Origin of the sequence: Zobellella iuensis (assembly GCF_016746085.1) — a bacterium.
GTDB lineage: Bacteria > Pseudomonadota > Gammaproteobacteria > Enterobacterales > Aeromonadaceae > Oceanimonas > Oceanimonas iuensis.
Map to the genome: position 1 here is coordinate 57,672 of NZ_JAERTZ010000023.1, position 41,799 is coordinate 99,470.

General features: G+C 65.5%; 39 protein-coding genes (1 of these 39 cut by a window edge). 22 read left to right on the forward strand and 17 right to left on the reverse strand.

The window, feature by feature from the left end; genetic code table 11:
• A protein-coding gene (locus tag JKV55_RS10655) for a circularly permuted type 2 ATP-grasp protein (protein ID WP_237332814.1) crosses the window boundary here: on the reverse strand, positions 1–416 show its beginning. The gene continues 1,039 nt to the left of window position 1, outside the view; only the first 416 of its 1,455 coding nucleotides appear in the window; the start codon lies at positions 414–416; its stop codon lies off the left edge, out of view.
• Between the two features lie 639 nt (positions 417–1,055).
• Here JKV55_RS10655 and JKV55_RS10660 point away from each other — a divergent pair.
• From JKV55_RS10660 to JKV55_RS10690, 7 genes are all read left to right on the forward strand, one after another.
• Entirely contained in the window at positions 1,056–4,388 is a 3,333-nt protein-coding gene (locus JKV55_RS10660; protein ID WP_202085058.1) for a transglutaminase family protein, read from the forward strand.
• Between the two features lie 69 nt (positions 4,389–4,457).
• Entirely contained in the window at positions 4,458–7,067 is a 2,610-nt protein-coding gene (locus JKV55_RS10665; RefSeq protein WP_202085060.1) for a circularly permuted type 2 ATP-grasp protein, read from the forward strand.
• 12 nt (positions 7,068–7,079) lie between these two features.
• Entirely contained in the window at positions 7,080–7,964 is an 885-nt protein-coding gene (locus tag JKV55_RS10670) for a transglutaminase family protein (protein ID WP_202085062.1), read from the forward strand.
• Positions 7,965–8,435: 471 nt separating this feature from the next.
• Positions 8,436–9,905, forward strand: coding sequence for an alanine/glycine:cation symporter family protein (locus JKV55_RS10675; protein WP_202085064.1), 1,470 nt, complete (start codon positions 8,436–8,438; stop codon positions 9,903–9,905).
• Positions 9,906–10,117: 212 nt separating this feature from the next.
• On the forward strand, positions 10,118–11,194 hold the full coding sequence (locus JKV55_RS10680; RefSeq protein WP_202085066.1) for a PQQ-dependent sugar dehydrogenase: 1,077 nt from the start codon (positions 10,118–10,120) through the stop codon (positions 11,192–11,194).
• Between the two features lie 83 nt (positions 11,195–11,277).
• A complete protein-coding gene (locus tag JKV55_RS10685; RefSeq protein ID WP_202085068.1) occupies positions 11,278–11,727 on the forward strand; it encodes a YtoQ family protein in 450 nt (149 codons plus the stop codon).
• Positions 11,728–11,864: 137 nt separating this feature from the next.
• A complete protein-coding gene (locus tag JKV55_RS10690) occupies positions 11,865–12,215 on the forward strand; it encodes a rhodanese-like domain-containing protein (protein WP_202085070.1) in 351 nt (116 codons plus the stop codon).
• A gap of 66 nt (positions 12,216–12,281) precedes the next feature.
• Here the strand turns inward: JKV55_RS10690 and JKV55_RS10695 are convergent, their stop codons facing one another.
• Positions 12,282–14,009 carry a potassium/proton antiporter gene (locus tag JKV55_RS10695; RefSeq protein WP_202085071.1) on the reverse strand — a complete coding sequence of 576 codons (1,728 nt, stop codon included), beginning with the start codon at positions 14,007–14,009 and terminating at the stop codon, positions 12,282–12,284.
• 136 nt (positions 14,010–14,145) lie between these two features.
• Positions 14,146–14,706 (reverse strand): macro domain-containing protein, encoded by a 561-nt coding sequence (locus tag JKV55_RS10700; protein WP_237332815.1) that lies wholly within the window; start codon positions 14,704–14,706, stop codon positions 14,146–14,148.
• 140 nt (positions 14,707–14,846) lie between these two features.
• Here JKV55_RS10700 and JKV55_RS10705 point away from each other — a divergent pair, with 140 nt between their 5' ends.
• From JKV55_RS10705 to JKV55_RS10725, 5 genes are all read left to right on the forward strand, one after another.
• Positions 14,847–15,815, forward strand: coding sequence for an Acg family FMN-binding oxidoreductase (locus JKV55_RS10705; RefSeq protein ID WP_202085073.1), 969 nt, complete (start codon positions 14,847–14,849; stop codon positions 15,813–15,815).
• A gap of 99 nt (positions 15,816–15,914) precedes the next feature.
• The gene (locus JKV55_RS10710) at positions 15,915–16,526 is read left to right on the forward strand and encodes a class I SAM-dependent methyltransferase (RefSeq protein WP_202085075.1); all 612 of its coding nucleotides are present in this window, start codon (positions 15,915–15,917) and stop codon (positions 16,524–16,526) included.
• Between the two features lie 431 nt (positions 16,527–16,957).
• Positions 16,958–17,422: an OsmC family protein gene (locus JKV55_RS10715; RefSeq protein WP_202085077.1), complete on the forward strand. Its 465-nt coding sequence runs from the start codon at positions 16,958–16,960 to the stop codon at positions 17,420–17,422.
• A 55-nt stretch (positions 17,423–17,477) separates the two neighbouring features.
• A complete protein-coding gene (locus JKV55_RS10720; protein ID WP_202085079.1) occupies positions 17,478–17,969 on the forward strand; it encodes a GNAT family N-acetyltransferase in 492 nt (163 codons plus the stop codon).
• A gap of 2 nt (positions 17,970–17,971) precedes the next feature.
• Positions 17,972–18,394 carry a GNAT family N-acetyltransferase gene (locus tag JKV55_RS10725; RefSeq protein ID WP_202085081.1) on the forward strand — a complete coding sequence of 141 codons (423 nt, stop codon included), beginning with the start codon at positions 17,972–17,974 and terminating at the stop codon, positions 18,392–18,394.
• Between the two features lie 13 nt (positions 18,395–18,407).
• Here JKV55_RS10725 and cobO read toward each other — a convergent pair whose 3' ends face one another.
• From cobO to JKV55_RS10760, 7 genes are all read right to left on the reverse strand, one after another.
• Positions 18,408–19,025, reverse strand: a complete 618-nt coding sequence (gene cobO / locus JKV55_RS10730; RefSeq protein ID WP_202085083.1) for a cob(I)yrinic acid a,c-diamide adenosyltransferase — start codon at positions 19,023–19,025, stop codon at positions 18,408–18,410.
• Between the two features lie 4 nt (positions 19,026–19,029).
• The gene (locus tag JKV55_RS10735) at positions 19,030–20,577 is read right to left on the reverse strand and encodes a cobyric acid synthase (protein WP_237332816.1); all 1,548 of its coding nucleotides are present in this window, start codon (positions 20,575–20,577) and stop codon (positions 19,030–19,032) included.
• A 26-nt stretch (positions 20,578–20,603) separates the two neighbouring features.
• On the reverse strand, positions 20,604–21,383 hold the full coding sequence (locus JKV55_RS10740; protein ID WP_202085085.1) for a CLCA_X family protein: 780 nt from the start codon (positions 21,381–21,383) through the stop codon (positions 20,604–20,606).
• 75 nt (positions 21,384–21,458) lie between these two features.
• Complete coding sequence (locus tag JKV55_RS10745; RefSeq protein WP_202085087.1) at positions 21,459–21,812, reverse strand: DUF1428 domain-containing protein; 354 nt, start codon at positions 21,810–21,812, stop codon at positions 21,459–21,461.
• Entirely contained in the window at positions 21,809–22,186 is a 378-nt protein-coding gene (locus JKV55_RS10750; protein WP_202085089.1) for a YciI family protein, read from the reverse strand. The genes JKV55_RS10745 and JKV55_RS10750 overlap by 4 nt, the downstream gene beginning before the upstream one ends.
• Positions 22,183–23,022: a YciI family protein gene (locus tag JKV55_RS10755; protein ID WP_202085091.1), complete on the reverse strand. Its 840-nt coding sequence runs from the start codon at positions 23,020–23,022 to the stop codon at positions 22,183–22,185. The genes JKV55_RS10750 and JKV55_RS10755 overlap by 4 nt, the downstream gene beginning before the upstream one ends.
• An 85-nt stretch (positions 23,023–23,107) precedes the next feature.
• Positions 23,108–24,334, reverse strand: coding sequence for an RNA polymerase sigma factor (locus JKV55_RS10760; protein ID WP_202085093.1), 1,227 nt, complete (start codon positions 24,332–24,334; stop codon positions 23,108–23,110).
• A 163-nt stretch (positions 24,335–24,497) separates the two neighbouring features.
• Between JKV55_RS10760 and JKV55_RS10765 the strand changes: the two genes are divergently transcribed.
• On the forward strand, positions 24,498–25,658 hold the full coding sequence (locus JKV55_RS10765; RefSeq protein WP_202085142.1) for a Na/Pi symporter: 1,161 nt from the start codon (positions 24,498–24,500) through the stop codon (positions 25,656–25,658).
• Here the strand turns inward: JKV55_RS10765 and JKV55_RS10770 are convergent.
• Positions 25,642–26,616, reverse strand: coding sequence for a bile acid:sodium symporter family protein (locus JKV55_RS10770; protein ID WP_202085144.1), 975 nt, complete (start codon positions 26,614–26,616; stop codon positions 25,642–25,644). The two genes, JKV55_RS10765 and JKV55_RS10770, sit on opposite strands and share 17 nt — an antisense overlap.
• A 92-nt stretch (positions 26,617–26,708) precedes the next feature.
• Here JKV55_RS10770 and JKV55_RS10775 point away from each other — a divergent pair, with 92 nt between their 5' ends.
• A complete protein-coding gene (locus tag JKV55_RS10775) occupies positions 26,709–27,503 on the forward strand; it encodes an AraC family transcriptional regulator (protein ID WP_202085095.1) in 795 nt (264 codons plus the stop codon).
• Between the two features lie 98 nt (positions 27,504–27,601).
• The gene (locus JKV55_RS10780; RefSeq protein WP_202085098.1) at positions 27,602–27,931 is read left to right on the forward strand and encodes an antibiotic biosynthesis monooxygenase; all 330 of its coding nucleotides are present in this window, start codon (positions 27,602–27,604) and stop codon (positions 27,929–27,931) included.
• A 245-nt stretch (positions 27,932–28,176) separates the two neighbouring features.
• Here JKV55_RS10780 and JKV55_RS10785 read toward each other — a convergent pair whose 3' ends face one another.
• Positions 28,177–28,635, reverse strand: coding sequence for an Lrp/AsnC family transcriptional regulator (locus JKV55_RS10785; RefSeq protein ID WP_202085100.1), 459 nt, complete (start codon positions 28,633–28,635; stop codon positions 28,177–28,179).
• A gap of 195 nt (positions 28,636–28,830) precedes the next feature.
• Here JKV55_RS10785 and JKV55_RS10790 point away from each other — a divergent pair, with 195 nt between their 5' ends.
• Positions 28,831–29,871, forward strand: a complete 1,041-nt coding sequence (locus JKV55_RS10790; protein WP_202085102.1) for a PLP-dependent cysteine synthase family protein — start codon at positions 28,831–28,833, stop codon at positions 29,869–29,871.
• Positions 29,872–29,898: 27 nt separating this feature from the next.
• Here JKV55_RS10790 and JKV55_RS10795 read toward each other — a convergent pair whose 3' ends face one another.
• The gene (locus tag JKV55_RS10795; protein WP_202085104.1) at positions 29,899–31,905 is read right to left on the reverse strand and encodes an NADPH-dependent 2,4-dienoyl-CoA reductase; all 2,007 of its coding nucleotides are present in this window, start codon (positions 31,903–31,905) and stop codon (positions 29,899–29,901) included.
• 166 nt (positions 31,906–32,071) lie between these two features.
• Here JKV55_RS10795 and sppA point away from each other — a divergent pair, with 166 nt between their 5' ends.
• Positions 32,072–33,910 carry a signal peptide peptidase SppA gene (gene sppA, locus JKV55_RS10800; RefSeq protein ID WP_202085105.1) on the forward strand — a complete coding sequence of 613 codons (1,839 nt, stop codon included), beginning with the start codon at positions 32,072–32,074 and terminating at the stop codon, positions 33,908–33,910.
• A complete protein-coding gene (ansA, locus tag JKV55_RS10805; RefSeq protein WP_202085108.1) occupies positions 33,910–34,926 on the forward strand; it encodes an asparaginase in 1,017 nt (338 codons plus the stop codon). The genes sppA and ansA overlap by 1 nt, the downstream gene beginning before the upstream one ends.
• 52 nt (positions 34,927–34,978) lie before the next feature.
• On the opposite strand, the gene JKV55_RS10810 is transcribed toward ansA, so the two are convergent.
• Positions 34,979–35,464 carry a prolyl-tRNA synthetase associated domain-containing protein gene (locus JKV55_RS10810; protein WP_202085110.1) on the reverse strand — a complete coding sequence of 162 codons (486 nt, stop codon included), beginning with the start codon at positions 35,462–35,464 and terminating at the stop codon, positions 34,979–34,981.
• A 112-nt stretch (positions 35,465–35,576) separates the two neighbouring features.
• Between JKV55_RS10810 and JKV55_RS10815 the strand changes: the two genes are divergently transcribed.
• Complete coding sequence (locus JKV55_RS10815) at positions 35,577–36,581, forward strand: LLM class flavin-dependent oxidoreductase (protein ID WP_202085112.1); 1,005 nt, start codon at positions 35,577–35,579, stop codon at positions 36,579–36,581.
• 158 nt (positions 36,582–36,739) lie between these two features.
• Here the strand turns inward: JKV55_RS10815 and JKV55_RS10820 are convergent, their stop codons facing one another.
• On the reverse strand, positions 36,740–37,042 hold the full coding sequence (locus JKV55_RS10820) for a putative quinol monooxygenase (RefSeq protein WP_202085114.1): 303 nt from the start codon (positions 37,040–37,042) through the stop codon (positions 36,740–36,742).
• Positions 37,043–37,117: 75 nt separating this feature from the next.
• On the opposite strand from JKV55_RS10820, the gene JKV55_RS10825 reads away from it, so the two are divergent.
• Positions 37,118–37,528: a VOC family protein gene (locus tag JKV55_RS10825; RefSeq protein WP_202085116.1), complete on the forward strand. Its 411-nt coding sequence runs from the start codon at positions 37,118–37,120 to the stop codon at positions 37,526–37,528.
• A 105-nt stretch (positions 37,529–37,633) separates the two neighbouring features.
• Entirely contained in the window at positions 37,634–38,674 is a 1,041-nt protein-coding gene (locus tag JKV55_RS10830; RefSeq protein WP_202085118.1) for a 3-deoxy-7-phosphoheptulonate synthase, read from the forward strand.
• A 232-nt stretch (positions 38,675–38,906) separates the two neighbouring features.
• Here JKV55_RS10830 and JKV55_RS10835 read toward each other — a convergent pair whose 3' ends face one another.
• Together JKV55_RS10835 and btuC are read right to left on the reverse strand one after the other, a co-directional pair.
• Positions 38,907–39,671, reverse strand: coding sequence for a vitamin B12 ABC transporter ATP-binding protein BtuD (locus JKV55_RS10835; RefSeq protein ID WP_202085126.1), 765 nt, complete (start codon positions 39,669–39,671; stop codon positions 38,907–38,909).
• A complete protein-coding gene (btuC, locus tag JKV55_RS10840; protein ID WP_202085128.1) occupies positions 39,658–40,665 on the reverse strand; it encodes a vitamin B12 ABC transporter permease BtuC in 1,008 nt (335 codons plus the stop codon). The genes JKV55_RS10835 and btuC overlap by 14 nt, the downstream gene beginning before the upstream one ends.
• A gap of 157 nt (positions 40,666–40,822) precedes the next feature.
• Here btuC and JKV55_RS10845 point away from each other — a divergent pair, with 157 nt between their 5' ends.
• Entirely contained in the window at positions 40,823–41,674 is an 852-nt protein-coding gene (locus tag JKV55_RS10845; protein WP_202085130.1) for a LysR family transcriptional regulator, read from the forward strand.
• Positions 41,675–41,799 lie beyond the last annotated feature (125 nt).

The following is a 41,799-nucleotide window of genomic DNA, read 5'->3' on the forward strand; positions in this document are numbered from 1 at the left end:
CCCACGCACTGGGGCCGGAAGTTCACCGACTGGGCCAGCACCTCGGCGGGCAGTATCCCCTCCTTGACGATACGCTGCTCGTGATAGAGATCATCGATAAAGAGGTTGAGCGCCTTGACCCTTTGCTTCAGGCCGGCGGCGGTTTTTTGCCATTCATTCAAAGGGATGATGCGCGGCACTATGTCGAAGGGCCAGGCCCGGTCGATCATATTGCCCTCGGTATAGACGGTAAAGGTGATACCCATGGCCTGGATGGCCACTTCCGCGGCCGCCTTGTGTTCGGCAAGCTCATGGGGAGCGAGTTGCGCCAGGTATTCACACAACATCTTCGCTTCCGCCCGGGCAACGCCCGGCTGGGCAATCAGCTCATCGTAAAATCCGTTGCACGCATAGTTATGCCAGTTCGCTTTGCTCATAAGCGTGATTCCCGATATTTTTTTGTTTGGATGAGAAATGCTCGCTAACCCATCCCCTACATCACTACTGCATCTAAACAGATGCTTAATCGATAAAGCAACCGGCATGCCAACCTTTGGCACTTTCAATGGAACCCTACTTTAATAACCGTATTTTAATTATCCTCCCGTGATTCATTGCACCAATACAGCTCACCTTCCTGGAGGTCATCACCAAAAAGGGTCAATGTAATTATATTGCTATAGGAGAGCCTATCTTTTGTTAAGGTAGCGGCACCCTCATCAGACCACCACACGGACTCAAATGCACCAAAATGATCCCCCTAGAACATATTAATGCACCCTAAAAGCGCACCTTCCTATACAGGATACGGATATTGAATATAGGCCTGTCGATATTGATAACACCATTTACCCCATCCGCGAAATCAAAAAAACCACAAAAGTGTCATCAAGATCACACCCCAGCGGGAGTCATGATGAAGTTTTTATTCTTTTTAGCCATAGCGCTTGCCTTTTAAAACGCCTGCGGCAAAAGTGGAACATCTGCCGTAAAAAAGCAGGCACATTAATTGCTTAAAAACAGAGCCTGCTTCTGCACTGTTATTTTAATCTTCACCCACAGATCGGACCGAGCCTATGACTATTCGCGTTGCACTCAAGCATGTCACCCGCTATGACTTCGATAAACCGGTTTCGCTGTCTCCCCACTTGGTTCGCCTGCGGCCCGCGCCCCATTGCCGCACCCCGATTGACGCCTATTCATTGAAAGTGTCGGGCGGCGAGTATTTTATCAACTGGCAGCAGGACCCCTTCGGCAACCACCTGGCCCGACTGGTGTTTCCGGAAAAGCTTTCCCACCTGCAGGTAGAGGTGGAGGTGATAGCGCCGCAGACGGTGATCAACCCCTTCGACTTCTTCGTGGAAGACTACGCCAAGGCCTTCCCCTTCGACTATCCCGAGGCCCTGAGCAAGGAGCTGGCACCCTACCTGGAAGCCGATGACGCCGGCCCGCTCGTGCGGGACTGGCTGGCGAGCGTCGACCGCCGACCGCGGCCGGTGGTCGACTTCCTGGTGGCGCTCAACCAGCGGCTGCAGCAAGATATCGACTACAACATCCGCATGGAGCCCGGGGTGCAGAGCCCGGAAGAAACCCTGTCGCTGCGCCGGGGCTCCTGCCGGGATTCGGCCTGGCTGCTGGTACAGATATTTCGCCATCTGGGGCTGGCGGCCCGCTTCGTGTCCGGTTATCTCATCCAGCTCACCGCCGACGTCAAGGCCCTCGACGGCCCTTCCGGCGCCGAGGCCGACTTTACCGATCTGCACGCCTGGACCGAGGTCTACATTCCCGGCGCCGGCTGGGTTGGGCTGGACCCCACCTCGGGCCTGTTCGCCGGCGAGGGCCACCTGCCCCTGGCCGCCACCCCCGAGCCCTCCAGCGCCGCCCCCATCTCCGGCTTTACCGACGAGTGCGAGGTGACATTCGGTTTCGATATGCAACTGACCCGCATCCACGAGGATCCGCGGGTCACCAAGCCCTACAGCGACGAACAGTGGCAGGCCATCCTCGCCCTGGGCGAGCAGGTGGACGAACGGTTGCAGCAGCAGGATTTGCGCCTGACCATGGGCGGCGAGCCCACCTTCGTGTCCATCGACGACATGGACGCCCCCGAGTGGAACACCGACGCCCAGGGGCCCACCAAACGGCGGCTGGCGGAAGGCCTGCTGCGCCGGCTGCGGCCCCACTTCGCCCCCGGCAGCCTGGTGCACTACCAGCAGGGCAAGTGGTACCCCGGCGAACCCCTGCCCCGCTGGGCCCTGGCCTGCTACTGGCGCAAGGACGGCCAGCCGGTATGGCGGGACGATCGCTGGCTGGCGGACATCGACAAGCACTACGCCGTCACCCCCGAGCACGCCCGGCTGTTCGGCCAGGCCCTGGTCAAGCGCCTCGGCATCGCCGACAAGTGGCTGATCCCCTGCTTCGAGGACGCCTACTACTACCTCTGGCTGGAGCAGCGCCAACCGGTGGACGTGGAGCTGCGCGGCGAAAACCTCAAGGACGAAGAAAACCGCCGGCGCCTGGCCCGGCTGCTGGAGCGGGGGCTGGACGAGATCACCGGCTTCGCCCTGCCGCTGCTGCGGGATCAGGGCGGCCAGCGCTGGCGCACCGGGCCCTGGCCGGTGCGGCGCGAATCCCTCTATCTGATCCCCGGCGACTCGCCCATGGGCCTGCGCCTGCCGCTGTCGTCCCTGCCCCTGGCCGGCCGCGAAGACCAGCCCCAGCCCACCAGCCTGTTCGAGCCCAGGCCGCCGCTGCCGGATTTGCACGGCGAGGTGGCCAGCCGCTACAGCGCCTGGCAGCGCCAGTTCGAGGTGGGCGGCCACCACCAGCCGGCGCCGGGCCAGCAGTGGCAGGAGCAGCAGGCGGAGCAAAACAACGGCACCATCCACACCGCCCTCTGCCTGGAGCCGCGCGAGGGCAAGCTGTTCCTGTTTATGCCGCCCCTGCCCCGGCTGGAGGATTACCTGGCGCTCTTGGCCGCGGTGGAGCAGACCGCCGCCGCCCTGGAGCTGCCGGTGTGCATCGAGGGCTATGCCCCGCCGGCGGACCCGCGCCTGGAGAAGTTTATGATCACCCCGGACCCGGGCGTGATCGAGGTGAACATCATGCCCGCCAAAAGCTGGCCCGAGCTGGTGCGCAACACCGAAATCCTCTACGAAGAGGCCCGCCTGTCCCGCCTGGGCACCGAGAAATTCATGCTCGACGGCCGCCACACCGGCACCGGCGGCGGCAACCACGTCACCCTGGGGGGCGAAACCCCGGCGGATTCGCCCTTCCTGCGCCGGCCCGATCTGCTGGCCAGCCTGCTCGGCTACTGGCAGCACCACCCCAGCCTGTCCTATTTGTTCAGCGGCCTGTTCATGGGGCCCACCAGCCAGGCGCCGCGCATCGACGAGGCCCGCCACGAGGCCCTGTACGAACTGGAGATCGCCCTGCAGCAGATGCCGGTGGGCGAAGTGCCCCAGCCCTGGATGGTGGACCGGCTGCTGCGCAACCTGCTCACCGACATCACCGGCAACACCCACCGCGCCGAGTTCTGCATCGACAAACTCTATTCCCCGGACAGCCCCACCGGCCGGCTCGGGCTGGTGGAGCTGCGCGGCTTCGAGATGCCGCCCCACGCCCGCATGAGCCTGATGCAGCAGCTGCTGATCCGCGCCCTGGTGGCCCGCTTCGCCGCCGAGCCCTATCGCCGTCCGCTGGTGCGCTGGGGCACGGCGCTGCACGACCGCTGGCTGCTGCCCCACTATATTTGGGCCGACCTGCTCGACGTGCTCACCGATCTGCGCCGCCAGGGCCTCGACTTCAACCCCGAGTGGTTCGCCCCCTTCCTGGAATTCCGCTTCCCCCACTACGGCCAGGTCTGCTACGACCAGGTGCAGCTGGAGCTGCGCCAGGCCATCGAACCCTGGCATGTACTGGGCGAGGAGGTGAGCGGCGGCGGCACCGCCCGCTACGTGGACTCCTCGGTGGAGCGGGTGCAGGTGAAGCTGTCCGGCTACAACCCGGCCCGCCACGTGCTCACCTGCAACGGCCGGCGGGTACCCCTTACCCCCACCGGGGTCAACGGCGAGGCGGTGGCCGGGGTGCGCTACCGGGCCTGGCAGCCGGCCTCGGCGCTGCATCCGCTGATCCCGGTGCAGGCACCGCTGGTGTTCGACCTTGTCGACAGCTGGAACCAGCGCTCCCTCGGCGGCTGCACCTACCACGTGTCGCACCCGGCCGGGCGCAACTACGAGAGCTTTCCGATCAATGCCAACGAGGCCGAAGCCCGTCGCCTGGCCCGCTTCTGGGCCATGGGCCACAGCCAGGGGACGGTGGTGATACCGCCGGAAAGCCCCGCCGGTGAATACCCCCATACCCTGGATCTGCGACGCCACTACAGATCCGCGGGCGATGCCAGTCTATAATCCCGTGCAGATGCACAATACCGCCGGCCGCATCCCCCGGATGCGGCCGGCCTTTACCCGGTAACCGCCATGCTCGATCCCAACACCTTCAGCGCCGAACTGCAGACCCTGCTGGCCAACTACGCCGGCAAGCTGCTGCAGTCCGACGGTCCCGGCCACGACGAACTGCTGAGCGATCAGCAGCGCATCCGCGCCCACTGGCAGCCGGTGCTGGACGAACTGAGCCAGCTCGGCGCCCAGGCCCTGGTCGGCCGCTGCGAAGAAGCCCAGAACCTGCTGCACGAAAACGGGGTGACCTTCAACACCTACGAAGACGATCCGGGCCGGCTTCGTTCCTGGCAGCTCGACTGCCTGCCCTATGTCATCGGCCCCCAGGAATGGGAGCGGCTGGAGCAGGGCCTGATCCAGCGCACCCGGCTGCTGGAAGCCCTGGTGGCGGATCTTTACGGCGAGCGGCGCATGCTGACCGAAGGCCTGCTGCCGCCCGAACTGATCTACACCCACCCGAGCTACCTGTTTCCCGCCGCCGACGACACCCCGCCGCCGGAGCGGCCGCTGGTGATCTTCCACGGCACCGATCTGGTACGCAGCCGCGACGGCGACTGGCTGGTGCTGGGCGACTGGACCCAGTCCCCCTCCGGCACCGGCTACGCCCTGGAAAACCGCATCACCCTGGCCCGCGCCCTGCCCAACCTGTACCGGGAAGCCCCGCTCAAGCGCCTGGCCGGCTTTCTGCAGGCCCAGCTGCGCAGCCTGGCGGCGCTGTGTCCCAACCAGCGCGAGCAACCCAACATAGTGCTGCTCTCGCCCGGCCCCGGCAGCCCCGGCTACTTCGAGCACGCCTGGCTGGCCAACTACATGAACTGTTCGCTGGTGGAGGGGGCCGATCTGGTGGCGCGCGACGGCCAGGTGTCCATGCGTACCCTGGGCGGGCTCAAGCAGGTGGACGTCATACTGCGCCAGATCAACGACCCCTGGTGCGATCCCCTGGAGCTGCGCGGCGATTCCCTGCTGGGCGTGCCCGGCCTGATGCAGGCGGCGCGCAACGGCGAGGTGGCCATCGCCAACGCCCTGGGCGCCGGCATCCTGGAGCACCCGGCCCTGGCCGGCTACCTGCCGCAGCTGTGCCGCCGCCTGCTGGGCGAGGAGCTGCTGCTCAAGGGCCGCGAGAGCCGCTGGTGCGGCGACGCCGAAAGCCTGGAGCAGGTACTGGCCGAGCCCGGCCGCTGGTGGCTGCGCGACGTCAAGGCCCCGGCCCAGCCGATCCGGCCGGAGACCCTGTCCCCCCACGAACGGGATCTCCTGTACCGGCGCATCCGCCGCCAGCCCCATTTGTTCGTGGCCCAGGCCCGCATCGAGGCCGCCACCGCCCCGGTGTTCAACGTCAAGCGCCGCCAGCTCGAGCCGCAGCCGGTCAACCTGCGGCTGTTCAGTCTGGTGGAGCCCGACGACATCCGCAAGCCGCTCGGCGAACGCCACTACCGCATCATGCCCGGCGGCCTGGCCTGGGTGGGGGAGCCCGGCACCCCGCTGATGGAGAGCCGCATGGTGAAGGACATCTGGGTGCTGGCGCCGGTGCCCCAGCCCCATATCAGCCTGCTGCGCCAGGCCCATGGTCCCATAGTGGTCACCCGCGACGGCCAGGATCTGCCCTGCCGGGTGGCCGACAGCCTGTTCTGGATGGGCCGCTACGGTGAGCGGCTGGACATCCGCTCCCGGCTGCTGCGCGAAGCCTTCGCCCGGTTGCTGCAGGAAGATCAGGACGAGTCGGGCGACAGCCTGATCCCGGACCTGTTCACCGCCCTGGAGCTGCCCTACCCCAGCCCCGAGGAGCTGGCCGAGCTGCACCTCAAGCAACCCGCCCGGCAGCGCTTCAAGCAGGACTACATCTTCCTGCGCCACCGGCTGCTGGAGCTGTTCAGCGAGGAGCACCCGGACGGCATGCCCTGGCTGTTCAGCCACTTCCTGCGCAACTGCCGGGCGGTGCGCGACCACCTGGGCGACGATGCCTGGCGCACGGTCAACAGCCTGCGCCAGAAGTTCAACGACATGCCCCGCGACCAGGGGGCCATGGGCGGCCAGCGCCACCTGGAGGGAGTGGTGACCGACCTGGCCGCCTTCTTCGGCCTGTGCAACGAGACCATGCCCCATCACTACGGCTGGCGCTTCCTCGATCTGGGCCGCTTCATCGAACGCATCGTCTGCAGCCTGGAGCTGCTCAAGCTCGCATTGCTCACCGCCCGCCGACCGGGCATCCCGCTGTGGGAAGTGGTGCTGGCCACCACCGACAACCTGACCGTGTACCGCCGCCGCTACCGCTCCCAGCTGCACCCCTCGGCCATCCTCGATCTGCTGCTGTTCGACGAGACCAATCCCCGCTCGGTGGGCTATATGCTGCGCCGGTTGGAGCGCCAGATAGAGCGGCTGCCCCAGCCCGAGCCCAGCCCCTACCGCAACCTGGAAACCCGGCTGGTGATCCAGGCCTCGAGCGCCCTGCACCTGGTGGACATCAACCGGCTGAGCGATCTGGAACACTCGAGCGAGGCCAGGGAAGTGCTGACCGAACTGCTGGACAGCCTGCTGGCGCCCCTTTCAGAGCTGTCCAATGCCATCTCCCACAGCCATTTCAGCCATGCCGAGGCGCCCCGCCAGCTGGTGACCATGCAAAAATCCGTTTAGGTTGAGCCATTTATGCACTATCAATTGCGCCATACCACCCGTTACGATTATTCCGCCGAAGTGGCCCTGAGCCACAACGAGGCCCGCCTGCTGCCCCGGGAGCTGCCCTGGCAGCAGGTCGGGCAGACCGACATCGCCATTCACCCCACCCCGGTCCGGCTGCGGGAGCGGCGGGATTTTTTCGGCAACCGGGTCGGTTATTTCTCCATTCAGGAGCTGCACGGCGGCCTGGAGGTGACCGCCACCAGCCTGGTGACCACCAGCCCCCGACCCGAGCCGCAGGGGCATTTCATTAGCTGGGAGCAGGCCGGCGCCTGCCTGCGAGAGGGCACCGACTGCCTGGAGGCCCGGCTGTTTATACTGGACTCCGACTTCGTCGCCGCCGATGCCGCCCTGGCGGACTACGCCCGTGACAGCTTCACCCCCGGTCGCTCCCTGGTGGAGGCGGTTTATGCCCTCAACCAGCAGATCTTCACCGAGTTCACCTACGATCCGGAACACACCACCATCGCCACCCCCCTCCTCGACGTGCTCGCCAGCCGGCGCGGGGTATGCCAGGATTTCGCCCACCTGGCCATCGGCTGCCTGCGCTCGCTGGGACTGGCGGCGCGCTACGTGAGCGGCTACATGGAAACCCTGCCGCCCCCCGGCCAGCCCAAGCTGCAGGGGGCCGACGCCACCCATGCCTGGCTGGCGGTGTTCATCCCCGGCTGGGGCTGGCTGGAGATAGACCCCACCAACGGCTGCCTGCCCGACGAGCGCTATATCATCCTCGGCTGGGGGCGGGATTTTTCCGACGTGACCCCGCTCAAGGGGGTGATGAGCGGCGGCGGCAACGACCGGCTGACGGTGGCGGTGGACGTGATACCGGTCGTTGAGGCAGGCCCCCGTAGCTAAGGGGAGCCCCTATTGCCAACGATAGGATCTCGCAGGCACCTGACCGCCCCCATCGGCACCATGGGGGCGATTTTTTAGAGGCGCTCACTCCGGCATGTTATCAAAGCGAAAAAACGCATTAAAAAATCATCCATCAAACCGTCTCACTTTGCCGTAACAAAAGGAATGACTCGACAGCAATAAAAAGCCGTTCTTCCACTCACAAAAAATAACACCCGCACCAAAAACAGATCTCCTGCACTCCAAAGTGACAAAATAAAACTTTTCCCGTGTCGACATTGTCTCGTTAAAAAATAAAAAACCAATATTATCAACCAATTAATATAAAACATCACCCCGACGCGGATCATCACTTTAACGGCATGCATCTTGCCTTAAGAAAGTAAAAACACTATTACGCCGCCACCTGTACCTACACAAAAAAAGCCCCGCCAGGGGATACAAAATATAAGTGGACCAAAGGGATAATAGATGAACAGCATTATCAATTTTCTTAACAGCATACTCTGGGAATACGTCCTTATATACGGCCTGCTGGCAGTAGGCCTGTTTTTTACTGTCCGGCTTGGTTTCTTGCAGTTTATCCACTTCCCGGAATTCATCCGCTCGGTACTCCGATCTCCGCAGGAAGATCGTGGTGGCATTTCGCCCTTCCAGGCCCTGTGTACCAGCCTCGCCTCCCGCGTGGGTACCGGCAACCTGGCGGGAGTGGCGGTGGCGCTGGCCCTGGGGGGACCCGGGGCCATCTTCTGGATGTGGATGGTCGCCCTGGTCGGGATGGCGACGGCCTGTGCCGAAAGTACCCTGGCGCAGCTCTACAAGGTCAGGGATAAAGACGGCCAGCTGCGGGGCGGGCCCGCTTTCTATATCGCCAAAGGGCTCAACGCTCCCTGGGCCGGTGCCCTGTTCGCCATCTGCCTGCTGGCGGCGTTTGGCCTGGTGTTCAACGCCGTGCAGGCCAATTCGATCGCCGAAGCCGTCCACGGGGCCTTCGGTGTGCCCAAGATGGTGGTCGGTGGGCTCACCGCCCTGCTCGCCGGCATCATTATCTTCGGGGGCGTCCGGAAAATCGCACGCTTTGCCGAGCTGGCCGTCCCCTTTATGGCGGCGGCCTATCTGCTGATGGCCTTGGTCGTGATCATTATCAATATGGCCGAAGTACCCGCGGTGCTTGCGCTGATCGTGAAGAGCGCCTTCGGTTTTGAATCGGCAGTAGGCGGTATCGCCGGCGCCATGCTGAACGGGATCAAGCGTGGCCTGTTCTCCAACGAGGCCGGCATGGGCTCCGCCCCCAACATCGCCGCCGTGGCGGTGCCCAATCCCCATCATCCGGTATCGCAAGGGCTGGTGCAGGCGCTCGGCGTATTTATCGACACCCTGCTCATCTGTACCGCCACCGCCATCATGATCCTGCTCTCGGGGGTGATGGGACCGGAGCCGGAACTGACCGGTATCTCACTGACGCAAGCGGCCCTCAATGCGCATATCGGCGAAGCCGGAAACTACTTCATTGCCGTGGCCATTTTCTTTTTCGCCTTTACCTCCATCATCGGCAACTACAGCTATGCCGAAAACGCCGCGGCCTACCTGAAGCTGGGCAGCCGACGCGGCCTGTTGATACTGCGTTGCTCGGTGTTGTGCATGGTGCTTTGGGGAGCCTATGAAAGCGTGGCCACGGTGTTCAATGCGGCCGACGCCGCCATGGGACTCATGGCCTTTATCAACCTGGTGGCCATACTGCTGTTGTCGGGGCTGGTGGCCAAATTGACCAGAGACTATTTTATCCAGAGCAAACAGGGCATGCCGGTGTTCAATCCCGCCGACTACCCGGAAGTCATGGATAAAATTGATCTGGATATCTGGAAAGAAGGCGAAGATAGCAGAAAACCCATCACTCCCTCCGGCAGTGTAGAGGTCCAGCCAGAAGGGCGTACCTCCTGACCCCTGTCTGGCCGTACGGCGTTATTTGCCACCGACCGCATGGCTTCCCCCGGGAAGCCATGCGGTCATTCCGGCTGCAATATGCCAAGCCGCACAACCCGGATATCCGTACGCCCGGCAAGAATGTCACCGGCACAGGCATCTCCTGCGAAACCGGCCATAAGGCACTATATTGAACAGAATCAATATGTTGATTCTGCACGGAGAGACTTATGCGTTTGTTTGCCGGCCTGCTGCTGTTGCTCAGCACCTCCCTCTTTGCCCAGGACTACCGGGTGGAAACCCTGGCCGAGGGGCTGCACCACCCCTGGGGCCTGGCGGAGCTGCCCGGTGGCGACCTGCTGGTGAGCGAACGCCGGGGCCGGCTGCTGCGGCTCACCCCCGAGGGCGGCCGCCACCAGATAAGCGGCCTGCCGGACATCGCCGCCGTCGGCCAGGGCGGCCTGCTGGATCTGGCCCTGCACCCGGACTTTGCCGACAACCGCTGGCTCTATTTCAGCTACAGCCAGCCCGGCCGGGGCGGTGCCGGCACGGCGGTGGCCCGGGCCCGGCTCGAGGGAAACCGGCTGCTGGATCTGGAGGTACTGTTCGAGCAGCAACCCAAGACCTCGGGCGGCGGCCATTTCGGCTCCCGCCTGGTGTTCGACCGCGACGGCTACCTGTTCATCACCACCGGCGATCGCTTCCACTCCCGGGATCAGGCCCAGCAACTCGACAGCCATCTGGGCAAGATCCTCCGCCTGCACGACGACGGCCGGGTGCCCGCCGACAACCCCTTCGTCGGCCGGACCGCTGCCCTGCCCGAAATCTGGAGCTACGGCCACCGCAATGTGCAGGGCGCCGCCCTCCACCCCGGGACCGGCGACCTCTGGACCCACGAACACGGCCCCCGGGGCGGCGACGAGCTCAACCTTATCAAGAAAGGCGCCAATTACGGCTGGCCCCTGGCCACCTTCGGCGAGGAATACGGCGGCGGCCGCATCGGCCCCCCTTCCCTGCCCGGCATGGAAGACCCGGCTTGGGTCTGGGTGCCCTCCATCGCCCCCTCCGGCATGATGTTCTATACCGGCGACTTGTTCCCCCGGTGGCGGAACCAGCTGTTCCTGGGCGCCCTGGTCGGGCAGCGGCTGGTGCGGCTGGAGCTGGACGGCGACAATGTGGTGCAGGAGCACCACCTGCTGCGTGGCCGGGCCCGGCTGCGCACCGTCACCCAGGCCGCCGACGGCGGCATCTACCTGCTCACCGACGAGCCCAACGGCAAGCTGCTGAAGCTGGAGCCGGCACAATAGGCTGATTTTTCGATTGAATTGCGTTACCCTTTAAAAGTTGTACTTTATTTTTAATGTTTTTGTGAACAATAAAGGAATGCAATATGAGTCAGAAAATATGGAACATCTACCTGTCCGGCGAAATCCACACCGACTGGCGCGAGCGCATTATCGAGGGTGCCCGGGCCAAAGGCCTGGCCGTGCAGTTCAGCTCGGCGGTGACCGATCACGACGCCAGCGACCTGGTGGGGGTGAACATTCTGGGTAGCGAGGAAGACCCCTTCTGGCGCGACCGCAAGGCCTCCGGCATCAACAGCATCCGCACCGCCACCCATATCAAGAATGCCGACCTGGTGGTGGTGCGTTTCGGGCCCAAGTACAAGCAGTGGAACGCCGCCTTCGACGCCGGCTTCGCCGTGGCCCTGGGGGTACCCATTATCAGCCTGCACGATGCCGAGCACGATCACGCCCTGAAGGAAGTGGACGAAGCCGCCAAGGCCACCTGCCGCCACCCGGAGCAGGTGGTCGACATCCTGGCCTATCTGCTGTCCTGAGCAGAGTAGTGAGCGCAGCCCTGGTCTGCGCTTTTTGTTTTATGTGCCGGTTTCTGTCGGTTTTTGCCAATCGGAACCGGGTTATTCAGCGTCTTCTGTTTTACACTCTGGGCCTGTACCTATGCAGGATGTAACGCATGAAGAACTGGATGACGGCGCTGCTGTTGTGCCTGAGCCCGCTGGCCTGGGCCACGGAGCCGGTGTGGATAGACGTGAGAAGTGCCGAGGAATACCAGCAGGAGCACCTGCCGGGTGCCGTGCATATCCCCCATACCCGTATCGCCCGGGGCGTGACCGAGCTCTATCCCGACAAGAACACCCCCATCAACCTCTACTGCCGCAGCGGCCGGCGCTCCCAGCTGGCGCTGGAGGCCCTGCAGACCCTGGGCTATCGCCGGGTGGTGGATCACGGCGCCCTGGAAAACCTCCAGGCCGGCGGCCTGAGCACCCAGGACCTCAGCCTCGACACCCTTTCCTTCGAGCCCTGAAACACCGCGGCCTCGAATCACGAGGCCGCTGTCACAGAGTAAAAGCCGGGTTCCGGGCCGGGTTCGTCAATGCCTGTCGTGGTCGTGCTCGCGCAGGCCCACCTTGAGTACCCGGTCGCCGTCCACGTCCGCCACCGTCCATACCATGTCGTAGCGAATGAAGTGGTCGCCCACCACCGGATGGCCGCTGTTGTGCTTGAACATAAAGTCCCCCAGGGTCAGGTCGGCTTCGCTGTCGTCCACATCCACCCCGTACATCAGGGCCACGTCCTGCATGCGGGCTTCGGCGTCCAGGATAAAGTCGCCGAAGAAGGCCCGCGCCTTCTCCCGGGCCGCATCCAGATCGCCGCCAAACATATTGTTCAGGGTCTTGAGGTGGTTGCTGCGGCCGATCACGCACAGGGTATCGTCTATCGCCAGCCGGGTACTGCCCGAGGCCGGCAGCAGGTTTTCGCCCCGGAACACCGCCGCTACCCGGCAATGGGGCGGGAAGGTCAACTGGCGCACCACCAGGCCGTCGATGGACTCGCTTTCCACCCGGTAGAGAAACATCTCGAAGTCATCTTCCGGAAAGATGCCCAGCATGGAGCGGCGCTGTGGTGCCGGCTCGGGCGGCACTTCCACATCCAGCAAGCGGGCCACCTGCGGCAAGGTCGACCCCTGTACCAGCAATGAGATCAGCACCACGAAAAAGGCCACGTTGAACAGCATGGAGCCTTCGGGAATGCCCGCCATCAGCGGAAAGATGGCCAGTACGATGGGCACGGCCCCCCGCAGCCCCACCCAGGAGATAAAGCCCAGCTCGCGGAGGTTAAAGCGGAAAAAGGGCACCAGTGCCGCCAGCACCGCCAGCGGCCGGGCGATGAAGATCAGCGCCAGCGCAATCAGGCTGGCGGGAATGGCCATAGCCCACATATCGCCGGGCGAGATCAACAGGCCCAGCACCAGGAAAAGGCCGATCTGGCTGAGCCAGGCCAGGCCGTCGAATACCGGCAGAATCGCTTCCATATGGCGCAGGCGGGCATTGCCCAGCACCAGCCCGGCCAGGTACACCGCCAGAAAACCGCTGCCCGAGAGCACGGCGGTAACGGCAAACAACACCAGGCCAAAGCCCGCCACCAAAATCGGATACAGGCCCGCCGCCAGCTCCACCCGCTTGATCAACTGCACCAGCAGGAGGCCGCCCAGCAAGCCGGCCACGGCACCCACGCCAAACTGGGTGAACAGGAACAGCAGGGCATCGCCGGCGCCGTCCATCTCGCCGGTGATCAGCGCAATCAGGGTCAGGGTGAGGAAGATGGCCATGGGGTCGTTGGTGCCTGATTCGATTTCAAGCGAAGCCCCTACCCGCTGGTTCAGGTGCATGCCCTTGCCGCTCAGCAGCGAAAATACCGCCGCCGCGTCGGTGGAGCCGACGATGGCCCCCAGCAACAGGCCGTGCAGCCAGCTCAGGTTGAGGATATAGACGGCGATAAGACCGGTGATGCCGCTGGTGATCACCACGCCCAGGGTGGCCAGGCTGAGCGCCGGGCGCAACCCCACCCGAAAGGTTTCCATACGGGTACGCATACCGCCATCCAGCAGTATGATGGCCAGGGCCAGGTTGCCGATGCCGTAGGCCAGGGAATAGCTCTCGAACTCGATGCCGCCGGGCCCGCTTTCGCCGGCCAGCATGCCGATACACAAAAAGATAAGCAGTATGGGGATCCCGGAGCGGGCAGACAACAAGGTGGCCAGCACGCTTAAACACAGCAAAACCCCGGACAGCAAAAACAGGTGTTCTATATTATTCAATCAGGTTATTCCGGCAGGGTTTAGATGGTGTAGTTATATCACATTCACCACCATCAAATAAAAATGAATTTTTAATTAAAAATAGAAAATATATATTCAAATCCAAGTATAAAACGACACTCCCGCTGTTATCGCATTATTCGACCTCATACCCTTCTCCTGTTTGTTCGGCCGCCTGACGCAGGGCCTGCTGGTGCAGCTGCAAGTCCGCTTCGCCGAACAGCACGAAACGCAGATGGCGCACCGCCTTCAGTGCCGCTCGCTCCGCCAGCAGGACGTTGCAGGCAACGGCCGCCGCCTCCGCCATCGGGTAACCGAAGATGCCGGTGGAAATGGACGGAAAGGCCACCGAGCCCAGGCCCTGACGCTCGGCCAGCCGCAGGGCGTTGCGGTAGCAGGCCGCCAGCAGTTCGTCGGAGGGGATATCGACCCCGTACACCGGTCCCAGGCAGTGGATGACATGGCGGTTGGGCAACCGATGGGCCCCGGTGATCACCGCCTGTCCGGGCCGTATCGGCGCCAGCCGCCGGCATTCCTGCTCCAGCCCCGGCCCCGCCGCCCGGTGAATGGCCCCGGCCACCCCGCCCCCGGGCAACAGGGCGGCATTGGCCGCGTTGACGATGGCGTCCATGTCCGGCTGGGCGGCAATATCGCCGCGCACGCATTCCATGGTCAGCTCCCCTATCCGGATTTTCATGGCCTGGCTCCTTGCAGTGACACTCTACACAGCGTAACGCCTGCGGCGCCGCTTGGCGATTCCCTCCCTTAAAACGACCATCTACACTTGAGTGAGCCCGCCGCCGCGCCGGCTGCACGACCCAGACCCACGGAGCCCCCATGCCCAGCTTCCACCTCTCGAATGCGCTCGCCCGGGACCTGATCGGCCAGGCGGTACTCGCCCCTTCCAGCCACAATACCCAGCCCTGGCGATTCCGCCTGTCGGCCTCGGCCATCGATGTACTGGCAGACCGCCGCCGAGCCCTGCCGGTGAACGATCCCGACGACCGGGAACTGACCATCAGTTGCGGCTGCGCCTTGATGAACCTGCGTATCGCCGCCGCCCGACGGGAGCTGGGCACCGAAACCACCCTGTTGCCCGACGCCGCTGATCCCGACTGGTTGGCCCGTATGAGCTTCGTGGCCAGCGCCGGCGCACCCGCGGATCAAGCCGCCCTGGCCGAAGCCATCCCCTTGCGACACAGTTGTCGCCATCCCTTCGAGCCCATCGCCATTCCCGCAGCCGCGCCCCCCAGGCTGGTGGCCGCGGCTGCCGCCGAGGGAGCCTGGTTGCGCCCGCTGGCGGAGGCCGGCGCCAGGACACAGCTGGCCAGTCTGGTCACCGAAGGCGATACGGCCCAGTGGGCCGATACCCGCTGGCGACGGGAGCTGGCCGCCTGGATGCACCCCAGGCAGCAGGGAGACGGCCTGAGTGTACCGGCCCTGGCCGCGTCCCTGACCCAGTTGCTGGTGCGCACCTTCAACCTGGGCGAAGGCATGGCCGCCAGGGACAGAACCCTGGCCGAAAGCGCGCCGCTGCTGGCGGTGCTGGGCACCGATGAAGACAGCCCCCGCCACTGGCTGCAGGCCGGCCAGGCCCTGCAGCGAGTGCTGCTGGTGGCCTGCCGGCTGGGATTGCAGGCCGCCTACCTGAACCAGCCTGTTCAGGTAGCCAGGCTCAGGCCCGTCCTGCATCAACTCACCGGCGGTGACTGCGCCCAGCTTGTCCTCTGCCTGGGTTACCCGCGCGCCCCGCCGGCCGCCAGCCCCAGGCGCCCGCTGATCGAGGTGATCGAAATGTCCTGCTGATGCCCAGGCCGCAGCGCCGCTTATCGGAAGAAGCCGTCGTTGCCATTTCCGACCGCGACAGCAAGAATGGTGCAAAATAACAAGAACGGGAATCGGCTTGTGGATAAAAACACGGCGCTGTGGCGCCAGTACTACGAACGCGTCTCGCGCCAGCCCCATCATCCCCTCACCGAGTTTGCTGCCGCACGGCATGCCGCAACATGCCGGGTCGCCATCGACTGCGGGTGCGGCACCGGCAGCGACACCGCCTATCTCAGCCATCTTGGCTACCGGGTCCATCCCTTCGACATCAATCCCTTCGACATCAATCCCGACGCCATCGACCTGTGCCGGCACCGCTTCGGGCACCATCCTGGAGTCGAGGTTTCCCTCGGCAGTTTCGAGTCCTTCGACTATCCGCGGGCGGGCTTGATCATCGCCAACGCCAGCCTGTATTTTGCCGAGCCCACCTCCTTTGCGGATACCTGGTTGCGCATCGCCGACGCGCTGGAAAGCGGGGGGATCTTTGCCGGTCATTTCATGGGGCCCGAAGACGACTGGGCATCGGCTTCGCGACACACCATCAACGCCCTCGCCAGGCACCAGGTTGAAGCCCTCTTCACCCGTTTCGACATACTCCGGTTCAGCGAACGCAACGAACCCGGCCAAACGGCCCTGGGCAAGTCGAAACATTGGCACACCTATAGCGTGGTCGCCGTGAGGCGTGGATAACCAACCACTCCCCTGCTAGAGCACCATATAGTTTAAAACTTAGGCGGCTCTGACATGCCTTTGGTCGCAGACATTGTTGATTCTGTCGAGGCAGAGGCCGTCGGCCAAAGGGTACTACTCCTCCGGCACGCCGTGAACCCATCCATGGGGGCTCCGCCACGCCCTCCCTGGCGCGGAGGGCCGGCGGAGCAGTCCCCCTTGTCCTCCCTACCGCACCGCAACTGCCTGCGGGCACCACCCTCAGACGGCGCCGGAGCTTGAAAGAGGCAACAGACAACAAATAGCTAATTGATCGACTTTCAAACTGCTCGGTGCCCTAGCGGCCGCGGGACCCCTTGCCTTTCTCTTGTCCGGTCACCAGAATGGATCCGAACGCTGCCCCGTTTCAGCCGGAGCAGCCGCCTTCAATCATGCACAGGGGAGCGAGCAAGATGTCCGAATACGGCGCCACGGTAAGCTGGGAGCGGGGCGATCAGCCCTTCGTCGACAATCAATACAGCCGGGGCCACTGGTGGCAGTTCGACGGCGGCGCCCGGGTGCCCGCCTCTTCCTCGCCCCAGGTGGTACCCCTGCCCTGTTCGGTGGCGGCCAATGTGGATCCGGAAGAGGCCTTTGTCGCCGCCCTCTCAAGCTGCCATATGCTGTTCTTCCTCGCCCTCGCCGCCAAGCGGGGGCTGGTGGTCGACGCCTACACCGACGAGGCGGTGGGGCTGATGGAAAAGGGCCCCGACGGCAAGGTCGCCATGACCCGGGTAACCCTGAGGCCCAAAGTGCTCTTTGCCGGTGAGCACCGGCCCGACCGGCAAACACTGGAGCGGCTGCATCACCAATCCCACGAACTGTGCTTTATCGCCAACTCGGTCAAGAGCGAGGTGGTGACCGAAATCCGGGAATAAGTGCGCCCGGCGGTTTGCCGATTGCGCCCATCGTCCGTTCTTATCAAGGGGAATCATGTCGTTACTGTCCATCGAACCCATTACCGAGGCCGCCTGGCCGCAGATACTGGCGCTCCAGGCCGAGTGCTACCAGGAGGTGGCGCCCGAAAGCGAAGCGGTGCTGCGCAGCAAATGGCGCGCCTCCCCCGCCACCTGCCTGCAATGCCGGGACCGGGGCGGTGCCCTGCTCGGCTACCTGCTGAGCCACCCCTGGCCCCACCCCGAGCTGCCGGCCCTGCACCGGGAGTACGAGATAACGGGCCCCTGCGACCGGCTGTACCTGCACGACCTGGCGGTCAGCCCCCGGGCCCATGGCCTGGGGGTGGGCAAGGGGCTGGTGGATGCGCTGCTCGGCCGTGCCCGGGCACAAGGGTTCGCGCACGTCAGCCTGGTCTCGGTGCAGGGCTCCGAAGGCTTCTGGGCCCGCTTCGGCTTCCGGTCCCTGCACCGGGCCGAACTCTGCGCCAGCTACGGGGACGCCCCCAGGGCCATGGAGCTGGAACTCTAGCCATGTGGCCGACGCTGAAAACCGCAACCAGTCCCGCCTTCGCCCGCAGGCTGATCCGGCAGGGCATGGCACCCTATTACCGGCGCCACCGGCTGCGCTGGAACGAAGCCGGCTTCGCCGACAGCTGGACCCGCTGCCGCAACCTCGAACTGCTGCTCGACGACGCCCCCATCGGCATCCTGCGCCTCGAGTTCACCGCCGAGGCCGCCTACCTGCGGGATCTGCACCTGCTGCCCGAGTGGCGCAACCGGGGACTGGGCCGAACGGCGCTGCGGCTGGCCCGGACCCTGGCCACCGAGGCCGGTTGCCCCCTGCTGCGGCTCAAGGTGTTTGCCGACAACCCCGCGGTACGGCTCTACCAGAACGCGGGCTTTGCCCTGGTCCGGGCCGAGCCGCCGCTGTTATGCCTGGAAGCCGCCCTGTAACCCGCCACCCTTATCAATAATCAAATCCCGGCTGGGCCTTGATGCCGGCCTCGAAGGCGTGCTTGACCGGCTGCACTTCGCTCACCGTGTCCGCCAGCTCGATAAGGGCGCGGTGGCAGGCGCGGCCGGTGATCACCACGTGCTGGTGGGCGGGGCGCTGTTTCAGCGCGCTCAGCACCCGCTCCAGCTCCAGGTAGTGGTAGCTCAGCATGTAGGTCAGTTCGTCCAGCAGCACCAGATCGATGGCCGGGTCGGCCAGCAGCCGCTCGGCATCGGCCCAGGTCTGCTCGGCGGCGGCCATGTCCTGCTCCTTGTTCTGGGTTTCCCAGGTGAAGCCGGTGCGCATCACGAAGAAGGGCACCCCCGCCGGCTCCAGCAGGTTGCGCTCGCCGCACTCCCAGGCCCCCTTGATAAACTGCACCACCGCCGCCCGCTTGCCGTGGCCCACCGCCCGCGCCACGGTGCCGAAACCGGCGGTGCTCTTGCCCTTGCCGTTGCCGGTCAGCACCAGCAGCACGCCCCGCTCCTCGGTGGCGGCGGCAATTTTGGCGTCCACCTTTTCCTTCAGCCGCTGCTGGCGCTCCCGGTGGCGCCGGGCCTTGGTCTGCTCGCGGTCGTCTTGTTCGCTCATGTCATTATCCTTGTTGTATCGAAGCCAGTAGCAGCTCCAGGTTGAGGTGTTGTTCCAGGGTATCCGCCAGCCGCTCCAGGCTCCGCTCGCGCAGGGCGTCCCAGTCCGGGGCCTGCCGGCCGCTCTGGATACCGGCCCAGGCCAGCAGCCGGTCGCAGGCCTCCGGGTGGTCGAACAGGCCGTGCAGATAGGTGCCGAGCACCTGGCCATCGTCCGACAGCAGGCCGTCCGCCGCCGTCTCGCCCCCGGCGCGGACCAGCTCGAAGGGCCGCTCGCCCGGCGCCAGCAGCCGGCTTTCGCCGCAGTGGATCTCATAGCCCCGCACCGGCGCCCGGCCGCCCGCCAGTCGCAGGGTGCCGCTGACGTTGCGCAGCTGTTTGTGGTCTTTTAACTCGGTCTCCAGCGGCAGATAACCCAGGCCCCGGCTTTCGCCGGCCTCGCCTTCGAGGCCCAGCGGATCCCTTACCCGCTGGCCCAGCATCTGGTAGCCGCCGCAGATGCCGAGCACCTTGCCGCCGTAGCGCAGGTGGCGCGCCAGGGCCTGGTCCCAGCCCTGGCGGCGCAGCCAGGCCAGATCGGCGCGCACCGCCTTGCTGCCGGGCAATATGATGAGATCCGCCGGCGGCAGCCGGCCGGGCTCCTCGCTGCTGTGCACCAGGGTCAGTTCCACCCCCGGATGCGCCCGCAGGGGCTCGAGGTCGGTGTGGTTGCTGATGCGCGGTGGCACCAAGGCCAGCACCCGCAGCGGCTCGGCCTCGGCGCTTCGGCTGGCGGTGCGCATGATGGCGTCTTCGGCGTCCAACCTAAGATCGGTGAGATAGGGCAGCACCCCCAGCACCGGCTTGCCGGTGAGCCGCTCCAGCATGCTCAGGCCGTCCTGCAGCAGGCGGAGATCGCCGCGAAAGCGATTGATCACAAAGCCCTTGATACGCGCGCGCTCGGATTCGCTCAGCAGCGCCAGGGTACCCACCAGTTGGGCGAAGACCCCGCCCTTGTCGATGTCCGCCACCAGTATCACCGGGCAGTCCACCTCCTCGGCGAAGCCCATGTTGGCGATATCGCCCTGGCGCAGGTTGATCTCCGCCGGGCTGCCCGCCCCTTCCACCAGCACCAACTGGTGTTGGCCGCACAGCCGCCGGTAGGAGTCGAGGATGGCGGCAAAGAGCCGCGCCTTGTTCTTGTTGAGGCTGTCGGGGCCGAACAGCTCGCTCGCTTCCACCGAGGACAGCGCCCGCCCTTGCAGTATCACCTGGGCGCGGGTGTCGCTCTCGGGCTTGAGCAGCAACGGATTGAAGTCGATTTGCGGCGGCAGTAAACAGGCCGCCGCCTGCAGCGCCTGGGAGCGGCCGATTTCGCCGCCGTCGACGGTAACGGCGCTGTTCAGCGCCATGTTCTGGGGCTTGAACGGCGCCACCCTGATGCCGCGACGGGCGAACAGCCGGCCCAGCCCCGCCACCAATGTGGTCTTGCCCGCGTCCGAGGCGGTGCCCTGCACCATCAGGGTCAGGGCCCGGCCGTCCGGCCCGGGAGGTAAAGAGAGAGGGTCCGGCATGGGAGTTTTCCTTGAATGATAAAGCGTCATTGGCGCGCCAGGGCCCCGCCCAGGGCGCAAAAGTAGCGGCCGAAGGCGGCGTTGCAGCGCGCGCGTTGAGTACCCCGGGGGTAGAGGCCCTGTTCGGCCTCAGCGGAGGCGCGGGTGCCCTTGACCAGAAAGGCGTTCTTGATGGGCGCATCCTGCACAAAGGCCTCGAAGGCGCGGGCGCACAGCTCTTCCGGCTGGCTGTAATACAGGATGCCATGGCGCCGGTCCGCCTCGGCCGAGGCGAGGAACAGCTCGCTGGGCTGCGCGCCGGTCTCGTCCAGCAGCACCGCCTGGAAGCAGTCGAACAGCGCCTGGTTGAGCGGGTGCACCACCCGGGCCGCTTCGTCCAGCCAGGCGCGGGAGGCGAAAACCTGGGGACCGGTGCCGGTGAAGGCCTTGTCGGCCATATGGTGATCGAAGGCGTGGAACCATTCGTGGGCGATGCTGCCCGGACCGGCGTTCTTGGCCAGGGCGAAGCTGCGGCTGGCCGGGTTGTAGTGGGCCGAGACCCCGGGGCGGCCGCCGATGCCGTATTGCAGGGACAGGGTACCGCGCAACGACACCAGTTGCTCCGGCCCCTGCAGGATCAGCATCAGATCGCACAGGGCGTTGTAGAACAGGCCCGCCGCCCGCTCCCGCTCGGCCCGGGTGACCCAGCGGCCGAGCTCGATGGCGCGAAAGTCGAAACGCCGGCGCAGGGCCGCGAAATCCACTTCCTCGCCGCCGTGTATCGGCCCCCGGCGATAAAAACGATCGGTGTTGTGCTCGCCCGCCATGGCGCCGGCTCCCTGCTGCTGTTCAGTCGAGCCCGGGATTGTACCGGCGCAAGCGGCGGACAGGCAAACCCCGGGCTATTCGTCCACCACCATGGCGAAGCCGCCGTAGATCAGCCGCTTGCCGTCGAAGGGCATGGGATTGACCTCGGGGGTGAGTCGCGGGTCTTCCATCACCCGGGCCATGCCCTGGTCGCGCACCTCGCGGGAGGGCCAGAGGATCCAGGAGAACACCACGGTTTCGTCCTCCTGGCATTTCACCGCCATGGGGAAGGAGGTCAGCTCGCCCTGGGGCACGTCGTCACCCCAGCATTCCACCACCCGCAGGGCGCCGTGCTCCTTGAACACCTCGGCGGCGGCACGGGCATGGTGGATATAGATCTCCTTGTTGCGGGTGGGCACGGCGGCCACAAATCCGTCTACGTAATTCATCGTTCGTCTCCTTGTAGGTCCTTGGGCGGCAGCTCGCGCACCGGCCGCAGCTCTATGCTGCCCAGCCGGGCCGGAGGGATGCGGCCGGCCAGTTGCAGCGCCTGGTTCAGATCCCGGGCCTCCAGCAGGTAGAAGCCCGCCAGTTGCTCCTTGGTTTCGGCGAAGGGGCCGTCCGAGATCAGCACCTCGCCATCGCGCACCCGCACCGTGGTGGCGTTGGCCACCGGTTGCAGGGCCTGTCCTGCCACGAAGTGGCCCTGCTCGCTCAGCCGCTCCACGCAGCGAATGCATTCCTGGTTGAGAGAGTGCCATTCCCGCTCGGACATGGCGTCGATCAGGCTTTCCTGGTAGTACACCAGGGCCAGGTATTTCATGGTCGCCTCCCCTGGCCGCCGGCCTGCTCGCAGCTCACCATCCAGTCGATGCCGAAGCGGTCGGTCGCCATGCCGAAGCGGTGCGCCCAGAAGGTTTCGGCCAAGGGCATCTGCTCCCGGCCGCCCTCGGCCAGGGCCCGAAACACCTGCTCGGCCCGGGCCGGATCCGGAAACTCCAGGTGTATCGACACCCCCTGGGGCTTCTGGTAGCCCTCGCCGCCGGCGTCGCTCGCCATCAGCAGGCGACCGCCCAGGTTCAGCCGGGCATGGGCGATGTGCTGCTGGCAGTCGGCCGGCACCTCGGCTGCCGCCGGGGTATCGGCATAGGGCAGCATCATCTCCAGTTGCCCGCCCAGCAGCTCCGCATAAAAGGTCATGGCCTCCCGGCAGCGGCCGTCGAACATCAGGTAGGTGGCCACGGCGGCCGGCAGTTTGGCCATCCGCTCGCCCATGGCCCTGTGCTTATCGATGGCCGCCCCCGGGGCGAAGTCTTCCAACTGGTAGTAGGGCCGCAGCTCCAGGGTGGCGTCGCCGTCGAGCCGGGGCCACTGCCGCGCCCAGGCGATCGCCTCTTCTTTGGAGGACACCTCCAGCACCGAAAAGCCGGCCAGCAGTTCCTTGGTCTCGGCGAAGGGGCCGTCCGTTACCGTCGGCTCGCCGTCGCGAAAGGAAATACGGCAGCCTTCGCGGCTGGGCTTGAGCCCTTCGCCGGACACCAGTACCCCGGCCTGCAGCAGGCGTTCGTTGTAGCCCGCCATGGCCTGCAGCAGCTCTTCCGAGGGCATCACGCCCTGCTCGGTGGCGGCGTCGGCCTTGCGCATCAAGATGAATTTCATGGAGGTTCTCCCGTGGTGGTTCGCTTGTGGTTATCAGTAAGTCGCGCGGGCCGAAGACAAATCGACAAGGACAGCCATTTTTTTTTCAGTTTTTTTCGGATAACGGGTCCAGCTCCCGCAGCCGCCGGGCCAGGAAGCGGCGCTCCGGCTGCTGGCGGCACAAATCCAGGGCGCGCCGGTAGGCGGCCCGGGCGGCGGCGTTATCCCCCGCCCGGCGGTAGAGATCGGCCCGGGCCGCATGGTAGAGGTGGTAGCCCTGGATGGCCTTGTGGCCGCCCAGTTCGTCCAGCAACGCCAGTCCCCGCGCCGGGGTATCGGCCATGGCCAGGGCCACCGCCCGGTTCAGGGCCACCACCGGCGAGGGCTGCAACCGGTACAGCGCCTGGTACAGCTCGGCGATGCGGGGCCAGTCGGTATCCTGCGGGTGGGGGCTCCGGGCATGCTCGGCGGCGATGGCCGCCTGCAGGGCGTAAGGCCCCGCCGGCTGCCGCCAGGCCAGCGCCAGCAGGCCGAGCCCTTCGTTTATCTGGGCTCTGTCCCACAGGGTGCGGTCCTGCTCTTCCAGGGTGATCAGGTCGCCGGCGGCGTCCTGCCGGGCCTGCCTGCGGGCATCGTGCAGCAGCATCAGCGCCAGCAGGCCGAACACCTCGCCGGCGGGCAGCAGTTGCGCCAACAGCCGGGCCAGGCGGATGGCCTCGGCCGAGAGACCGGGATCCAGCACCCGCTCGCCCTGGCTGCTGGAGTAACCCTCGTTGAACACCAGGTACACCACCTTCAGTACCACCGCCAGCCGTTCGGGCAGGGCGGCGGATTCCGGCACCTCGTAGGGAATGGCCGCCTCGCGGATCTTCTGCTTGGCCCGCACGATGCGCTGGGCCAGGGTGGCCGGTCGCTGCAACAGGGCGCTGGCCACCTGCTCGGTGGTCAGGCCGCAGACTTCGCGCAGGGTCAGGGCCAGTTGGGCCTCGGTGGCCAGGGCCGGGTGGCAGCAGGTGAAGATAAGCCGCAGCAGATCGTCGTCGATGCCGGCCTCCTCATCCGCTGGCGGCACCACGGGCTCCTCGGCGGGTGGCCGTTGCTGCCATTGCCGGCGCCGTAACTGGTCTATGCCCTTGTGGCGGCCGGTGGCGATCAGCCAGGCCAGGGGCTGTTCGGGTCGGCCCTGTTGCGGCCACTGCTGCAGGGCTGCGGCAAAGGCCTCCTGCATGGCCTCTTCCGCCAGGTCGAAGTCGCCCAGCAGGCGGATCAGGGTGGCCAACACCCGGCGGGAATGCTGGCGGTAAAGGTCGTCTAGGGTCTGACTGGCGGGCATGGACATCTCGCTGGTGAAACACCGCTTCAGTGTAGGCCAGGGCGAGGCGGTCGGCCCGGGAGGGCGGTACTGCAACACAACAGTCATAAAACTGTCGCATTGTAATAAAACCGTCACATTCTCTCGGCATAGTGGCGCCAACTTAAGCCCGAGAGAAAGCATGATGAACCTGGAATCCACCGCCGCTCCCGGAACCGCAGACAACAGCGCCCAGTCGAGCTGGCTGTCCTGGCTGCTGGTCGCCTTTCTGATTTACATGCTGCTGGCCGCCGTGGGCGCCATCGGCGACGGCTTCAAGGCCGCCACCGGCAGCAACGCCCAGGAGCTGTTCGCCTTTGCCTCCAACCCGGTTATCGCGCTGATCATCGGCGTACTGGCCACGGCGCTGATCCAGAGCTCCAGCACCGTCACCTCCATCATCGTCGGCATGGTCGCCGGCGGCCTGCCCATCGCCATCGCCATTCCCATGGTAATGGGCGCCAATATCGGCACCTCGCTGACCAGCACCCTGGTGAGCCTGGGCCATATCCGCAACGGCGAGGAATTCCGTCGCGCCTTTTCCGCCGCCACCGTGCACGACAGCTTCAATATCCTGGCGGTGGCCATACTGCTGCCCCTGGAGCTGCTGTTCCGCCCCCTGGCCACCGCCTCCGAATACCTGGCCGGCCTGCTGGTAAGCGACGCCAGCGTCAGCATGAGCGGCATGAATTTTATGAAGACGCTGCTGGCGCCGGCGGGCAATGTGCTGAGCGGCGCCACCGGCTGGCTGCCGGGGCTGTGGTCGGGCGTGGCGCTGATCCTGGTGGGCATCGCCCTGATCCTGCTGGTGGTGACCCAGATCGGCCGCATACTGCGTACCCTGATGGTGGGCCGGGCCATGAACATACTGCGTAGCGCCGTGGGTCGCGGTCCGGCGTCCGGCATGGCCTCCGGCACCCTGGTCACCGTGCTGGTGCAGTCCTCCACCACCACCACCTCGCTGATCGTGCCCCTGGCCGGCAGCGGCGTCTTCTCCCTCAAGCAGGTGTACCCCTTTATCCTGGGCAGCAATATCGGCACCACCATCACCGCCCTGCTGGCCGCCACCGCCATCACCGGCGCCTCGGCCCTGGTGGCCCTGCAAATCGCCCTGGTGCACCTGCTGTTCAACCTGCTGGCCATCGCCCTTATCTACCTGCTGCCCTTCCTGCGCCAGTTGCCGGTGCGCATGGCCGAGACCCTGGCCCACCAGGCCCAGCGCAACAAGGGCTATGTGGTGGCCTATATCGGCGGCGTTTTCTTCGCCCTGCCGCTGGCCATGGTGGGCGTCAGCCAGCTGTTCTGACCCCCTCGCCCCGGCGGGCATAGTGCCGGGCCAGCACGGCACACACCATCAGCTGGATCTGGTGGAACAGCATCAGCGGCAGCAGCGCCGGGCCCAGCATGGATCCCGCGAACAGCACCTTGGCCATGGGTACGCCCGTGGCCATGCTCTTTTTGGAGCCGCAGAAGACGATGCTGATCTGGTCTTCCCGGTTAAACCCCAGCCGTCGCCCCAGCCAGGCGGTGAGCAACAGCACCAGGGCCAGCAACAGGCAGCACACCAGGCTGAGCAACGCCAGCCGTGCAGGCGACACCGCGTTCCACAATCCCTCCACCACGGACGCACTGAAGGCGGTATAGACCACCAGCAGGATGGAGCCCTGATCCACCCGGGCCAACAGGGCGCGGCGCCGGTCCACCCAGTGGCCGATACGGGGCCTGAGCCAGTGCCCCGCCGCGAAGGGCAGCAGCAGTTGCAGGCTGATGGCGCCGATGGCCTCCAGGGTGGCGCCGGCTTGCGTGTCCGCCTGCACCTGGAGCAGCAGCCCCACCAGCACCGGCGTAAGCAGGATGCCGAGCAGGCTCGAGGCCGAGGCGCTGCACACCGCCGCCGGTACATTGCCCCCGGCCAGGGAGGTGAAGGCGATGGCCGACTGTACCGTGCCCGGCAACAGGCACAAAAACAACACGCCCAGGTAAAGCGGCTCGCCCAGCAGCGGCAGTAACACGGGCCTGAGCGCCAGCCCCAGCAGCGGAAACAGCACGAAGGTACAGCCGAACACCAGCAGGTGCAGCCGCCAGTGGGTGGCGCCGTCGATAATGGCCCGGCGCGACAGCCTGGCGCCGTGCATAAAAAACAGCAGGGCGATGGCGGCGGCGGTAATCCCTTCGAAGAAGAGCGCGCCCTGCCCGCTGGCCGGCAGCAGGGTGGCGGCGGCCACCACCGCCAGCAGAGTCAGGGTGAAGTTGTCGAACAGCAATCGTAAATGACCGAGCATGGCAGGTTCCGGGTTGAGTCGATAAGGGCGACACTGTAACCTGAAGCCCAACCGGAGTTTGTCGGTAAAAGTAGATGAAATATCTTTCAACGGACAATGGCCGCGCGTTGTTGCAGCAGTTGGAACAGCTGTCGACCCTGCCCCGCCCGGTGCTGGGCCATGTCCAGTCCCTGCCCAACCAGGCCATAGATCTCCCCCATCGCCACCCCTGGGTGCAGCTTTCCTACGCGGAGCGCGGCGTGGTCACGGTGGACACCGCCGATGCCCGCTACCTGGCGCCACCCAACCTGGCGGTGTGGATACCGCCCGGCCTGGAGCATGGGGTACGGCCCGGGCATAACACCCGGATCCGCAGCCTCTATATCGCGGCCGATGCCCTGCCGGCGCGGAGCTGCCGGGTACTGGACATCAGCCCCCTGTTGCGGGAGCTGATCGTCGCCTTCAGCCACTTTCCGGTGGAATACGACGACGCCGGCGCCGAGGGCCGGCTGGTGCGGGTGCTGCTCGACCGGTTGGCCGCCGCCCCCAGCCGCGATCTGGTGCTGCCCTGGCCGCGGGATCCGCGGCTGCAGCCCCTGTGCCGGCAACTGGCGGCGCAGCCGGACTGTGCCCTGCCGCTGGGCCATTTCAGCGCGCAACTGGGGCTCAGCGACAAGACCCTGAGCCGGGCGTTCAAGGCCGACACCGGCATGAGCTTTCGCCAATGGCGCCAGCGCTGCCGGCTGCTGGCCGCCCTGCCCCTGCTGGAGCGGGGTGAGCGCATCACCGACGTGGCCCTGGCCTGCGGCTACGACAGCCTGTCCGCCTTTATCGCCGCCTTCCGGGCGCTGCTCGGCCGCACCCCGGGCGACTATATGCAGCAAGGTTGACGGGACCTCCCGGCAGGGGCCGCCCTTTGCGCCGATACTTAAAGTGCCCGCAGCGTGCAGGCGGGCACCACACCGGTTTTCAACGGGAGGAGCACATCATGCATGCGAGCATACGCAGGTACAAAATCCGGCCCGGTGCAGCAGAAGAACTGTTACAGCGGGTCAACCAGGGCTTTGCCGCCATCATCAGCCAGGCACCCGGCTTTATCGCCTACTATGCGCTGAATGCCGGCAACGATGTGGTGGTGTCGTTCAGCCTGTTCGACAGCGCCGACAACGCCGCCGCCTCCAACCGGCTGGCCGCCGACTGGGTCAGGGAAAACATCGCCAGCCTGGTCGCGGGCCCGCCCGAGATCAGCGGCGGCCTGGTCACCACCCTAATCACCGCCCAGTCCAGGGCGGCGGAGGATGAAAGCCTGAATATCTGACAGCCAGGCGGAGCCGGCCCCGCCGGCGTCCGCCTGCTGGGTGACGAGGTTTGCCGTCCTTTTTTCGCCAGATATTCCCCAATCATCACCGCTGTTTAATACCGGCCATCTCCGCCAAGGCGGAGATCCATGAGAGCTTGCACTGGACTCCCGCCTGCGCGGGAGTGACCGGATACATCGCGGGAGTAACCGGATACATCGCGGAAGTAGCCGCAGAGCAATCCGAGGGGGTTGTCGGCAGGTGCTTACCCACCCAGGGGCAGCGCCGTGCTGTACTTGATCTGCTCCATGGCGAAGCTGGAGGTGATGTCCGACAGCCCTTCGGTGCTGGTGATCAGCTTCTTGTAGAAGCGGTCATAGGCCGCGATGTCGGCCACCACCACCCGCAGCAGATAGTCCCAGTCGCCGGACATGCGGTAGAACTCCACCACCTCCTCGAAGGCGGTCACCGTCTCGGCAAAGCGGGCCAGCCAGCGGCTGTCGTGGCGCTGGGTCTTGATCTGCACAAACACCGAAAGCCCGAGCCCCAGCCGCTCGCCGTCGAGCAGCGCCACCCGGGCGCGGATATAGCCCTCTTCCTCCAGCCGCTTGACCCGCTTCCAGCAGGGAGTGGTGGATAAATTCACCGCCTCGGCCAGATCCTTCAGCGCCAGGGTGGCATCCTGCTGCAACAGCGCCAGGATCCGCCTGTCGAAATCATCCATTCTCTTAAACCTTAAATACGGAGAAAAATTTTCCAAAAAATAGCACCCACGACGGAAATAAGGAAAACTTATTCCCTGAAGGCGGGGATACAATTCCTGGAATATTGCTAACAGCGCTCAGTTAAAAGAGACAGGTTGTTGCCCAAGCCAACCGTCGATGATAGCTCCTCGCCTACCACCACCGGGAACCCGACCATGAACCACTGGATCCGCACCGCCCTGCGCACCCTCTCCAGCGATCAGCTGCGCACCTCCGACACCCACCTCTACCGGCTGGATATCCCCGGCCTCAGGGGTGTCGACATCTACCTCAAGGACGAGAGCACCCACCCCACCGGCAGCCTCAAGCACCGGCTGGCCCGCTCCCTGTTCCTGCACGCCATCTGCAGCGGCAAGGTGCGCGCAGGCACCCCGGTGGTGGAGGCGTCCTCCGGCAGCACGGCGGTGTCGGAGGCCTACTTCGCCCGGCTGCTGCAACTGCCCTTCACCGCCGTGATGCCGCGCCACACCACCCGCAGCAAAATCGCCCAGGTGGAACGGCTGGGCGGGCGCTGCCATTTCGTGAGCCACGCGGGCGAGGTCTACGCCGAAGCCGAGCGGCTGGCGCGGGAGAGCGGCGGACACTATATGGATCAGTTCACCTACGCCGAGCGGGCCACCGACTGGCGCGGCAACAACAATATCGCCGAAAGCATCTTCCGGCAGATGGCGGAAGAGCCCCACCCGGTGCCCAGGGCCATCGTCATGAGCGCCGGCACCGGCGGCACCTCCGCCACCCTGGGCCGCTATATCCGCTACCTGGGGCTGGACAGCCGGCTGGTGGTGGTGGATCCGGAACATTCGGTGTTCTACGACAGCTACCGCACCGGCAACCCCGGCCTCACCAGCCAGGCCGGCGGCCGTATCGAGGGCATAGGCCGGCCGCGGGTGGAAGCCTCCTTCCTGCCCGAGGTGATCGACGAGATGATCAAGGTGCCGGACGCCGCCAGCATCGCCACCATCCACTGGCTGGAACAGATCCTGGGCCGCAAGGCCGGCGGCTCCACCGGCACCAACCTGTGGGGCGCGCTGCAACTGGCCCGGCGCATGCAGGAGGCGGGAGAACGGGGTTCCATCGTCACACTGATGTGCGACGGCGGCGAACGCTACCTCGACACCTATTACCACCCGACCTGGGTCGCGGAGCATATCGGCGATATCGCCCCCTACCGGCAACAGCTGGCGGAGCTGGGTTAGGCAAGAGACACCCTACGGCGGGGTGGCTCATATCCCCGCCGCCAGTTCGGCGCCCTGGCGGATGGCGCGCTTGGCGTCCAGTTCGGCGGCCACATCGGCGCCGCCGATCAGGTGCACCTTCTGGCCCCGCGCGGCCAGCGTCGCCTGCAGGCCGCGCTCCGGCTCCTGGCCGGCGCAGACGATAACATTGTCCACCTCCAGGCAGTAGCTTTCGCCGTCCTTCTCGATATGCAGGCCGGCGTCGTCGATGCGCTGGTAGCTTATTCCCCCCCACATCTTAACCCCGTGGTGGCGCAGGCTGGCCTTGTGGATCCAGCCGGTGGTCTTGCCCAGGCCCTGGCCCGGGTTGCCGGCCTTGCGCTGCAGCAGCCAGACCCGGCGACCGGGGGCGACCGGCACCGGCGTCATCAGCGCCCCCGGCTCCCGGTAATCCTTGTCTATGCCCCACTCCGCCAGCCACTGCTCTGTGCTCTGGGCCGGAGTGGCCACCAGGTATTCAGCCAGGTCGAAGCCGATGCCGCCGGCACCGATGATGGCCACTTTCTCCCCCACCGGGGCCTGGCGCGCCAGCACGTCCAGGTAGCTCAGCACCCTGGGATGATGGATCCCCTCTATCTCGGGGGTGCGCGGGCGTATGCCGGTGGCCAGCACCACCTCGTCGAACTCCGCCAGCCGCTCGGGCGTGGCTTCTGTGCCCAGGCGCAGGTTCACCTCGCTTCGCGCCAGCCGCTCCCGGAAATAACGCAGGGTCTCATAAAACTCCTCCTTGCCCGGGATCTGCTTGGCGTAGTTGAACTGGCCGCCGATGTCCGCTGCCCGGTCGAACAGGGTCACACTGTGGCCGCGGGCCGCCGCCTCGCAGGCGAAGCTCATGCCCGCCGGCCCCGCGCCCACCACCGCCAGCCGTTTGGGGGCCGTCGTGGGCAGGAAGTTCAGCTCGGTTTCGTGGCAGGCCCGGGGATTGACCAGGCAGGAGGCGCGCCGGCCCTTGAAGATATGATCCAGGCAGGCCTGGTTGCAGGCGATGCAGGTGTTGATAAGCTCGGGCGTGCCCGCCGCCGCCTTGGCGACGAAGTCCGCATCCGCCAGGAAGGGCCGGGCCATGCACACCAGATCCGCCTGGCCGCCGGCCAGTATGGTCTCGGCCACCTCGGGGGTGTTGATGCGGTTAGTGGCCACCACCGGCACCGACAGCGCCTGCCGCACCCGCTCGGTGACCCAGCCGAAGGCGGCTCGGGGCACGCTGGTGGCGATGGTGGGCACCCGCGCCTCGTGCCAGCCGATGCCGGTGTTGATGATGCTCACCCCGGCCCGCTCCAGGGCCTGGCCCAGGGCGATCACTTCTTCCAGGCTGGAACCCTGCTCCACCAGATCCAGCATCGACAGCCGGAAGATGATGATGAAGTCCTCGCCCACGGCGGCGCGCACCGCCCGCACCGTTTCCAGGGGGAAACGGTTGCGACGCCCGGCGTCGCCGCCCCAGCCATCGTCCCGCCGGTTGGTGCGGGCACAGATGAACTGGTTGATAAGGTAGCCCTCGGAGCCCATGATCTCGACCCCGTCGTAGCCGGCTTCCCGCGCCAGCCGGGCGGTGTTGGCGAAGTCGTCGATGCAGTTGCGAATTTGGCGCTCGCTCATCACCGCCGGCTTGAAGGGGCTGATGGGCGCCTGCTCGGCGGAAGGCGCCTGCAGGAAGGGATGGTAGGCATAGCGTCCCGCATGCAGTATCTGCAACGCTATCTTGCCGCCCTCTTGGTGCACGGCCCCGGTCACCAGCCGGTGTTTGGCCAGTTGCCAGGGAAAGCTGAGCTGGGCGGCGTGGGGCATCAACCGGCCACGGAAGTTGGGGGCAATGCCGCCGGTGATGATAAGCCCCACCCCGCCCCGGGCCCGCTCCCGGTAAAAGGCGGCCAGCTTCTTGAAGCCGCCCTTCTCTTCTTCCAAGCCGGTGTGCATGGAGCCCATCAGGACCCGGTTTTTCAAGGTGGTGAAGCCCAAATCCAGGGGCGCCAGTAAATGGGGGTAACGGCTCATGATCCCTCCGCCGATAAATGCCGACATGACCTGTTCAGGCTAATGGATTAAAACACCTTTTTCAAACACTTGTTTTACATCCGGCGATCATGGCATCCGTGGTATTGTGCCGCCGCTCACGTCATAATGGACCGATTCGACAATTTTTCTTATTTAAGGCGTCGCTATGTGGTCTGCCATCAAATGGTTTCTCCGCACCCTGGGCCGGGTGCTGAATGCCATTCGCATGTTGATTATCAACCTGATTTTTCTGGCCGTTCTGGTCTCCTTTGTTCTGCTCTTCACCGCCAAGGATGAAAAGCCCCGGCTGCCGGACAGCGCCGCCCTCAGCCTCACCATCACCGGCTCCATCCTGGAGCAGGACGATCCGGTCAGTCCGCGCCGCCTGGCCCAAAAGTGGCTGGCCGGCGACACCACGCCGCCACCCATGACCCTGGGCCAGATCAAGGAGGCCCTGGACCGGGCCCGCAACGACGACCGCATCCAGGCCCTGGTGCTCCGGCTGCAGAACATGACCGAGTCCAGCCTGACCCGGCTGGATGAAATCGGCGAGGCCATCGAAGGCTTCAAGACCTCGGGCAAACCGGTGTACGCCATCGGCGACTACTACACCCAGAGCCAGTACTACCTGGCCGCCCACGCCGACGAGATCCTGCTCAACCCGGCGGGCGCCGTGACCATACAGGGCATGGGCGTGTACCGGCTGCACTACAAATCGGCCTTCGAACGTTTCAACATCACTCCCCATGTGTTCCGGGTGGGCACCTACAAGTCCTTCGTGGAGCCCTACCTGCGTGACGACATGTCGGAAGAAAGCCGGGAAGACACCCTGCGCTGGCTGAACCAGCTGTGGCAGCACTACCAGGACAACATCGTCACCCTGCGCGGCATACCGGCCGACCACATCAGCCCGGACAAGGAGCAACTGCTGAGCCGCTTCCGCGCCGCCGGCGGCGATCCGGCCCGCTATGCCCTGGAGCAGGGCCTGGTGGATCGCCTGGCCAGCCGCACCGAGATGCTGGAAACCGTGGCCGAGCAGGTAGGCTGGGACAGCCAGGCCAACCAGTACATGGGCGTGGAGCTCCCCACCTACCTCAGCCGCAGCGAGCGGCGGCGCCACAGCGCCCCGGCGGTGGGGCTAATCACCGCCAGCGGCGCCATCATGAGCGGCGAGGCCGGCAGCAACACCATCAACGACGAGTACATCAGCCAACTGGTGGAGGAAGCCCGGCTGGATGCGGATATCCAGGCCCTGGTGCTGCGCATCGACAGCCCCGGCGGCAGCGCCTTCGCCGCCGAGCAGATCCGCACCGCCCTGCTGCAGTTCAAGGACAGCGGCAAGCCGCTGGTGGTATCCATGGGCGGTACCGCCGCCTCGGGCGGTTACTGGATAGCGGCGGACGCCGACCGGATCTACGCCGCCCCCACCACCCTTACCGGCTCCATCGGCGTGTTCGGCCTCTTCCTCACCTTCGAGGAGGCCTTCGAGAAGCTCGGCCTCAACACCGATGGCGTGGGCACCACCGACTTCGTCGGCGCCGGCCTCACCACCGGCCTGCCCGAGCATACCAAGGAGCTGATCCAGCTCGGGGTGGAGCATACCTATGACCGCTTCGTCAGCCTGGTGGCCGATGGCCGGGGCCTGAGCCCGGAGCAGGTGGAACGCGCCGCCCAGGGCCATGTATGGACCGGAACGGACGCCAGGGAGCTGGGGCTGGTGGACGAGCTGGGCTACCTGGACGACGCCCTGGCCGGTGCCGCCGAACTGGCCGGCCTGCCGGAGTTCAGGGTCAAGCCGGTGCGGCTGCAACCCTCCACCAAGGAGATGCTGCTGGAGCAGCTGCTGCTGGATTCGGGCAATACGCTGACCGGCCTGGTGCAAAGCGCCCTGCCCGCCGCCCTGCGCCCGGCCGGCGAGCAGTTGGGCCGGGAGCTGTCCGCCCTGGCCCGGTTCGACGACGTCAAGGGCCAGTACGTGCTGTGCGTGGAATGCCAGGAGTTCTGATGGACAAGAAAAAGATCTACATCGCCTACACCGGCGGCACCATCGGCATGCAGAAATCCGCCAAGGGCTATGTGCCCCTGGCGGGCTTTATGACCGACAGCCTGGCCAACACCCCTGAGCTGCACCGCCCGGAAATGCCCGATTACCATATCCATGAGTACGATCCGCTGATCGACTCCTCGGACATGAGCCCCGCCGACTGGCAGCGCATCGCCGACGACATCAGGGCCAACTACGACCGCTACGACGGCTTCGTGGTACTGCACGGCACCGACACCATGGCCTTCACCGCCTCGGCGCTGTCGTTCATGCTGGAGGATCTGGAAAAGCCGGTGATCGTCACCGGCTCCCAGATCCCGCTGGTGGAGCTGCGCTCCGACGGCCGCAACAACCTGCTCAACGCCCTTTATATCGCCGCCGAGTACCCCATCCACGAGGTGGGACTGTTCTTCAACAACCGGCTGTATCGGGGCAACAGGGCCAGCAAGGTGCACGCCGACGGCTTCAACGCCTTCGACTCCCCCAACTTCCCGCCCCTGCTCAACGCCGGCATCCATATCAGCCTGGAAGCGGGCGAGATCGGCGGTGCCCGCGGCAAGCCGCTGACGGTCAGCCCCATCACGCCCCAGCCCATCGGGGTGGTGACCCTGTATCCGGGCATTTCCGCCGAGGTGATCGGCAACCTGCTGCGCCAGCCGGTCAAGGCGCTGCTGCTGTTGTCCTACGGGGTGGGCAACGCGCCCCAGAACGATGCCATGCTCAAGCTGCTGGCCGAGGCCTCGGCCCGGGGCGTGGTTATCGTCAACCTCACCCAGTGCCTGCGCGGCTCGGTCAATATGGAAGGCTACGCCACCGGCCATGCCCTGGCCGAAGCCGGGGTGATCTCGGGTTACGACATGACCACGGAAGCGGCACTCACCAAGCTGCACTACCTGCTCAGCAAAAAGCTGCCGCCGGAGCAGATCCGCAAGCTGATGGGCCAGAGCCTGAGGGGCGAGCTAAGCCCGGCGGGATAGCCGGAAGCTGGAGGCTGGATGCCTGAAGCTGGATGATTGGCTGGCAAGACGGCTAACACTCCGGTACCGCCAGCCATTGAATGGGGTGGCCGGTGTGCTCGGCAAAGCGCAGCAGATCGGCGCGGCTCAGCAGCAGGGTGGCGGTATTGCGCAGGGGATGGCAGTGAAAGTCGTCCCCATCCTTCAGCTCCTCATCCAGCCACAGCTCTACCTGTTGCTCCCCGTCGTTCACCAGCGCCAGCACCGACACCTGGCCGGGGGCCACACCCAGGTAGCGCCGCAGCCGCTCGGCCGAGGCGAAACCGATGCGCGACCAGCCCACCCGGCGGGACAGGGCCTTGAGATCCACCTGCTTGTCGGGCCGGGTCAGCAGCAGGGCGTGGCGGCGGCCGTAGTTGTCGCGCAGGAACAGGTTCTTGAGCCGGGTGCCGGGCCTGTCCAGCAGCAGCCGGTCGGCGTCGTCGCAACGGTGCAGTGGCGGGTGTTCGATAAGCGGCGGCCGGATCTGCCAGTCGGCCAGCCGCGCCATGATGTCCATGATTGCTCTCCGTTTTTCAGCCATCGGCATAAGATATGCCTTCTTTGGATAGCGGATGCCGGCGAAATATGCTGTTATCGGGCTATTGTTTCAATCGATACCATTACCATTTATGAGCCTATTATCCAAGGTCAAACTGTCCATCCTGGACCTGGTGCATATCCGTAGCGGTTTCGACGCCGCCGACGCCATCGCCAACTCGGTCGCCCTGGCCCGCCATGTGGAGGGCCTCGGCTTCGAGCGTTTCTGGCTGGCGGAGCACCACAACCTGGACGGCATCGCCAGCTCCGCCACCGCCGTGCTGGTGGGCCATATCGCCGGCCAGACTTCCCGTATCCGGGTCGGCTCCGGCGGCATCATGCTGCCCAATCACCCGCCGCTGGTGGTGGCCGAGCAGTTCGGCACCCTGGCCACCATGTACCCGGGTCGCATCGATCTAGGCCTGGGCCGGGCCCCGGGCACGGATCCCGACACCATGCGCGCCCTGCGCCGCCGGCCGGAAGACGGCGAGGACTTTCCCGAACAGGTACAGCAGTTGCGGCAGCTGCTGGGGCCGGCCCGCCATGGCCAGAAGCTGATGGCCATTCCCGGCGCCGGCACCAATGTGCCCATCTGGCTGCTCGGCTCCAGCCTGTTCAGCGCCCAGCTGGCGGCGCAGCTCGGCCTGCCCTACGCCTTCGCCTCCCACTTCGCGCCGCGCATGCTGCATGAGGCGGTGGCCATCTATAAAGACCGGTTCCGGCCTTCGGACGTGCTGGCCGAGCCCTACCTGATGCTGGGCGTGCCGGCCATCGTCGCCGACAGCGACCGGGAGGCCGGGTTCCTGGCCAGCACGGCGCAACAGAAGGTGCTGTCGCTGTTGCGCGGCGAGGGCCGCCAACTGCAACCGCCGGTCACCGACATGGACCAGCGCTGGCTGCCTCACGAGCAGCGCGGGGTGGAGGGCTTCCTCGGCGCCGCCGTGATCGGCAGCCCGGACCGGGTGGCACAAAAGCTGGAGGTGCTGCTGGCCCAAACCGGCGCCAACGAGCTGATGGTGGTGTCCGATATCTACGATCAGGGTGCCCGCCACCACAGCCTGTCGCTGCTGGCGGGCCTGGTGGGCCTGGTGGGCTGAAGCGGGAAGCGTAATCATTCCTCCTACCGGCGCAAGCTGTCTCGGCAGGACAAGGGGCCGGACTCAGCCCCGTCGCCGGTCCCTGGATTCCCGCCTTCGCGGGAATGACCGCCTTTATGCCGTCTCCCCCGCGCAGGCGGGGGCTCCGGGCACGGATCTTAGCGTGCCGGATTGACCGCCAGCACCCCGGCGCGGATCACCGACTGCTCGGCGATCAGTTCGTTGACCACGGCGCGGCTGGCCTGGTAGTGCGGGGTTTCCTTGTGGGCCGCCAGGGCCGCTTCGTCCTGGTAGATTTCATACAGCCAGAACAGCTCGGGATCCGCCTTGTCCTGCAACACATCGAAGGTATGACAGCCGGGCTCATCGCGCACCGAGGCGGCGGCGTTGGGCAGCATGGCGTCGAGAAATGCCTGGGTGGTACCCGGCTTGAGCTTGGTTTTGACAATAATTGAATACATTGTAAACTCCATTTGTTTATCTTAATTAAACAAACAGTACACAATATTTTCCGTAAAGAGACAAGGAGCCCCGCCATGGAAAGACCCGGTCGTTTCAACGGCATGCGCCATATCGCCTTCACCATGCCCAACCTGGAAGAATGCGTGCAGTTTTACACCGAGATCATGGGCATGGAGATACTGAACCGGGCCCACGAGGATCTGGTGTACCTCACCTGCGGCAACGACAACCTCTCCCTGGGCCGTTCCGATCTGCCCGCCAGCGGCGTGCAGCGCATGGATCACTTCGGCTTTATCGTGGACAGCAAGGAAGAGCTGGACCAGTGGTACCTGTACTTCAAGAGCCAGGGCGTCACCCTGCTGGACCGGCCCTTCGACCATGGCGACGGCGCCCGCAGCTTCCATATCACCGATCCCGCCGGCAACGTGATCCAGCCTATCTATCACCCGGCCATCTCCGGCCAGCGCTTCAGCCTGCCGGAATAAATTCCGTTTTCTCCCTTCGCCGTGGTTTTCCCTGCCACGGCTTTCCGTTATGGTAAGGACATAGTGCGTACGCACCCCGATTCTTCCCGTATTTAGAGAAACTCCATGTCCTTGCATACCGATGAACTGAGGAGTCGCCGGCTGGCGGCCCTGATCACGCCGCACCAGCTGAGCGAACAATACCCCCTGTCCGACACCATGGCCGAGACGGTACTCGGCGCCCGGGCCGAGATTGAAGCCATCCTCACCGGTAACAGCCACAAGCTGCTGGTGATCATCGGCCCCTGCTCCATCCACGACCCGGCCGCCGCCCTGGCCTACGCCGAGCGGCTGGCGCCGCTGCGCGCCCGCTATGCCGACAAACTGTGCATAGTGATGCGCACCTACTTCGAGAAGCCCCGCACCATAGTGGGCTGGAAGGGGTTGATCAACGATCCGCACCTGGACGGCAGCTTCGACGTCAACACCGGCCTCGGCCTGGCGCGCAAGCTCCTGTGCGACATCAATGCCTTAGGCCTGCCCACCGCCACCGAATTCCTGGATATGGTGACCGGCCAGTATATTGCGGACCTGATCAGCTGGGGCGCCATAGGCGCGCGCACCACCGAATCCCAGGTGCACCGGGAAATGGCCTCGGCCCTGTCCTGCCCGGTGGGCTTCAAGAACGGCACCGACGGCAATATCCAGATTGCCCTGGACGCGGTGCGGGCGGCGAGCCATCCCCATATCTTCTGCTCGCCGGACAAGGATGGCCGCATGACCATCTACCAGACCGACGGCAATCCCTACGGCCACCTGATACTGCGCGGCGGCAAAGAGCCCAACTACGACGCGGACAGCGTGGCCCAGGCCGCCGCGGGCTTGGCGCAGGTCGGGCTCTCCCCCCGGCTGGTGGTGGATCTCAGCCACGGCAACAGCCTCAAGCAACACCAGCGCCAGCTGCTGGTGGCGGAAGACATCTGCCGCCAGCTGCGCCAGGGCAGCCCCCATATCGCCGGCATCATGGCCGAGAGCTTTATCGAGCCTGGCCGCCAGGAAGTGGTGAACGGCAAGGCCGAGGTGTTCGGCCAGAGCATCACCGACGCCTGCCTGGGCTGGGAAGACAGCGAACAACTGCTGGAGATGCTGTACCAGGCTGAAAGCTAGAAGCTGGAAGCTGGAAGCTGGAAGCTGGAAGCTGGAAGCTGGAAGCTGGAAGCTGGAAGCTGGAAGTGATGATGGCTGCAATTTAGTGCAAGATCGCAGCTTTTTTCACATGGAACGCGGAGCGGGCAGCCAGGCAGCACCCTGTTTAAGAACAAGCTCGATGCCACATCCACAAGGGTTTTTCTTCCAGCTTCCGGCATATAGCTTCCAGCTTTAGTCCGGCTTCCGGCATCTAGCTTCCAGCTTCAGTGTCCGGCAGCAGCAGCCGGGTGCCGTCCTGCTCCAGCAGCCGCACCCGGACCCCGAACACCTCGGCAATCAGCTCGGGCGTCACCACCTCGGGCCCGCCCCGGGCGGCGAGCCGGCCCCGGTGCAGGCACCAGATCTCGTCCGCGTACTGGCAGGCCAGGTTGATATCGTGGATGGAAGCCACCACCGCCAGCCCCTGCCCGGCATAACGGCGCAGCAGGCGCAGGGTGGCGAGCTGGTGCTGCCAGTCGAGCCCGGCCAGGGGCTCGTCCAGCAGCAGCAGGGCACCGTCCGGGTTCACCTTGGGATCCACCTGCAGCAGTGTCCTGGCGATCAGCAGCCGCTGCTGCTCTCCCCCCGACAGGCTGGTCAGCGGGCGGGCATAGAGGTTGTCCAGCCCCAGCGGGGCACCGAGCCCGGCCATGGCCAGGCACACCGCCTCGCTCACCCCGCCCACCGGCTCGGCAGCCAGCGCCAGCAGTTCGAACCCCCGCAAACCCTGGGGTAGCTGGGCCTGCTGGGCCAGCATGGCCCTGTGCCGGGCCAGTTCACTCAAGTCGAAACCGTGCAGATCCTTACCCAACAGCCGCACCCGGCCCTCGCCCTCGGCGAGGCCGGCCACACCCGCCAGCAGGCTGGACTTGCCGCTGCCGTTGGGGCCGATCAGCAGGGTCAGGGTGCCCGCCCTGAACTCGCCGCTCAGGGGCCCGACCCGACCGGCCAGGACAAACTGCTCAAGTTCCAGCATAACGGCGTACCAGCAACCAGATGAAGACCGGGGCGCCCAGGGTGGCGGTCACGGCCCCGATGGGCAATTCGCCCACGGCCAGGGTCTGGCGCGCCGCCACATCGGCCAGGGTCAGCAGCGCAGCCCCCGCCAGCACCGAGGCCGGTAGCAGGAAACGCTGCTGGCCGCCCACCAGCAACCGCAGCAGATGCGGCACCACCAGGCCGATAAAACCGATGACCCCGGCCATGGCCACACAGAAGGCGGTGAGCAGGCACACCGCCAGCACCAGCCGGGGACGCAGCCGGTGCACATCGAGCCCCAGCAACCGGGCCTGGTTTTCGCCCAGCGCCAGCATATCGAGTCGCCGCCCCTGCGTCGTCAGCCAGCCCAGGGTCAGTAGCGCCGGCAACCACCACCAGAACGACAGCTGCTGGCCGTAGCCCAGGCTGCCCATCATCCAGAACAGAAAGGTGCGCAGCGAAGCATCGTCGGCCAGGTACAGCAGCCAGGTGAGGATGGCGTTGGCGAAAATACCCACCGCCACCCCGAACAGCAGCAAGGCGCCCTGGCCCAGGCGGCGCCGGGCCAGGGCCAGCAGAAGCAGGGTCACCACCAGGGCGCCGACAAAGGCCGCCAGCGACAGGCTCCAGTAGGGCAGTTGCAGGCCAAAATGGGTCGACAATGACAGCGTCAGTACCGCCGCCAGGCTGGCGCCGCTGGAAATGCCTATCAGCCCCGGCTCGGCCAGGGGATTGTGCAGCAGCACCTGCAGCACGGCACCGCACAGGGCCAGGCTGGCCCCCACCAGCACCGCCAGCAGGGTGCGCGGCAGGCGCAGCTGCCAGAATACCTGCTGCTCCAGAGCCGATACCGGCCGCCACAGCGCCTCGATGCCCACCCCCACGGCGCCCAGTTGCAGGCTGAGCAACACGGCCAGCAACAGGGCGGCCCCCAGCCCCAGCAGCCAGTAACGGTACTTATATTGTTGTTGGATCAGCAGTGCGCTCAGCACAGTGGTGCTCTCGTCGGCATAAAAACGCCATGGTATCACCCTTGGCGGAGCGGCAAAACACGGAGCGGGTTCCGTACCGGGCCGCTTTTGGTGGCGGCCTGCGTTGTGCGCTAAAGGCTGTTACACTGGAATATTCCCAACCGGAATAGGTACCCGCATGCTACTCGAAGGACTGGAAACCCTCACCCTGCTGGCTCAGGAAAAGACCATGGGCAAGGTGGCCGGCCGGCTCTACATTACCCAGTCGGCGGTAAGCAAACGGATCAGCAACCTGGAAGCACGTCTCGGCAAGAAACTGGTGGAGCCGGACGGCCGCCACCTGCGGCTCACCCCCGATGCCCTGGCCCTGCTGGAACGCATCGGCCCCAGCCTGAACGAACTCAGGGGCCAGTTGTTCGACAGCCAGCACCTCACCGATCAGAGCCCCTTGGCCATCGCCTGCTCGGAAACCATACTGGCCGGCTACCTGGGGCCCCTGCTCAACCGCTATCTGCGCCGCGACCCTTATCTGCAGTTTTCCACCCACCACACTCCGGTGATCCTGGAGCGGGTGCGCGCCGGCGATGCGGTGCTGGGGGTCTGTGCCGGGGAAATCCTCCACGCCCGGGGGCTGGAAGTGGTGCCGCTGCTGGAAGAACAAATGGTGCTGGTGTCTCCCGCACCGCCCGACTTCGGCCAGCCGTTGGCGGTGGTGACCATCGATCTCGGCAACCCGGCCAACCGCTACCTGGAGCACCGGCTGCGCAGCGCCGGGCTCATACCCTGGATGCAGATGGACTCCTACTTTGCCGCCGCCGAGCTGGGCCGGGCCGGGGTGGCGCCGGCGGTGGTGCCGCTCGGGGTAGCCCGGCTGATGGGCATAGACCCGGCCCTGCAACATGCCCCGCCCGCGGGCAGCCGCCTGACCCGGCCGGTCAGCCTGGTGTTCCGGCCTAGCTCCCGCAAGCGGGAGCGGCTGGCCAGCCTGATTGCGGTACTGGAACGGCACTTCGCCGGGCTGGCGGGGTAAAGCGGCGTGGCGGGCGCTCCCGTAGATACTCTGTTTAAAATCAAGATTTCATGTGCTCTTCACTGAACAGCAAAGCGGAATCGAACGCCGTTTCAGTCTGCATGCAGGCCCATAGTCCGGTGAGG

What these genes read in the sequence shown, in the direction of transcription:
- JKV55_RS10660 (WP_202085058.1), top strand. Translation starts at nt 1,056, where the DNA reads ATGACTATTCGCGTTGCACTCAAGCATGTCACCCGCTATGACTTCGAT.
- JKV55_RS10665 (WP_202085060.1), top strand. Translation starts at nt 4,458, where the DNA reads ATGCTCGATCCCAACACCTTCAGCGCCGAACTGCAGACCCTGCTGGCC.
- JKV55_RS10670 (WP_202085062.1), top strand. Translation starts at nt 7,080, where the DNA reads ATGCACTATCAATTGCGCCATACCACCCGTTACGATTATTCCGCCGAA.
- JKV55_RS10675 (WP_202085064.1), top strand. Translation starts at nt 8,436, where the DNA reads ATGAACAGCATTATCAATTTTCTTAACAGCATACTCTGGGAATACGTC.
- JKV55_RS10680 (WP_202085066.1), top strand. Translation starts at nt 10,118, where the DNA reads ATGCGTTTGTTTGCCGGCCTGCTGCTGTTGCTCAGCACCTCCCTCTTT.
- JKV55_RS10685 (WP_202085068.1), top strand. Translation starts at nt 11,278, where the DNA reads ATGAGTCAGAAAATATGGAACATCTACCTGTCCGGCGAAATCCACACC.
- JKV55_RS10690 (WP_202085070.1), top strand. Translation starts at nt 11,865, where the DNA reads ATGAAGAACTGGATGACGGCGCTGCTGTTGTGCCTGAGCCCGCTGGCC.
- JKV55_RS10700 (WP_237332815.1), bottom strand. Translation starts at nt 14,706, where the DNA reads ATGAAAATCCGGATAGGGGAGCTGACCATGGAATGCGTGCGCGGCGAT.
- JKV55_RS10705 (WP_202085073.1), top strand. Translation starts at nt 14,847, where the DNA reads ATGCCCAGCTTCCACCTCTCGAATGCGCTCGCCCGGGACCTGATCGGC.
- JKV55_RS10715 (WP_202085077.1), top strand. Translation starts at nt 16,958, where the DNA reads ATGTCCGAATACGGCGCCACGGTAAGCTGGGAGCGGGGCGATCAGCCC.
- JKV55_RS10720 (WP_202085079.1), top strand. Translation starts at nt 17,478, where the DNA reads ATGTCGTTACTGTCCATCGAACCCATTACCGAGGCCGCCTGGCCGCAG.
- JKV55_RS10725 (WP_202085081.1), top strand. Translation starts at nt 17,972, where the DNA reads ATGTGGCCGACGCTGAAAACCGCAACCAGTCCCGCCTTCGCCCGCAGG.
- cobO (WP_202085083.1), bottom strand. Translation starts at nt 19,025, where the DNA reads ATGAGCGAACAAGACGACCGCGAGCAGACCAAGGCCCGGCGCCACCGG.
- JKV55_RS10735 (WP_237332816.1), bottom strand. Translation starts at nt 20,577, where the DNA reads ATGCCGGACCCTCTCTCTTTACCTCCCGGGCCGGACGGCCGGGCCCTG.
- JKV55_RS10740 (WP_202085085.1), bottom strand. Translation starts at nt 21,383, where the DNA reads ATGGCGGGCGAGCACAACACCGATCGTTTTTATCGCCGGGGGCCGATA.
- JKV55_RS10745 (WP_202085087.1), bottom strand. Translation starts at nt 21,812, where the DNA reads ATGAATTACGTAGACGGATTTGTGGCCGCCGTGCCCACCCGCAACAAG.
- JKV55_RS10750 (WP_202085089.1), bottom strand. Translation starts at nt 22,186, where the DNA reads ATGAAATACCTGGCCCTGGTGTACTACCAGGAAAGCCTGATCGACGCC.
- JKV55_RS10755 (WP_202085091.1), bottom strand. Translation starts at nt 23,022, where the DNA reads ATGAAATTCATCTTGATGCGCAAGGCCGACGCCGCCACCGAGCAGGGC.
- JKV55_RS10760 (WP_202085093.1), bottom strand. Translation starts at nt 24,334, where the DNA reads ATGCCCGCCAGTCAGACCCTAGACGACCTTTACCGCCAGCATTCCCGC.
- JKV55_RS10765 (WP_202085142.1), top strand. Translation starts at nt 24,498, where the DNA reads ATGAACCTGGAATCCACCGCCGCTCCCGGAACCGCAGACAACAGCGCC.
- JKV55_RS10775 (WP_202085095.1), top strand. Translation starts at nt 26,709, where the DNA reads ATGAAATATCTTTCAACGGACAATGGCCGCGCGTTGTTGCAGCAGTTG.
- JKV55_RS10780 (WP_202085098.1), top strand. Translation starts at nt 27,602, where the DNA reads ATGCATGCGAGCATACGCAGGTACAAAATCCGGCCCGGTGCAGCAGAA.
- JKV55_RS10785 (WP_202085100.1), bottom strand. Translation starts at nt 28,635, where the DNA reads ATGGATGATTTCGACAGGCGGATCCTGGCGCTGTTGCAGCAGGATGCC.
- JKV55_RS10790 (WP_202085102.1), top strand. Translation starts at nt 28,831, where the DNA reads ATGAACCACTGGATCCGCACCGCCCTGCGCACCCTCTCCAGCGATCAG.
- JKV55_RS10795 (WP_202085104.1), bottom strand. Translation starts at nt 31,905, where the DNA reads ATGAGCCGTTACCCCCATTTACTGGCGCCCCTGGATTTGGGCTTCACC.
- sppA (WP_202085105.1), top strand. Translation starts at nt 32,072, where the DNA reads ATGTGGTCTGCCATCAAATGGTTTCTCCGCACCCTGGGCCGGGTGCTG.
- ansA (WP_202085108.1), top strand. Translation starts at nt 33,910, where the DNA reads ATGGACAAGAAAAAGATCTACATCGCCTACACCGGCGGCACCATCGGC.
- JKV55_RS10810 (WP_202085110.1), bottom strand. Translation starts at nt 35,464, where the DNA reads ATGGACATCATGGCGCGGCTGGCCGACTGGCAGATCCGGCCGCCGCTT.
- JKV55_RS10815 (WP_202085112.1), top strand. Translation starts at nt 35,577, where the DNA reads ATGAGCCTATTATCCAAGGTCAAACTGTCCATCCTGGACCTGGTGCAT.
- JKV55_RS10820 (WP_202085114.1), bottom strand. Translation starts at nt 37,042, where the DNA reads ATGTATTCAATTATTGTCAAAACCAAGCTCAAGCCGGGTACCACCCAG.
- JKV55_RS10825 (WP_202085116.1), top strand. Translation starts at nt 37,118, where the DNA reads ATGGAAAGACCCGGTCGTTTCAACGGCATGCGCCATATCGCCTTCACC.
- JKV55_RS10830 (WP_202085118.1), top strand. Translation starts at nt 37,634, where the DNA reads ATGTCCTTGCATACCGATGAACTGAGGAGTCGCCGGCTGGCGGCCCTG.
- JKV55_RS10835 (WP_202085126.1), bottom strand. Translation starts at nt 39,671, where the DNA reads ATGCTGGAACTTGAGCAGTTTGTCCTGGCCGGTCGGGTCGGGCCCCTG.
- JKV55_RS10845 (WP_202085130.1), top strand. Translation starts at nt 40,823, where the DNA reads ATGCTACTCGAAGGACTGGAAACCCTCACCCTGCTGGCTCAGGAAAAG.